Here is a 41,359-nt window from a genome sequence, read left to right on the forward strand (position 1 = left end):
CTAGCGCCATTGGCGTGGGGGTTCGACTCCCTTCATCTGCACCATATATATTGAATTAATATAAAAAATAAGCGGAAGTGGCTCAATGGTAGAGCGTCACCTTGCCAAGGTGAATGTTGCGGGTTCGAGTCCCGTCTTTCGCTCCATAATATGCGGGTGTAGCTCAATGGTAGAGCCCTTGCCTTCCAAGCAAGTTACGTGAGTTCGATTCTCATCACCCGCTCCAAAAGAAAAGACAACTGATTTAAGTTGTCTTTATTTTTTCTTAAGTGAAGCATAATAATATATAAAATCTACAAAGATATTACAAAGTATGTTTAAATATGTGGATAAATTTAAATATCTTGTGGATAAATTTTTTATTAATTGTTATGTAATGATAAGGGAGGGTTTTATGGTATTTGAAGCATGTACAGGTTGTTATGAAGATGTAGTGAGAGCTGAAGCAAATGGAGCAAATAGAATAGAGTTATGCGATAATTTAATGGAAGGTGGAACAACTCCTAGTTACGGAACTATAAAGAAGACAATAGAAAATATAAATTTACCTATAAATGTGATAATTAGACCAAGGGGAGGTAATTTTATATATAGTAATGTAGAAAAAGAAATAATGTATATTGATATAGAAATGTGCAAGAATTTAGGAGTAAATGCTATTGTAATAGGGGCATTAACGAAAAGTGGGAAAATTGATAGTGATTTTATAAAGAAAGTAAAAGAAGTTAGTGGAGATTTAAATATAACTTTTCACATGGCATTTGATGAAGTAATGGATAAAAAATCAGCGATTGATGAATTAGTTGAATTAGGTATTGATAGAATACTAACTAAAGGTGGAGATATATCTGCATTAAATAATTTAGATACTTTAAAAGAGCTAATTGAGTATGCTGGTGATAGAATAATTATAATTCCAGGAGCTGGAATTAATAAGGGGAATAGAGACTTAGTAATAGAAAAAACTAAAGCTAAAGAAATTCATGGAACAAAAATTGTATAGTATTTATAAAACAAGCCTTATATCATGTAAATGTGATGTAAGGCTTATTTTTGTATAAGGATTTAAAATTCAAATTATATAATATAAGACAAATTCATAATAAATTAATATTAAGTTTGTATTTAAATACAAAGATACTTGTAAAAATAAAAAAGCATATTACTTTGTAATATAATTAGTTAATAAGGAGGCGATATGATGTATTTTAACTATAAAAATTATGATTCTAAGGAATTTGAAGACTTATATAGATATGATGATGAACTTGGGGCTATATATTCATATACAAAAACAAAGTTTAGATTATGGTCACCTTTAGCGGTGAGTGTGAAAATAAATTTATATGGAAAAGATGGCTATGATTATGAATCACAGGCAAGTAAAACCGTTAATATGGAATATAGGGAAAAGGGAATTTGGGAGATTGAAATTGGTGGGAATCTAGATGGTGAATTCTATAACTATTTAGTAAATATAGATGGAAAAGAGCATGAAGTCGTAGACCCATATGCCAAGGCAGTAGGCGTTAATGGAAAAAGAGGCATGATTATAGACTTAAAAAAAACAAATCCTGATGGATGGGAAAATCATAAAAAGCCAATTTTAGAAACTTCATTAGATGCAATAATTTATGAGATGCATGTTAGGGATTTTACTATAGATAGTAATTCTGGGATAGATAATGAGTTAAAAGGTAAGTTTGAAGGGATATGTCAGGACGGGTCTGTAATAAAAGGAACTAAAGTTAAAACAGGATTAAGCCATTTAAAAGAACTAGGAGTGAATGTTATTCAATTACTACCTAGCTTTGATTATAAAACAGTAGATGAAAGAAGATTTAATGAAAATGAATATAATTGGGGTTATGATCCATTAAATTATAATGTCCCGGAAGGATCATATTCAACTAATCCTTATTTAGGTGAGGTTAGAATAAAGGAATTTAAAAAGTTAATAATGAAGTTACATAAATCTGGATTTAAAGTAGTTATGGATGTAGTTTATAATCATACAGCAGATACGGAAAATTCTAATTTTAACTATATAGTTCCTAAGTACTATTATCGTCAAAATAATGATGGCAGTTTTTCAAATGGGTCAGGATGTGGAAATGAAATTGCATCGGAAAGGATTATGGTAAGAAAATTTATTGTTGATTCGTTAAAATATTGGGTGAATGAATATAAAGTAGATGGATTTAGGTTTGATTTAATGGGGCTTCATGATATAGAGACAGTAAAGATAATTAGGGAAGAGCTTAATAAAATAGATAAAGATATACTTGTGTATGGGGAAGGGTGGAAGGCTAGCGATTCACCATTATCTGATGAAAGGCTAACTCTAAAGAAAAATATAAGAAAATTTGGTGATTTGCAAATAGGGGCTTTTAGTGATGATATAAGGGATGCAATAAAAGGTGATGTTTTTGAAAAGGAAAAAGGCGGATTTATAAATGGTGAAATGGATCTTGAAGAAAGCTTAAAGTTTGGAATAGTAGCTTCAATAAAACATAAAGATATAGAATATGATAAAGTTATTTATACGGATGATTATTGGGCTAATGAGCCATATCAAACTATAACATATACATCAGCTCATGATAATTATACTTTGTGGGATAAGTTATCTTTAGGTATGCCTTTATCAAGCGAAAAAGAAAAAATTGATATGAATAAAATGGCGGCAGCAATAATATTAACATCGCAAGGAATTCCATTTATTCATTCGGGGGATGAAATATTAAGAACTAAAACAGACATTAATGGAGATTTAATAGAAAATAGTTATAAATCATCAGATGTTGTTAATAAATTTGAGTGGAGTAGAAAAGAGAAGTATATAGATATATTTGAGTATTATAAAAAATTAATTAAATTAAGAAAAAATCATAGAGTATTCAAAATGAATTCATCGAAGGATATAGAAAAGAATATCGTGTTTTTAAAAATTGGAGAAAACTTTATGGAGAAAAATATAGTAGGTTATATATCTGATGGAAATGAAGTAGGAGATTCCCTAGGTAAAATAGTAGTTATATTTAATTCTAATAAGTATCCAGTGGAAGTTACGTTAAATCATAATAAGTTTAAGGTGATATTAGATAAAAATAACATAAATGAGGATGGGCTGTATAATATAGAAGGAAATATAATTAAGGTTGATCCAATTTCTACAATGATAATGAAATATTTATAAGCTGTGAAAGAATATGATAACTGTAGATGTTTCAGAGGCTAGGTAGCCTAGTAATTTATTATTAGTAAAAAAATAATAGTGAAAGAGTGAAAAGTTAAGGATGTTTTGCTACGCAAAGTTTAAATTAAGATTAAACAAACTCTTTCACTTTTTCATTTTTCACTATTTTGCTTACAAAATATAGTGGTGCACCTAGAGGGGCTCGAACCCCCGACGCTTGGATTCGATGAAGTATATTTTATTAAATTTTATATAATTTACTTAAGCCTTATGAATACTTAAATTCATAAGGCTTAATATTATTAGATATTATTAAATTTTTTTATTTTTTTCGTATGTTGTGTTATGGTTGTGTTATATGTTGATTAAGGATCTACAATCTTAATATTTAATTTCTTTATAAAATAGTAACTATAAGTAGTACTGTTTTTAAATAAGATTTATAATTATTTCTATGATGTTAATCCTCTTCTTTATAAAATTTAAAATAATAAATACTTTAAGAAAAAGTTTTTTATTTTAAATATATATTATATTTGTGAATAATATTATAAATATTTTATAAGGAGAAGATAGGTATGGCAAATAAAATGAAATCTAAAGTATTAAATAGAAAAAGAGTGGATATTGTATCAATAAAAATGGTAAAGGAAAGTAGTTTTCTTTATGAAAATAGAAGAGTTAATTCTTCAGTGGATGCTATAGAATTATTTAAAAGATTTTTAAATGAATCTGATAGAGAACAGTTTCTAGTTTGCTGTATGGATATTAAAAATCAACCAACATCTATAAATGTAGTTAGTATAGGAACATTAAACTCTTCATTAGTTCATCCAAGAGAAGTTTTTAAAGTAGCTATATTAGCTAATTCAGCGTCAATAATAGTTGCACATAATCATCCATCTGGAGATCCAACACCATCAGAAGAAGATATAAATATTACAATAAGATTAAAAGAAGCAGGAAAAATAATAGGTATCGATATATTAGACCATGTAATTATAGGAGAAAATAAACATATTAGTTTTAAAGAAAAGGGTATTTTATAATACTCTTTTGTTTTTTATAATTTATTCAAATATATATTATATAAATGATACCTATTCGATAGGTAGTCCTTGCAAGTGCTTAGGAACATAGAGGAACATAGTAAAAAATAAGAAATTATATTGTTTATACTAAAATATGATATTATTCTAGTATAGAGGTGATTATATGTTTTTTAAGTTATATACAGAAACTGTTTCAAGAGAAATTATAGATGAGATTTTTCTTATAAAATTTGATGATTTAAAAGAAAGAATTATTAGTTTTAAAAATTTAAGTAATGATGAATTAATGAATAGTGTTCATTGGTTATGTATAGATCTTTTAAAAAATTATTTATTAAATACAAATAATTATTTTAAAAGATGTAGTAATGAATTTGAATTAGACTCTATTAATTTATACTTATGGAAATATGCTTTTGAAAATTTTAAGTTATTACTAAATGTAGATTATGATTATAATAAAATAATATCATTAAGAGAAGCATTTAAAAATTTTAATGATATAAATTGCAAGAATAATGAGTATAGTAAATTTGAAAGAGATTTTGAAAATTTAAAAGGAAAAATAAATGACTTTATGGAATGTGATGATACTCGATTAAATAAAGATTTTTTATTAAATGTAAAATGTGACACTGGAAGAAAATATAATATTTATAAAGATTTAAGTACTGTTTGTATATTTACAGTAGATAATTGGAGAGACTGTGTTTATGACATAAAAAATATATTAAAAAAAGATATATATATAAAGGATGGTAGATTTTTATCATCATTTTTAACTTTAAATAATTTAAATAATACTGATATATATTATTTTGAGAGAATTCACAACATAAATTTTAAATTATATTTATATAATTATATTATTCAGTTAAATAAAGATAATCTTTATTTTAATGAAAGTGAAATAATAAAATTAGTAGAAGTATTTTGTCCGATATTAGATCTTCCTAATGTTTTTAATAATACTAATTTATTAGCAAATTTAATGAATATTTATATAAGGTATTATGGAAATTACGATATAGAAGACTTTAGAAAATCTGTTAAGATTTTATGTGCTGATATTGTAGAATACTACTTACCATTATATAATTCAGTATTTTGGGGAATTCTACATTTTTATTGTGAAGTACATAATATTAATATTAAAGATATTACTGAAAAAGTATCATCAAATATAAATTCAACTCCAAATATCTATGATTTTTTATTAAAAGAAAAAATGGATCAAGTTACAAGATTGAAAGAAATTGAAAAATTAATAGAAGTAGGTAATAAGAGACAAAAAAGTATAAACAAAAAAATATATTATTTAATCAATAGAGGGATAAAGTGTTATTTTAATTTTGATAGATTGAGTAATGAAGGAATAGTGAATGATATTAATATCATAAATGGAAGAGTTTTAAAAGAAATAGGAAATATATCTGATTATCAATTAAGTTTAAGAGATTTTATTTTAAAAATAAATAGGTTGAAAATAGAAGCAAGTGATATTTAAATATCACTTGCTTTTTAATTGTATTTAGAATACCACAGGTTCGACCTGTGGTTCCGGAAAGCTTCTAGCGGTGAGTAGAAATAAAAAAACCTCCTTGTATTATAGTAGGTTTGCCGACCACAACTATAATACAAGGAGGTATCCAATATGGATAATAGTAGTTTAGCACATAGTAAATGGAATTGTAAATATCATATAGTTTTTGCACCAAAGTATAGAAGACAAATAATTTATGGGAAAATAAAGATTGATATAGGAGTAATATTGAGAAAGTTATGTGAGCAAAAAGGAGTAGAAATAATAGAAGCAAATGCATGCAAAGATCATATACATATGCTTGTTAGTATACCACCCCAATTGAGTGTTTCACAATTTATGGGATATTTAAAGGGGAAAAGCTCGTTAATGATATTTGACCGACATGCAAATTTAAAATATAAATATGGAAATAGGCAGTTTTGGTGTAAGGGGTATTATGTTGATACAGTAGGAAGGAATAAAAAAGTAATTGAAGAATATATAAAAAATCAAATTCAAGAAGATTTAGCTTATGAACAAATGAGTCTAAAAGAATACATAGACCCGTTTACGGGTGAGCCGGTAAAGAAAGGCAAGTAATAAAGCCCCTTTAGGGGTAGCCAGTAAAAATATGCGGTTGGCAAACCGTTCGATGTGCGAGTAGCACAGCCAGTAACAGAGCCTTATAGGCGTAGAGCAAACCACCCGTTTTACGGGTGGTCCTGATTTTGAAAACATATATTATATCATATTTTTCAAAATATAGTAAGTGTAAAATTTATAGATTAAATACGATTAATTTACCTTTTTTTGTTATTTTATTTATTATTATTATTGAATTATAAAAAATAAAGGAGGTTAAATTTATGGCAAGCAACAATAAGTATGAAAAACCATTGAAAGTATCAATAATTAGGAGGAATGAATCTGAAAAATTTTAATAGGAAATATATCTGATTATCAATTAAGTTTAAGAGATTTTATTTAAAAAATAAATAGGTTGAAAATAGAAGAAAGTGATATTTAAATATCACTTTCTTTTTAATTTAAAAAATTATATTATATCATATTTTTTAAAATATAGTAAGTGTAAAATTTGTAGATTAAATACGGTTAATTTACCTTTTTTTTTATTATTTTCTTTATTATTATTGAATTATAAAAAATAAGGGAGGTTAAATTTATGGAAAGCAATAATAAGTATGAAAATCCATTAAAAGTATCAATAATTAGGAGGAATGAATCTGAAAAATTTTATAACGAAAATGATTTAAGTAAAAATGAAGAATTAAATATTAATCCTCAAAATGGATTAATTAAAGTTATGAGTCCTGTTAAAGATGATGTTAGTAACGATATAAAAGAGAGACTTCAAAAAAATGAAGAATTAAATATTAATCCTCAAAATGGATTAATTAAAGTTATGAGTCCTGTTAAAGATGATGTTAGTAACGATATAAAAGAGAGACTTCAAAAAAATGAAGAATTAAATATTAATCCTCAAAATGGATTAACTAAAGTTATGAGTCCTGTTAAAGATGATGTTAGTAACGATATAAAAGAGAGACTTCAAAAAAATGAAGAATTAAATATTAATCCTCAAAATGGATTAACTAAAGTTATGAGTCCTGTTAAAGATGATGTTAGTAACGATATAAAAGAGAGACTTCAAAAAAATGAAGAATTAAATATTAATCCTCAAAATGGATTAACTAAAGTTATGAGTCCTGTTAAAGATGATGTTAGTAACGATATAAAAGAGAGACTTCAAAAAAATGAAGAATTAAATATTAATCCTCAAAATGGATTAATTAAAGTTATGAGTCCTGTTAAAGATGATGTTAGTAACGATATAAAAGAGAGACTTCAAAAAAATGAAGAATTAAATATTAATCCTCAAAATGGATTAACTAAAGTTATGAGTCCTGTTAAAGATGATGTTAGTAACGATATAAAAGAGAGACTTCAAAAAAATGAAGAATTAAATATTAATCCTCAAAATGGATTAACTAAAGTTATGAGTCCTGTTAAAGATGATGTTAGTAACGATATAAAAGAGAGATTTCAAAAAAATATAGAGTTAAATGTTAATCCTCAAAATAGCTTAAATAAAGATGCTAGTAAGGTTAAAAAGAGTATAAAAAATAATAGAAAAGATACGGTAATAAATAATAATTCACCAATTATAAATAAATTAGAATTTACGATTATTAGTGGATGTATTAGTTTAGTTTGTGGTAGTGATTTTAATAAAAAATTTTTTGCAATATGTAATTTTAATATATCAGCAGAAAAAATAATTATTCAAGATAATGGGCTATTTATAGAGAAGTACTGTATTTTTAGATGTGTATTAGGAAGCAATAAGGAGTCTAAAATAGTTAAAATAAAATATAGTGAATTAAATTCTGATAAATGGATTCTTAGTGTGTTAGGAGTTAAATATTGCTTATTTCCAATAAATAAAGCATATGAATATTTAAGAGTATACATGTCTCAACAATTTGAAAATATATCAGCTGAAATAGAATATATCCATGTTGGATGGAGAGTTATTAATGATAGGTTTGTATATTTACATGGTGGTGGTGCTATTGGTGGTTATAATCTTAATATTACAGGAGATAAGGAAAAAATAATTAGAATAGATAGTGGGATTAATAAAGAAAAAGCATTAATAGATAGTATAAATATGATTAATATTAGTGATAATAAGTTGAAAACTGTACCTTTATTAATTTATTCACATCTAGCTGTAATGAGGGAAGTATATGTACAAGCTGGATTTGAACCTCATTTTATAATATGGGTTTATGGATTAACAGGTTCAATGAAAACATCTGTATCAAAAGTATTTTTTAATTTATTCAATAGAGAAAGAGATTATATATCTGGAACATTTAAAGATACAAAAACAGCAGTAGAAATTAAAGCTTCTGAGTATAAGGACTCAATATTATTATTGGATGATTATCATCCAACAACATTATCAACTGAAAAGAAAGCTATGGAATCACTAGCATCACATGTACTAAGAATATATGGAGATGGAATAAGTAAATCTAGATCAAATAAAAATTTAGGTAAAGCTCAAGAATATCCACCACGTGGATTATGTGTTATTACAGGTGAAGATATAATAGGTGGAGAGTCTAGTGTTGCTAGATTTATAGGAATCGAAGTTTGTCCAGGAGATTATAAGACTGATGTATTGACATATTATCAGAATAATCCATTAGTATATTCAACGCATATATATTATTTTATTGAATGGGTATCTGAAAATTTTTATAAAATAATGAATTTTATAAAATGTAATTTTAATTTTTATAGAAATGAAGTGTTAAATGAGTTTAGACATAAAAGATTAAGTGATTCATATGCATTTTTATGTTTAACTTATGATATTTTGTTTGAATATTGCAATAATACAAATAATACAGATATAAGTATCCTCTTCTATAATATAAAAAATATAATTAAAGAGGTTATAAAATTACATGAGCAATCTACAACAAACCAAGATCCAGCTATATTATATTTAATTGCCATACAGGAGTTAATACTAAGTAAAAGATGTAAAGTGTTAGATAAGAATGAAAATAAAAATGAAAATAGTAATATCATTGGGTATAAAGATGATGACTATTATTACCTAATACCTGGTGTAGCATATAACAATGTTATAGAATTTTGGAAAAGACAAAATATTGAGTTCCCAGTTAGTTCTGATAGAGTTAATAAAGCTTTAGATGAATTAAAAATTATAAAGACAAGTTTAGAAGGGAATACGATTAAGAGAACTGTTAAGAATAGTATTAATGGTGAGCGTAAAAGGTATTTAACTATTTATAGAAGAGCTATGGAAAATATATTAAACAATATATAGATATTATTATAGGGGCATAGGGACAATTAATATGAAGATATGAAAAACTATAACTTTACGACTATATATTATAAAAATGAGAAGGGGCATTAATAGGGGCTCAATGAAAATTAATATAGGAGGATTGATGATGATTTGTTACAAAGAGGATACCAAAAAAACTATGAGTGTTAAGGAATTTGCTTATCAATATGGCATTGGATTAAATAAAGCATATGAAATTGTAAATAGTGATGATTTTCCAATTATTAAATGTGGAAGAAAGTTTTTAATAATAAAATCAAAAGTTGATGGCTGGTTTGAAGATAATATAGGACGAGTTATTTGATAATAAGATTTATGTTCCTATTTATATTATTTAATGTATTAGGAGGTATAATTATGTCTAAAAAAGCAAATGGTGAAGGATCAGTAAATAAATATAAAAATGGTTGGAGAGCAACTATTACTATAGGTAGAAATAGTGAAGGGAAGCTTATACGTAAACAGTTTTATGGAAAAACTAAATTAGAAGTATTAAAAAAGGTGGATGATTTTAAAGTTAAGAATACTTTAGGATTATCAACAATTGATGAGAAAACAACTGTTCAACAATGGATAAAAATGTGGTTAGAAGAGTATAAAATGAATGAATGTAGACCATCAACTATAGATAGATATTTTGGTATATATAGAAATTATATAGAAAATACTAATCTAGGAGTAGTAAAGTTAAAGGATTTAAAGCCTTTAACTTTACAAAATTATTATAATGAATTAATTAAAAAGAAAAACAAGACAACAGATACTATTAAGATAATTAATAAAGTATTATCAGGAGGAATGAGACAAGCTCAAAAAGAACAATTGATTTTAAATAATCCATGTTTATTTGTTACACTTCCAAAGAGTAAAGTTAAAGAAGAGGTTATGACATTTACAATGGAAGAACAAAGAATATTTTTAAATGCCATAGAAGATAGTAGAGATAGATGTATTTTTAATTTAGCTTTAGGATCAGGATTGAGATTAGGTGAATTATTAGCTTTGAAATGGAGTGATATTGATTTCTCATCTAATGAAGTAAAGGTATCTAAAAGTGTAAAGCGAGTAAAATGTTTTGATGAAAATACCAATACTAAAACTAAAATTATAGAGCAATTACCAAAGACTAGATATAGTGAAAGAAAAATACCTTTACCTAAAGCTACAATAAATGAATTGAAAAGACATAAAAATATAATTTTACAAGAGAAATTGATGGCAGGTGATATATATATAGATAATAACTTAGTGTTTCCTAATGTATTAGGAGGATATATAGATGCTAGAAACTTAACAAAAAGGTATAAAAGTATTTTAAATAAAGCTAATATTCCGTATAGGAAATTCCATGCACTAAGACATACATATGCAACTAGGTTATTTGAAAATGGGGTTTCGTTAAAAGTTATACAAGTATTATTAGGGCATAGTAGTATGGATATTACAGCTAATATATATACTCATGTATTACCAAAAGAAAAAATAAGGGCTGTAGATGTTTTAGATAAATGTTTATAGATATTTTAAAATTAGAATAACGAATAATGAACCGTATCACAAGTAAGTGCGAACTTTACCAAAATTGGATATATAAATGAAAGGTAGGTCTGCTTTAATTCTGCAATGAAACTCACAAAAATCTAAAATTTGAATTTTTGTAGGTTATTGTAGTTTTATTCATAGGTTCTTCGTTTTTCACCTATTTCAGCAAATTAGAATTTGTTTTTTCTAATCTATAGTATTGAAAGAAATTGTAAAACATTCCACAAATATATTTTTTATATTCATTTCAGATTTAGGTTAAAGTTAGTAGTTATTCTTTTGTGTATATAAGTTATTTGAAGTAATAAAGTTTCAATTGAATTTGGATAAATATGAATATAAAAGTATTGAAAAAAAATAAAAGTTTATATATAATGTAATTATACTAAAATATAAACATGAAAAATATAAATGTAAAGGAGATGTAAATATGCGCAAAGAGGTAGTTTTTAACTAAACTAACTGAATAAGGATTATTTTAAAAAGTATATGAAAAAAATCTTGGATAACTCAAGGTTTATTTGTGGTAGAAACAATTATTAATAATATTGATATTACCATGTCTATTTGTGTACTCTAAAAATAATCAGTATTATAATGAGCATATTACATCTTTATTTGAAGAATAGGAAAACTGTGTTCTAAACACGGTATTTTTATGCCTATTTTTACTATATTTATAGATATGATATAAGACTTTAATTTGCATAGCTTAATCATAAGTTATATAAATTAAAGTTGTATATTTCATGTTTATATTTAGGTTATATAATTATGAGGCTGTAAGTGAATTATGTTCACTTACAGCTTTTTTTATTTAAGGAGATTATTTTGATGATTTATATATTTAAATATGAAGATTATGAAAAACAAATAAATTTTTTTAAAAATACTAGGATGGTGATTATTAATGGTTAATAAACTTTCAGCATATAAAACTTATTTATTATTTTCAGCTATTACAGCAATGTGTTTTTCACTAGTAGCTACAGTTATGATAGTGTATCACATTGAAACGGTGCATTTAAATCCACTTCAGCTTATACTTGTTGGAACTACTTTAGAAGTAGCATGCTTTATATTTGAAATTCCTACAGGAATAGTTGCAGATGTGTACAGTCGTAAACTATCTATTGTTATTGGTGTAGTTTTAACAGGAGTGGGATTTATTTTAGAAGGTTCTATTTCTAGTTTCGTTTTCGTACTTGTAGCACAGATTGTATGGGGATTAGGTTCTACTTTTATTAGTGGATCTGTTGAAGCTTGGATTGCGGAAGAAGAGAAAGATAAAGATTTGGATAAAATTTATATAAAGGGAGCACAAGCAGGACAGATAGGATCGGTTATTGGAATAGTACTAAGCACTGTAATAGCTAATTTATCTGTAAGACTACCTATTATAGTTAGTGGAGTCTTATTTATAATTCTTGCATTATTTTTATGGTTATATATGCCAGAAAATAATTTTAAATCATCTGCTCCAGAGGATTTAAATACTTTTAAAAAGATGGGATATACCTTTAAATCTGGTCTTAAATTTATAAAAAATAAACCTATAATTATAATTTTGCTTTCAGTAACTTTATTTTATGGATTATCCAGTGAAGGTTATGATAGACTTTCTAATATGCATTTTTTACAAGATACTATGCTTCCTAAACTTGGAAACCTTAAACCAGTGACTTGGTTCGGAATTTTTGGAATTGCAGGAATGATATTGAGTGCTATAGTAATGCATTTTATGGAAAAGAAGCTTAAGGATGATGATAAGAATAAAAATGGAAAGCTGTTATTATGTATAAATATATTTTATATATCATTTATGTTCATATTTGCTATTACAAAAAGATTTAACTTAATGCTAATAGCTTATTTAGCGACAAGTACCTTTAGAACTATAAATGAACCTATATTTAGTGCATGGCTTAATGGACATATAGATGACAAGGCCAGATCTACTGTACTTTCTATAAATGGACAAATAAATTCCTTAGGTCAAATTTTAGGTGGACCAATTATAGGAATCATAGCTACAAATATTTCAGTGAGTATGGGTATAGCATGTACTTCGTTATTAGTAACACCGGTATTAGTGTTATATATTGTTGCTATGATAATGGATAAAAAGGTGGTTGATAGAGTTGGAGGTATTGATTATGAAGAAAATAATTAATATAGGAATCGTAGCACACGTGGATGCAGGAAAAACAACTATAACAGAAAACTTATTATATTATAGTGGAGCTATAAAATCAGTTGGAAGAGTTGATTTAGGCAATACACAGACGGATTCTATGGAGCTTGAGCGTAAGAGAGGGATTACCATTAAATCATCAACCATATCTTTTAATTGGAATAATGTCAAGGTTAATATTGTTGATACTCCAGGACATGTGGATTTTATTTCGGAAGTTGAACGTTCATTAAGTGTTTTAGATGGAGCGATACTAGTTATATCAGGAGTAGAGGGTATTCAGTCACAAACAAGAATATTATTTGAGACATTAAAGGAGTTAAACATTCCAACAATAATTTTTGTAAATAAGCTAGATAGAATTGGGGCAAATTTCAATAAAGTATTTGAAGATATAAAGAAGAATATGTCCAATAAAGTAGTTAGATTACAAGAAGTATATGATGTAGGAAGCAAAGCTGTTTATATAAAAAAACTATTTGATACATGCATGATAAATGATGATGCTATTGATGTTTTATCAGACTTAGACGAAGCATTTTTAGAAAGATATATTGGTGGAATAGAACCTGATAAAGAAGAAATACAAGAAAAGCTTTCATTATATGCAAGTGAAGGAAGTCTATATCCAGTATTTTGTGGTGCGGCAGCAATTGGACTTGGAGTTGAAGACTTATTAGATGGAATTTGTAGTTATTTTCCATTTGCAGGTGATGATTGTGAAAGTGATTTATCTGGAGTAGTATTTAAAATCGAAAGAACAAGTAAAAATGAAAAGAAGGTTTATGTAAGATTATTTGGAGGAAAAATATCTGTAAGAGATAAAATTCAAGTACCTAATAAGGAGATAGCAGAAAAAGTAAAGAAAATTAATAGGTTAGAAAATGGGGGAGTTGTTGAAGCACAGAGGATAGAAGCAGGGGATATAGGTATTTTATATGGACTTACAAGTTTCCAAGTGGGAGATGTTATTGGAATTTCAAATGATAAAATTAAAAATATATCTATAGCTAAACCAGCATTAAAAACAACAATTTCTGCAATTGATAAAGAAAAAAATCCAGAGCTATTTAAAGCATTAACATTACTTGCAGAGGAAGATCCACTACTAGAATTAGAGATGAATGACATAGATAAAGAAATTTATGTCAACTTATTCGGTGAAGTTCAAATGGAAATACTAAGTTCCATGTTAGATGATTTATATGGAATAAAAGTAGAGTTTTCGAATATTGAGACTATCTATAAGGAAACACCTAAAGGTTTTGGAGCGTCAATAATGCATATGCAGGAAGACTTAAATCCATTTTGGGCGACAGTAGGCTTAGAAATAGAACCAGCAGGGAGAGGCGAAGGTCTTAGGTATATTTCTAATGTTTCAGTAGGGTCATTGCCAAAATCTTTTCAAAATGCAATTGAAGAAGCAGTTATTAAGACAAGTAAACAAGGATTATTTGGATGGGAGGTTACAGATGTAAAAGTCACTCTTAGCTGTGGTGAATTTTTTAGTCCAGCCAGCACTCCAGCAGATTTTAGAAATGTGACACCTATGGTATTCATGGAAGCATTATATAAAGCACAAACTGTTTTATTAGAGCCATTACATGAGTTTGAGTTAAAGATTCCTCAAAATGCTTTAAGCAAAGCGGTATGGGATTTAGAAACTATGAGGGCAACCTTTGATAATCCTATTGTTATAGGGGATGAATTCTCAATAAAGGGATTAATTCCAGTAGAAAATTCAAAAGAATATAAAATGAAAATAGCTTCATATACAGAAGGTAGAGGAATGTTTGTGACAAAATTTTATGGGTATAAGGAAGCTTCAGCTGAATTTTCAAAAGCACGCAAAAAAACAACGTATGATCCATTGAATAAAAAAGAGTATTTGCTTCATAAACTAAACGCAATTAGAGATTAAATTTAAATAGATAAGTTAAATTTTTATATGTAGGATTTAAATATAAGACATTCAAAGCCTAAAAGTAAAGGAAGGGTCGTCTGAAGAAGATGAAGACCCTTCCTTTTTTCATGTTACTATGCTTAATTGTAAGTGCTTGAAATTTGTAATATAATGTAAATAAAGTTTTTAATAATAAGGGGACGGCACAAATGAAAATCGACTTTAAAATAACAAAAGATGACTATATAAGCTTCAATTTACATCATTTAGAAAACTCGAAATCACAGAAAAGTACATTTAACATACTTAGATATGCTGTACCCATAATACTTTCTATACCAATCTACTTTACAGGAACGGGGATATTTAATCAACCGAGTATATATTGGATTATAGTAGCGATAGTTTTTTTAGTCATTTGGATTTTAACATATCCTAAGCAATACAAAAAATTAGTAGCTAAAGAAACTGATAAACTCATAAGTTAAGGAGATAATTCATCAATATTTGGAAGTAAGACTTTAGAAATTATTGATGGGACAATAGTAGTAAAAGGGGATTCTATATCAGAAACAGTATCGTTAGAAAGTATAAAAGATGTAAAAGTTTACGAAGATATGATCCTTATATATAAGTGGATTTGTAGCTCATATAATTCCAAGGAGATATTTAGATAAAGAAATAGAGAAAGAACTTATGAAAGAGCTTAAAAAATATAAGGCTTTAGAACAATTAAAGTAAAACGTGCTCCTTTGGAGGTGTAACGGAGAACCGTACCATAAATAAGTGAGGTTTTTACTGAAATTGTAAATATAATAATGTTATAAGATATTAAAACTCTTGTTTGTATTTAAATATACAGGTAAGAGTTTTTTTGTCCAGAATAAAATAATAAAGGTTATTAAAATAAGAAAGTTATATTTATAAAAAATAGAATAATATGGTATAATAAAATATTAGTACTATATATAGAAGTAAGATAAAAATTAATGGAGAAAAATATGATTACGATAATGATAATAGATGATAATGAACAACTTCAAAATGAAATTGGGAATTTATTGACCATAAATGGTTATTCAGTTTTAAAACCAAAAGATTTTGATAAGATACCTAAAATGGTAAAAGATGATAGTCCAGATTTAGTATTATTAGATATAAATCTACCAAGTGATGATGGATTTAAATTATGTACAGAGATACGTAGCTTTTCAAAGGTGCCTATAATTTTTATAACAAGTAGAAATACCAATATAGACGAGCTTATGGCAATCACCTTAGGTGGAGATGACTATATAACAAAGCCATATAATACCCAAATACTTTTAGCTAGAATAAATGCCTTAATAAAAAGAGCTTATCCTAATGATTCTAACTTAGATATTATTGAGTACAATGGGTTAAAGTTAAATATTCTATCAAGTACTATTGAGTATAAGGGAAATAGTAAAGAGCTTACAAAAAATGAAATGAAAATATTGTATTACTTATTAATAAATAAAGAAAAGATAGTATCTAGAGTAGAAATTATGGAATACTTATGGGATAGCTCTATGTTTGTAAATGATAATACTCTTACAGTAAATATAACAAGAATAAGAAATAAAATTGAAGAAATAGGATTAAAGGATTTTATTAAAACTAAAAGAGGACAGGGTTATATAATATGAATTTTAAAGAGTATCTAAAATATAACATAGGAAATATATTGTTAAATATCATGTCTTTAATATTTTTAGAAGTGTTTCTTTTAAGCATAGACAATGAATTAAAACCATTAATAATTATAGCAGTAATTTGGGGGTGTGTTTTATTTGGATATTTGATTATCGCCTATATAAAAAGAAAAGATTATTTTATCTTTGTAGAAAAGTGTATATGCAATATAGATAAAAAGTATTTAATAAGTGAGGTATTAGAGGTACCACCTTTTATTGAGGCAAAGCCCTATTATTTCCTTTTGAAAAAATCTAGTAAAGCAATGAGGGAAGAGATTAATAAAGAAAAATTAAGATTAAAGGATTATAAAGAGTATATAGAACAATGGATTCATGAAGTAAAAACACCAATTTCTCTTATTAAATTAATTGAAGAAAATAATAGAAATGCTAACAGTTCAGCAATACTTATGCAACTGGAAGAAATAGATAGATATGTGGAGCAAGCTTTATTTTATGCAAGAAGTGAAGATGTTGATAAAGATTATCTTGTAAAGGAGATAAGTCTTAAGAGTTGTGTAAACAACGTTATTACAAGAAATAAGCAAGGCTTTATTTTAAATAATATTGATATAGAAATTGAAGACATAGACACAGAGGTATATTGTGATAGTAAGTGGCTTGAATTTATTTTAAATCAAATAATAGTAAATTCTATAAAGTATAGAAATAACATAAATCCAAAAGTTAAGATTTATTTACAAGAAATTAAAAATGGGACTAAATTAATTATTGAGGATAATGGTATTGGAATTTCTAAAGATGAAATAGAGAGAATATTTGAAAAAGGATTTACAGGGAATATAGGTCGTATAAACAGTAAATCTACAGGGATTGGATTATATTTGTGTAAAAAATTGTGTGATAAATTAGGACTATTAATAGGTATAGAATCAGAAATAGATACTTATACAAAAGTTAGTATTACTTTTCCTATGGGAAGTTTTTGTAAGTTCTAAGTTACTAATGTTACAATATTGTCACCTAAAAGTAATATTAAATCGAATCTAGTATGTGATATATAAGTTAAAATATCTTTGAGGTGATAATTAATGAATGAAGTATTAAAAATAGACAATATTGAAAAATACTATGGAAATAAAGGGAATATAGTTAAAGCTATTGATGGAATAAGCTTTAATGTGAAAAAAGGTGAGTTTGTAGGGGTAATGGGACCGTCAGGGTCAGGAAAGACAACATTATTAAATTTGATAGCTACAATTGATGATGTAAGTGCAGGAAGTATTTATCTAGATGGAAAAGATTTAACTGAAATAAACCAGAAGAAAATAGCTAAGTTTAGAAGAGAAAATTTGGGTTTTATATTCCAAGATTTTAATTTGTTAGATACATTAACTATACATGAAAATATAGCTTTAGCACTAACTATAAATAAAACTAAAAAGAGTGAGATAGATAATAAAGTAATAAACGTAGCAAAAGAACTAGGAATAGAAGATTTGCTTTCAAAATATCCTTATGAGGTATCAGGTGGACAAAAACAAAGAACTGCATGTGCAAGGGCATTAGTAACTAATCCTAAACTTATATTAGCAGATGAACCTACAGGTGCATTAGATTCAAAAGCGGCTCAAATGTTAATAGAAATGATATCAAATTTAAATAGAGATTTAGAGGCAACAATATTAATGGTAACTCATGATTCATTTACGGCTAGCTATTGTGATAGAATATTATTTATTAAGGACGGTAAAATCTTTACAGAGTTAGTAAGAGGTACAAATACAAGACGACAATTTTTCAATAAAATATTAGATGTAGTAGCTTTATTAGGTGGTGATGTTAGAGATGTACGCTCAGCTAGCCAAAACTAATGTTAGAAAATCTATTAAAGATTATTTGATTTATTTTATAACTATAGCAATATGTGTAAGTTTGTTTTATGCAATTACATCGCTTTCTAGTTCTGATTATGAATTAATTACAGAAGAATCCTATAACTTTAGAGCTTTAAAGATAATATTACAGTATTCAACTTATTTGATTACAGCAATTCTTATTTTACTTATAGCTTATGTTAATAAATATATGATAGGGAGACGTAAGAGAGAATTTGCCACATATGTGTTACTTGGAGCTGAACAAATAAGTGTATCATTGATGTTTTTTATTGAAACAATTGTAGTAGGATTTTTAGCTATAATAACAGGAATATTGGTAGGAACTTTATTTTCTCAAGCAATTACAGCGATAGTGTTAATAAGTGCAAAGCAGGAAGTAGTCTTTAGTATAAAGTTATATGCTGATACAGTAGTAATTACATTTATATTTTTTATATCTATGTTTTGTATAATTGGACTGTATAATGTTATAGTTTTAAGAAAAATAAAGCTTATAGATATGATAAATGCACATAAACAAGTTGAATTTCAATTTAAAAGAAGTAACAAAGTGTATATAGCAATATTTGTAGTATCAATAATTATGTATATTATTAGTGGTAGCTATACTGTTAAATTAATAAATTCAGAGATTGATTATAGTGTAAAATCATTGATGTATATAGGAATATCTTTGATTACTTTTATAATAGGGACTTATGCATTATTTTATTCAATAGCTTATATTATGATTTATATAAAAAATAAATGCATTAATTTTAAATATGAAGGAACAAATTTATTTTTAATAGGGGCAATAGTATCTAAAGTAAAGACAGCTCCAATATTAATGGCTACAATATCAATTACTTTTTTAGGTGCTATGATAAGTTTTATAATGACACTTGTAATGTCTCAGTGGTCAATGGGATATTTAGATATGAGAGTTCCTTATGATATAGAGATAAGAAATAATTATAGTACTAATTTTTTAGCTCAATCTAATATAGATGATATTAAAGTAATTCCTAAATTAGATTATAGTGAGATTGTAGACTGGTTAAATAATAATGGGAAAGACATAGAGAGTTATTGTCAGGTAGAAAAATATATTATAAGTCACGATGATAATATTAAATCAACTTTAGCAATAAAACTAAGTGATTTTAATAAATTAAGAACCATGCTAGGCTATGATGAAATTAAACTTAATGATAAGGAATTTACAACCCAATGGCATAATGCTGTTAGTGATGAAGTAATAAATAATTATGTAGGCAAAAATTCAAAGCTGAATATCAATGGAGTAACATATAATATTAGCCAAGATTCAAGTTATAAGGAATCTATTGGAGAAGGTTTTTACTTTAATTCTGATAATATTATAATTTTACCTGATGAAGTATGTGATAACCTTGACTTTATAGAAACTAATTTTGTTGCTAATATTGAAAATAAGATGAAATATGAAGAGGCTAATGAATTTAGACAAAATTATATTTATAATTGGTTTAGAAGTAATAATTCTGAATTTGTAACAAAGTATAGTGATGAAAATGACATAACATATAGGGTAATTGATATAAGAATCAAATCACTAGAAATTAATAATATTTTAACAACAACCTTAGCCATGAGAATTCTTGGAGTATATTTAGGGATAGTACTTTTAATGATAAGTTTAACTATTTTATCACTTAGCCAGCTTACTGATTCTATTGAGCATAAAGATAGGTTTAATGTGCTTAGAAAATTAGGTGTTGAAGAAAATCAAATAAATAGGATTATTTTAAAACAAATTTCCATATATTTCATAGTGCCTATTGTTATAGCAATGATTGGGGATGCTATATTTATATATAATTATTATCTAATTTATAATGATATAATTACAGTTTTTGTTGGGAATATAGAATTTATTTTAAGTATAATCTTTGGAGTTGCTTTAATGATTGTTATTTATATTTGTTACTTTATAGGAACATATTATACATTTAAAAGAAACATTAATTATTAAAACTAATTGGTAAATTACTTTTAGTAGTTAGTTTTGATAAATAATTGTATTTTAGAACTAAATCTAAAATATAAATATATATTATATTTTAGAATAATATATTTAATAAGACATTACTTATAATAAACTTTTATGTGTAATTAGATTGCATATAGAAGTTTTTATATTTTAGGGAGGATTGATGATGAAGAAGGTTTATAAAGAAAATCAAATACTAGAGGTAAATAATATACCATCAGAAGTAATAGAAAGTATAAAAGTAACAATAGATATACTAAATGAAAACTATGGAGAGGATAGAGATGTAGAAGCTGACTTAGGTGGATATGTAGTTATAGCAGAAAATATCGTGGATATTGAAATACTGAAAGAAGAGAAGTTACAAGGATTAATACCAGAATATACTGATATAATTAAATGTAGTGAAGGAGTTGATTGGACTTCTTCACTATTTTTGCTTTCAAGTGATTATGCAATTGTAGTAGTAACAACAGAAGAACTTTCTAAGCTCCTACTAGAATAAGATAAGGAGAGTGAATAACATGGGTAAGAAGAATGAAGAAAAGATAATCAAGGAAACTAAATACTGTAAGATAATAAATCAAGGAAAAGTTGGAGAGGGAGAGTACACATACTCAATAGAGAAAATTTACATCAAGGAGCTAAAGAGAGATGAAGTAAGATTCTGTGTCTACAAGGCAACTAGAAGAGATGATGAAACATACATTCCACGAAGTCTTGATGTAACAGAGCTAGAACTAATAGAGCTAATAAAAGAGTCGATAAGAGAGAAAGTTTTTTCAGAAGGATTCATTGAAATGTTAAAACAAGAAATAAATCAAGTTTAGAAGTCTTAATTGCTATAAGGATAGTGATTAAGGCTTTTTATATTTAAATAAAAATTATAGAGGGAGAGCGTATAAATGTTTAATAAAGATAATGTGTTCATTACAGTTAATGAAGAAGTTTCTTCAATGATTCAGCAGTATATAATAAGAGAAATTAAGAAGGTATTAGATAAATATAAAAGTATAACAACAGAAGAAATAAGTAGCGTAGAGAAATTAATAAACAGTATAAGTAATGAAGAGCTAAAGGAGGAATTCCTAAATGATTGGAGCAGGTCAATAAAGATAGCAAAAGAAATTGGAGAAAATGAAGTTGATGACAGGATAATTTCTATGTACCAAAATCTAAAAGGTAATGGATTAGAAGAATTAACAATAGGTCATGTTATTAATTGGTGTAATGAGTTAGATGAACAAGGTTATGTAATGATTGATGATTATAGCATAATTTATAAAAGCTCAGCTAATCTAAAAGATATTGCAATAGAATTATTAGATGATATGCTTGATGATGCGATTTATGTTGATTCATTAATAGATAAAGATTCATTAGTTGAATATTGGATAGAGAAAACTAGTAAGGAAGAGGTAATAGATGACTTAATTAGAGGAAATAATATTGAAGAACTATTAGGACTTGTTCCAGAAACTATATATGAAGATGAATATAATAAATATTTATATTCTGAAATAGATTGTTAAGAGGTTATATCTTAGTTAATAAGGTATAGCCTTTTTACTTTTTAGATAGAGATGAAAAACTAATAATAAGGAGAGAACTAAAGATGTTCAAGAAAGACAATAGATATGTAACTAGAGGTATAAATGAGGAAGTAGATATAAGATTACAACTTATAATGTGGAGTATGATTGATAAGTTAAAGGATGAGGGAAATGTTGAACTGGATTACTTACAGGTTTTTAAGGTAAGAAAAGAAGGAAAGAAAATTGTAATAAATCAAAGCCAAGAAGTTCCTGAATACTCATGCATATATGAAATAGAGCTAGAAGATATTCAGATAGATGATGAGATTAAAGTATATGTAATAGATAGTGGAGAATATTCTACTATGCTTTTTCCATCAGAATACTAATAGAAGGAGGTTCAAGTAAATGATGAATAAGCTAAGTAAAGAAAAGTATTTCAAGTATGATAGCAAAGAACTTCTTGGAGTAATGAGGTTCGACTTCTATGATGGAAGGCTATCTAACCAATGGAATCCTAGAGAGTTAATAATTGAAATGAATGATAGGAAGTTAATAGACCTAAAGAAGTTACAACAAGAACTTAATTACATTCAATTCACATTGATAGAAGAATTCAATAAAGTTGTAGAGCTATGTAATGGTACAGGTTATGATAAAGAAACTCTAGTATACATAGAACTTGAAGAAGGTAAGTATGTAATAAAGTTAATACCTGTAAAAGATAGTTACTCATACATATACACGTATAAGAGATAGGAGGAGAAAGTTATGGATATTATAACAGTAATAAAAGTAGTTGGAACAATACTAACAGTTGTAGCCACTTCAATAGAATCAACAAGTAAAAGGTAGTATGAAATAAGGTATCATCACAATTAATAAGAATAGTAATTTAATTGTGATGATATTATAATAATAAGCTAATTTTTTTTATAACAATAATAAATTACTAGAAAATATCGTTGTAATAGTAGTATCAATATACCGATAGTGACGATATTTTCAGAAGAAATAAGATTGATTAGAAAGACATAGAAGAAGTCTAAGTAAAGAGGTAATTTATCTTGAGCGTAGGATAAAGAGAAAAATTGTAACGACAATCAAGCTAAGTACATCTAAAAAGCAACGTTAACACATCAGAAAACAGAGATTTTAGAAAATGTGAAGAAATGTAGCCATAGGAATAAAAAACTGCGAAGAGAGGATAAATTGAATGTTTTCTAAATAAGATGGTAAGCAATAAAGAAAAAATCAGTAAATAATAGCTTCATAACTATACAAGTTAGGATAACAAGGCATGGAAGATGATAAGATGTTGAAGGTACAGGAAATCCTAAGCTCAATAATTCCACTTGAAATCAAGGATAAGTCATAACATATAATATGTGATAGGAAAAACTAATTTCACTAAAAAATAAAAAGAATTGAAAATGATAAAACATAAAAATAATGAAACTTGGAACTAGGGAATAGGAACTAAGGAGTTGGAACTCGGAAAGAGTAACGGGGGGATAGGGGGGCTAAAGCCTTATAATAAAATAAGAATTGAAATAGATTAATAAAAATCTATTTCAATAAAAATAAAATAATAAATATAAAATAATAAGAATAAGTAAATAAAATAATTAAGAATAATTATAAATAAAAATAAATGATTAATAAATTTCAATAATAAGTAATAAATAGATACAATAAGATAAATAAAATAAATAAAATATAATCAATATATAACGATATAATCAAGAAGATATAATAACTGTATCAATTAATACAAATAGAATTAAGAGAATCCAATAAATAGATAATAAATAATAATAGAAGTAGTTATAAATGTAAAATAAAAGAAAGCATATAGAAGAACAAAGAGGGTATAAGCAATAATAAACAATAAAAAGAGTAGATAAGTTATTTTCAATAAGTTGATAAGAAGTAAATATAATAAGAATTTATAATAATTGACATCAATAGAATTAAGAAAGTCTAATAAAGTTACAATAGATAATAAAATCATAACAATAGGAGATGGTAAAAATCCAATCTACCAATAAAGATAAATACATCAGAAAGCAACAATAGCATACTAGAAAACAGAGATTTCAGAAAGTGAGAATAAATAATAACACTCAAAATAAAAACTACAAAGTAATAGTAAATCAACCGTTTTAACTGATGTAGTCAAATATATATTATAAATATGAAAAGAGTTAATGTTTCTAATAAAGGAAGCATTAACTCTTTTTATATTAAATAAGTGATTTTACAAGGAAAAATCACTTGTATTTTCAATCTTATGAAAACTTTTTAAAGGAGGTAATATTTAATGTGAAAGAAAAGGAGATGATTGAAAAAGAATATATGAGTAGAAAAAGTGAAAATTATAGGGGTATCTATAAAGATATGGTTGAAGTTTTAGGACATGATATAACTCTAAAAGTATATGAGAATTATAAAGGGCAACAGATAACATTTCCAATGAGATTATATTCAGATAAATATGTAATTGATTATTTAAATAAGCACTATGATGGAAAGAACTTAAAACAGATATCAAGAAAATTAGGATACACGTGTAACTGGTTACAAAAAGTAATAAATAAAAATGGAATAAACAAAAATGTGAGAGGAGAAAAGAAATAATGAATATCTTTGATGCAGGGGGAATAACTACAGCTATTGCAGTAATAGCAACAATAATAATTGGAACAGGAATATTTGCATTAATAAATACGATATTTGAAATATGGTATCTAGGATTTGGTGCAATGGTTGGAGAATGGTTAGTATGCTGTGTAATAAGTGCATTTATAGTTAACTGGTTTTCAGGAATAATACTAGGATTCTTTTCAGTCTTATGGTTCTTAATAAAAGTAGGAGCAGTAATTGCTGCTGTAATATTTAGTTATCAAAAATTTAAATCTAAAAAAGGTGAAGGAGATACAAAAGTTGAAGAAGGTCAATAGGATAATAATAGGAATAGTAGCAATAGTAGCTTTCATAGTAATAGGGTCAATAGGTAAGTCTAATAATGAAGTAAAAGTTATTATAAATAAAGCTAAAGAGTATTTAAATAATGGAGAGATAAGCGAAGCTGAATATGTACTTAGAGATAAAGCTGGTGAAACTAACAACAGAGAGTTTGAAAAATTATGGAGTATAGCTTATGGATATGAGCAAGTTTCTAATAAGCTTAATCTATATGATAATATAGAGTGGGCAGAAGAAATGTTAGATAAAATTGATAAAAGCTATAAAGATTATGAGCCAACAAGAGAAAAAATAGATAAATTAAAAGAAGAATTATCAGATGTAAAAAATACTAGAGAAGAATTTAAAGAAAAAATTGATGAGGTACAAAGGTTAATTGATGAAGAGAGATATGAGGAAGCTATGGAGTTAAGTAAGGAGACTCTAGATTGGCAAAAAGTAAGTCAAAAAGATAAGAATACTATGATGGATTTAGAGCTACAAGCTAGAGAGTTATATTATGGACAAAAAAAGAGTGAAAAGGAAGAAGAGATAAAGAAACAAGATGATGAGTTTACTGTAGAAAAAGCAATTGAGTATGCAGAAGACTATAGTCTTAGAACTGGTTTAGATACACTTAGAGTAGATGTTGATGAAACACCACAATATGATGAAGAGGGAAGAAAATATTATAATGTAGGAGTTTACATAATAGAGCTAGATGAATTAAATGATGCCTATAGAGTATATTCAGATGGCAAAATAAAACGCTTAAATTAAAAAAAGAGGGAAACCTCTTTTTTTTATTAATAATAACTTATCATCTCAAATTAAATAGTTAAATGATAGAAAGTAATAATCAAACATGGTAGAAAACAAGAGAAAAAACAAGATTGAAAATATTAACAAATACTAAATAGGAATAAATTTGCAGGGAATAATTACATTAAATTACAAAAATGGAATCAAGGAAGTTGAGAGGTAAAAATTTTAAAAATTTTTTAGTTAAGGAACTCTAGAGAGAGCTTATGCTTAATTTTTGGAAATTACCTTCTTTTTTATTGGAAAATTGAGAAAAAGCTAATTTAATGTAATCAAAGTTAGAGAATTTGATTAGATATGATAAGTAGGATTATTATCTAACTACGGTACCGATTTTGATTAAGGGAGGAAAAAAATATGGCTTACTTAATAAGAGAAAATAAAAGAGCAGATTTAATGGCAGGACCCTATAGATGTACAATAGTACATTTTGAATCAACAGGTAAAAAGGTAACTAAAAATAAACAGGTATTTGAACAAGGATACTTATATATGGAGTTAGAAGATGGAACATTAGTAAAGCAATATGTGTTAATAACACCATGGAGAACATTTTTTTTCTATAAGTTATTAAAGGCAATAGATTCACAAATCAATGTAGAAGAAGTTTATTTAGATTTTTCATTCCACCAAATAATAAATACAGAAGTTGTGATAGAGATATCATATGAGATTAATGCGAATTATTCTTATCCAAACATTACGGCTATCTATAACTTGGATGATGGAGAAGCGATTCTTGAATTTCATAGTTTACAGGAAGAAAGAAAAATACAAGAAGGTCAGATAAATATGGGCTATATAGAAAGGATGAATGAGAGGAGATTAAAGGGAGAAAATCAATCTGAAAATAATGAGCAATTAGAAGCATGTGAAAATCAACTTGTATTAGGTAACGAATATGAGGAATTTATCGGAATTTAATATTTATAAGGTGGCTTAGATTCTACTAAGTCATCTCAAATTAAAAGGAGGAATAGAAATGTCAGAGATAGCTAATGAAAAGCCAGGAGTAGCAAAATTAAGAGGTAGAAGACCAGCCCCAAAGGTTACACCTAAAAAAAAGGAAGATAATAAAATGGTAAGTAACAATAATGAATTAATTGAAGAGAATAATGATATTAAAGAAAGTGTAGATTTAGATTTATTTAAACCCTCAGAAAGTAAAATTAGAAATAAGGGTATTGCTGAAGCAGGAGTAATGTCAATAGTAAGTGCTAAGACTGGAAAAAGGGTAGTGATATCAAAGGAAGTAATGGAAAAGTTAAATAAGCCAGAAAAGATAGTTATGTCATTTGCAGAGGATAAAATTGCTATAGGTGAACAACTACCTAATAATGATAATTACATAAATATAAAAGTTTTAAAATCTAAGGGAGTTATTTATTCGTCAGGAATAGTTAAGGAAATAACTGATTTCTATAAATTAGATTTCGGTAATAAGACGTCTATTACATTTTTTGATGTTGAATATATTAAATATGAGGATAATGTTGTAGCAATAATAACAGTAAGTTAATTGTAATTGATAAGTATATTAAATTACTAAGCATTGTACTATGTTAGTTCAATGCTTAGTGAAATAAATGTAAAAGGAGCATAGTATATGAATTTAAGTAATGAAGCAAGGAATAGCAATATAGAAAATTTAATATCAGGAGAAGTTATAGAAGAAGATATAACATTAAGAGAGCAGGAAGAAATAATGAATAGTGAATGGTTTATAAACTGGATGAAAGAGTATCATTACTAAAAAGAGTACAATGAGGAGGAAAATAATGAGTTCCAATAATAAGAGCAATGAAATAATAGATTTACTTTCAGAAATAATAATTAACCACTTATCAAAACCGATGAGTATAGATAATACAGATAAATTTAAAAAGCAGTAAGTTACATAGTAAAAAAACAATAATAGCATAACAATAAAAGAAGAAAAAGGAGAAACTAAGATGAAAGAAAGAGAAATGAAAATAGCTAAAGAAGTGATAGAGAAAGGAGAAGGAAAGCATATGTATACTGGAGAACAACTTCTATTTAGACTATCAATACAAATACCTAATGAAAATATAAAAGAATTAGTTGATAAACTTAAAAAGTTATCTATAGTACCAAGAGCAATATTTAAAACTAGTCGTGGACTTATAATAGAGTGGTGGACAATGAGGTGTCAAATTATTCTTGATTCTAATAACTATATTAAATTAATTGAAGAGTTTTTAGATTATGTAGATAGCATAGGATTTGCTGAATGGATATTTGATACAGGATGTCTAGATGATGATTTACCAGTTGAATTTGATAACTCAGAGGTGATAATTAACCCTAGATTTACAGTAGAAAATTTTAATAATACTGGAGAGATAGAGGTAAATGATTAGAGTAAGTAAGTACAAGCTGTATAGTTAATTAATGACGGAAAATGTCTAGTTATTGAAATGACAATATAAAGATATTTTCCGTTATAAACTAAGATGATAAGTATATATTATAAATTTGGTAGATAATAGTAAGCAATAATGGAGGTAGATAATTAATGAAGTTTGATAGTTTTATGAATGATTCAAGATACTCTAAGGAGATTTTAGTGGCAATTTATTCCAGGGTATCTACGTATGAACAAGCTGAAGAGGGCTACAGTATAGATGAACAAGAAAGATTATTAACTGACTGGTGTAAAAAAAGGGGATATAAGATTTATAAGTGCTATTCTGATAGAGGTATAAGTGGAAAGAGTATAAAAGGTAGACCGGCAATGCAAGAATTATTAAAAGATGCACAGGAGGGAAAATTTAATATTGTAATAACCTGGAAGATAAGTAGAATTGCTAGAGATATGTTAAACCTATTAGAAATTATAGATATTTTAAATAGAAAAGGGATAGCATTTAGGTCTTATTCAGAGCAATTTGAGACAGAGACACCTATGGGAAAATTCTCATTACATATGATGGGAGCAGTAGCAGAACTAGAAAGGAATACTATTTCTCAGAATGTAAAAATGGGATGCTTAGCACGTGCTAGAGATGGAAGATGGGGTGGAAATAGGGTTTTAGGATATGACATAGTTCCAATTGAAGGTACAGAAAACAAGAAGAGAAAAGATACACAACTTATAATTAATGAAAAAGAAGCAGAATCGGTGAGATTAATATTTAATGAATATTCTAATGGAAAGGGATATAAGGCAATTACCAATAAACTTAATAAGTTAGGTTATAAGACTAAGAAAGGAAATGATTTTTCTGTAGCTTCTATAAGAGATATTCTAACTAACCCAGTATACATAGGAAAGATAAGATACAACGTTAGACAGGACTGGTCAGAAAAAAGAAGAAGAAATATAAATCCGAATCCTATAATAACGGATGGAATACATGAAGCAATAATAGATGAAAAGCTATGGGATAAAGTACAGACTATACTAGAAAGTAAGAAGGGAAAACCAGCAAGAATATATGATGGTGAGTATCCACTAACAGGAATATTAAAATGTCCTAAATGTGGAGCAGGAATGGTAATAATGAGAACTACCAATACACTAAAAGATGGAACGAAGAAAAGGATACAATACTATGCATGTGGAAGTTGGAAGAATAAAGGAACTGCTGTATGTAACAGTAACTCCATCAGAGTTGATAAAGCTAATGAGTATGTATTCAATAAGATTTCGGAATTACTTTCTAATGAGAAAATGGTTGAAAGTATAGTAAATAACATTAATAAGGAAAGACATAAAAGGATAAATCCAGCTAAGAAGGAGCTAGAAAGAATAGATAAAGAACTTGAAAAGATAGATAGAAAGAAAACTAAACTTTTCGAAGCATATGAAGAAGAAGTAATATCTAAGGAAGAGTTCAAGGAAAGAAAAGATGAGCTAAATAAAAGAGCAAAATATCTTCAAGAGGAAAAAGAACCACTTCTAGTTACACTTTCAGATGATGTAAGTGAAGAAATACCGTATGAATTCATAAAGAGTATACTAGAGAATTTCAGTAAAGTGCTAACAGAAAGTGCAACAAGAGAGCAACAGAAGAAGTTGCTTCACATGATAATATCAGAAATAACTATAAATGAATCAAGGGAAATAGATTCAATAAAACTAAAAATAAATGATAGTCTAGTAGACTATATAAGTAAAGAAGAAGGAGTATCTATAGAGGGTACTCCTTCTTCTTTTATGTTAAGAAATGTTGGAATGAGTGTATTGAATTTAGATATTATTGTATGAATCTCTAAAAAAATAAAAATTTGGTATATAATTTATTTGTAAATGTAAAATATTTAAAAGTAAGGAGAGGGTTTAAAAATGAGTAGTAAAGAAATAAGAGATGAAAGATTATCAAAACAATTAGGAGATTTTGGAGAATCTTTAGTTATGTTTATTTTGGGAAATATGAAAGGGTGTAAAGTTGCATTAGTTGACCATGAGGGAGCTGATATTATTGCTACTGACAGAGAAATAGAAGGAAAACGTTATGCAATATCTGTAAAAAGCCGATGGTTTAAAACTGATGGTTATCAAAAAGGTTTTGATGAATCAGAACAAGAGAAATTAAGGCGTTTTGCAAATGAATTTGATATGATTCCTACGATTGCATTTGTTATGATTGATAAAGAGGCTAAATATGTTGATATTTATTTAGTAACTTTAGATAATTTAGAGGATATGGCAAATAATATTGATGGAATAACTTCTACTGGATTAGCTAATACTACATTGCGTTTTAGTAATGCTTTAAGGAATCAGAAGGTTATTCAAAATCATGATAAAATTGACCATACTAGATTAGAGATATCTAAGTTAAATAATACATTAAATATATAATAAATAGAAGTAATTACATAATTAATACTTATTTATATTAAACTTGAAAAATGGACGAAAATTGTACAATATAAAAACCTCACTTAATACCGATACGGAGAACCGTATCACAAATAAGTGAGGTTTCTACTATAATTGGATAGAGAACTGGTATTGCTAATGATTTCTTTATATCATAAAATCAACGACAATGCAGAAATGTATTGTCGTTTTTTTAGTTAAGTATTTTATATTTTTTTACATTATAGTATTATTATACTATAGTTTTATGTTACATTTGGGGGAGAGTCATGACATATCAAAGTGAGTATGAATTAGAAGAACAATTGATTTTACAACTTGTAAAACAAGGATATGAAAAAGTTAAAATAGATGATGAAGATACTTTAAAGAAAAACTTTAGAACACAACTTAATAAATTTAACGAAAAAAAATTAAAAGGAATTCCTTTAACAGATAAAGAGTTTAATAGAATTCTTATTTATTTAGAAGGCAAAAACATTTTTAAAAGTGCTAAACTTTTTAGAGATAAATATGTACTTGAAAGAGAAGATGGTACATCTATTTACATAGAATTTTTTGATAAGAAATATTATTATAATAATATTTTTCAAGTTACTAATCAAGTAACTATGGAAAGTAAATATAAAAATAGATATGATGTAACTATTTTTATTAATGGGCTTCCTATGGTTCAAGTAGAGCTTAAAAGAAGGGGGAAAGACTTTAAAGAAGCTTTTAATCAAATAGAAAGATACAGGAGACATTCTTTTAAAGGTCTTTATAGATATATTCAATGCTTTATAATTAGTAATGGTGTTGATACTAAATATTACTCAAATAGTGATAAAGATATAAAGTTTGATTTTACTTTTTTTTGGAGCGATGAAAAAAATAAACGTATAACTAATTTAAGTCAATTTGCAGAAAGTTTTTTAGATAGATATAGATTAAATAATTTAATAGCTAAATACATGATCATTCAAGATTCTGAAAAGAATCTTATGGTTATGAGACCTTATCAAATATATGCTGTTGAAGCATTAATGAAAAGATCTAATGAAACTAATAACAATGGCTATATATGGCATACAACAGGTTCAGGAAAAACTCTAACATCGTTTAAAGCAAGTCAGCTTTTAGCAGATGAAGAAAAAATAAAAAAAGTATTTTTCTTGATAGATAGAAAAGATTTAGATACTCAAACTGTTGAAGAATTTAATAAATTTCAAAAAGATTGTGTAGATAGAACGGATAGTACAAGTATTTTAATAAAACAAATAGAAAATATAAATTCTAGACTTATAGTAACAACTATTCAAAAGCTTGCAAGGCTTTTACAATCGGAAAAATACTCAAATAGAATGGAAAAGTATAGAGATGAAAAAGTAGTCTTTATTATAGATGAATGTCATAGAAGTCAATTTGGAGATATGCACACAGCTATAAATAAACATTTTAAAAATGCACAATATTTTGGATTTACAGGCACACCAAGGCTTTTAGAGAATAAAAGTCAAGATGGTAGAACTACAGCAGATATTTTTGATAAATGTCTCCATAGTTATCTTATAAAAGATGCTATTAATGATGGAAATGTTTTAGGATTTTCAGTTGAATATATAAAAACTTTTGATGGAGATATAAACGAATATGATGATGAAAAAGTTAAAGCTATAGATAAAGAAGAAGTTTTTATGGATGATGAAAGAATAGAGCTTATTGCAAATCACATAATTACAAATCATGATAAAAAAACTAATGGAAGAAAATTTTGTTCACTATTTGCAGTACAAAACATTCCTGCACTTATTAAATATTATGATAAGTTTAAAGAACTTAATCATGATTTAAAAATAGGAGCAATTTTTAGTTTTCAAGATAATGAAGATTTAAGTAATAAAAAAGAACATTCAAGAGACAGTTTAGAGAGAATTATAAAGGATTATAATGAGCTTTATAAAGATGAAAATTTAAAGTATAATACCGATACTTTTCAAGCTTATTTTAAAGACCTTTCAAACAAAATAAAAAATTCTGAAATAGATATAGTTATAGTTGTAAATATGCTTTTAACAGGTTTTGATAGTAAGCCTTTAAATACACTTTATGTAGATAAAAATTTAAAGTATCATGGATTGGTACAAGCTTTTTCAAGGACTAATAGAATTTTAGATGCTACAAAACCTTATGGAAATATAGTTTGTTATAGAAACTTAAAAAAGGAAACTGATGAAGCTATATGTCTTTTCTCTAATACAGATACATCAGATGTTGTTTTAATGGAAAGTTATGACCATTACTTACAGCTTTTTAAAGAGAGATTATCTATACTTTATACTGTAGCTCCAACCCTAGAATCTATAGATATGATTCAAGATGAAAATGAAAAGAAAGAATTTGTAGAAGCTTTTAGAGAGCTTACAAAGCAACTTACAAAATTAAAAACATTTACTAAATTTGAGTTTAATAAAGATGATTTAGGAATATCACAGCAAGAATATGAAGACTATAAAAGTAAGTATTTAGGTATTTATGATTCTGTAAAGAAGTCAGAAAAAACATCTATTTTAGCTGATATAGATTTTGGAATAGAGCTTATGCACACAGATAAAATAAATGTTTCTTATATTTTAAACCTTTTAAGAAACATAAATTTTGATACAGAAGAAAAAATTAAAAGAGATGTAGAAAAAATAAGAAGGCTTTTAGATAAAACTGATAATGAAAATTTAAGATTAAAATCAGACCTTATAAGAGAATTTTTAGATAAGGTTGTTCCTAAAATGTCAAAAGATGATTCAGTTGATGAAAGATTTAATGATTTTCTTGAAGAAAAAAGGGTAGAAGAAATTATAAACATTTCAAAAGAAGTTCAAGTTGATGCTGAAAATATTAAAGGATTTTTAACTGAATATGAGTATTTTGGGAAAATTGATGGAGCTAAAATTAAGGATTCTCTAAGAGGTGGACTACTAAAAAAGAGAAGTCTTGCAAATAGAATAAAAGATTTTATTATAGATAATGTAAATAAATTTACGTTTTAATTAATGGGAGATTGGCATTATGAGTAACTTAGCAAAAGATATAATGGTAAATTCACAATTGGAGGAAGACATGAATACAGAAGAAAAACAAAGAGAACAACAAGGAAGTTTACAAACTAAGCTTTGGGATATAGCTAATACATTAAGGGGAAGCATGGAAGCTAGTGAGTTTAAAAACTATATATTAGGACTTATTTTCTATAGATACCTTTCTGAAAATGTAGAAGAAAGAGCTTTAAAGCTTTTAGAAGAAGATAATGTAACCTATGAAAAAGCTTGGGAAGATGAAGAGTATAGGGAAGCACTGCAAGAAGAGCTTGTAAATGATATTGGTTATTTTATAGAGCCCAAATATCTTTTTAGAGTTCTTTTAAGGGGGATAGAAACAGGAGATTTTGATATAGAAACTTTAGAAGAAGCTATAAACGATATTACTGAATCTACACTTGGTCATGAAAGTGAAGAAGATTTTGACCATCTATTTGATGATATGGATTTAAAATCAACTAAACTTGGTAAAGATGTAAAATCAAGAAGTGAGATAATCGGAAAAGTAATGGGAAGCATAGCAAGTATTCCATTTAAATTTGGAGATAGTGAGATAGATATTTTAGGAGATGCTTATGAATATCTTATAGGACAATTCGCAGCTAATGCAGGAAAAAAGGCTGGAGAGTTCTATACCCCTCAACAAGTATCTAGAATACTAGCTAAAATAGTTACAATGGATAAAAAAGATTTAAAAAACGTTTATGACCCAACTTGTGGCTCAGGATCATTGCTTCTTAGAGTTTCAAAAGAAGCAAATGTTAGAACTTTTTATGGGCAAGAAAAAGTTTCAACAACTTATAACTTAGCAAGAATGAATATGATTCTTCATGGAGTTTCTTATAAAGATTTTAATATAAAAAATGATGATACATTAGAAAATCCACAACATAAAGATATGAAGTTTGAAGCAATAGTAGCCAATCCACCATATTCAGCCAATTGGAGTGCTAAGGCAGACTTTTTAGATGATGAAAGATTTTCAGCCTATGGAAAACTAGCACCAAAGTCAAAAGCTGACTTTGCATTTATACAACATATGATATATCAATTAGATGATAATGGAACAATGGCTGTTGTATTACCTCATGGAGTTCTTTTTAGGGGAGCAGCTGAAGGAGTAATTAGAAAATATCTTATAGAAGAAAAAAATGTATTAGATGCTGTTATAGGTCTTCCAGCTAATATATTCTTTGGAACATCAATACCAACAGTAATATTAGTATTTAAAAATAATAGAAAAGATAAAGAAAATATATTATTTATAGATGCATCAAATGACTTTGAAAAGGGTAAAAATCAAAATCTTTTAAGAGATGAAGATGTAGAAAAAATAATAAATACAATAAGAAATAGAGAAGCAATAGATAAATACTCATATGTAGCAAACATAGAAGAAATAAAAGATAATGATTATAACTTAAATATTCCAAGATATGTAGATACTTTTGAAGAAGAGGAAGAAATTGATATAAAAGCTGTTCAAGAAAGTATAAAAAATAGAGATAAAACTCTTGAAGAACTATATAAAAAACTAGAAGAAGACTTAAAAGAGCTAGGATTTTAGGAGGTACAAAGAAATGGAAAAGAGAAATGTACCTAAATTAAGATTTAAAGGCTTTGAAGATGAATGGACTGAAGTTATATCATCAAGTTTATTTGATAAAGTAAAAAATCCAGTTGAAGTTGAAAAAGATAAGATTTATAAGCAAATAGGAATTAGATCTCACGGAAAAGGTATTTTTTATAAAGATGAAGTTTTAGGAGAAGAGCTTGGAAATAAGAGAGTTTTTTGGATAGAACCGAATGTATTTATAGTTAATATAGTATTTGCTTGGGAAAGAGCAGTAGCAAGAACCACTGAGAAAGAAGTAGGAATGATAGTATCGCATAGATTTCCTATGTATAAACCTAAGCAACAAAAATTAAATTTAGATTATATAACATATTTCTTTAAAACTAAAATCGGACAGAATTTATTAGAGTTAGCATCACCAGGTGGAGCTGGAAGAAATAAGACTTTAGGTCAGAAAGAATTTGATAATCTTAAGCTTAAAATTCCATCATTAGAAGAACAAGAAAAAATAGCAAACTTTTTAAGTAATGTAGATAAAATAATAGAAGAGCAAGAAGGAAAAGTAAAAGATTTAGAATTATATAAAAAAGGTATGATGCAGAAAATCTTTAAACAAGAAATAAGATTTAAAGATGATAATGGACAGGATTATCCTGAGTGGGAAGAGAAAAAATTAAGTGAAGTGTTAACTGAAACTAAAGCTAAAAATACAGGAGATTTAAAGGTATGTTCAGTTGCTGTTAAAAAAGGAGTTATAGACCAAATTGAACATTTAGGAAGAAGTTTTGCTGCTAAGGATACATCTAACTATAAACTTGTTAAAAAAGGAGATTTGATATATACAAAAAGCCCTACAGGTAAATTTCCTTATGGGATAGTAAAACAAAGTTTTTTAGATGAAGATGTAATTGTATCACCATTATATGGAGTATTTGAACCTATGAATTATTTTTTAGGATATATATTGCATAGTTATTTTTATTATAAGGAAAATACGAATAATTATTTGCATTCAATAGTTCAAAAGGGAGCTAAAAACACAATTAACATATCAAATGAAACATTTTTAAGTAAGAAAATAAGATTACCGATAAATTTAGAAGAGCAAACTAAAATAGCTAACTTCTTATCTAACATAGATAAAATACTAGAAGAAGAAAATAAAAAACTTGAAGATTTAAGACAATGGAAAAAAGGATTATTACAACAAATGTTTGTGTAGATTAGTAATAGAGCCTAACTAGTTAGAAGAGACTAATAACTAGTTAGGTTTTCTTATTTTGAAATAACTTCATCTTATAAATATATATTATTATATTGAAATCCTATGTATTAAATAGTTAAGAAAGATACGTTTATAAAAAGATGGAGGTAATATTAATGAGAAAGGTTAGTAAAGCAAATGACTTAATTGGAATGAACCTAGATAGTAAGGTGGTAAGTACTATTGAAGAGCAACTAAATATCTTAGATGAAAACTATGGGGCTGACAGGGAGATAAATAACGATTTAGGTGGATATGTACTTATAGCAGAAAATATTGTAGATATCGAAGTACTGAAACAAGGTGAGTTACAAGGGGTGATAGCAGAATATACTGATGTGATTGAGGTTGTAAATGGAGAAAATTACATTTCAAGTTTATATTTGATTTCAAGTGATTATGCAATTGTAGTAGTAACTACAGAAGAACTTTCTAAGTTTCTACTAGAATAAGATAAGGAGGTTGAATTAATGTGAGTAAGAAGAGTGAAGAAAAGATAATCAAGGAAACTAAGTACTGCAAGATAATAAGCCAAGGAAAAGTTGGAGAAGGTCAGTACACATACTCAATAGAGAAAATCTACATCAAAGAACTAAAGAGAGATGAAGTAAGATTCTGTGTCTACAAGGCAACTAGAAGGGGTGATGAAACATACATTCCAAGAAGTCTTGATGTAACAGAACTAGAACTAATAGAGCTAATAAAAGAATCAATAAGTAGAAAGGTATTTTCAGAAGGATTCATTGAAATGTTGAAACAAGAAATAAATAAAATCTAGAAGTCTTAATTGCTATAAAGATAGTGATTAAGACTTTTTTATTGTAGGGAGGTAAAAGGGAATGAAGAGAATTCTATGTGTAGGTGTAATAAAATCTGGAAAGATGACTATAAAAACTAGTAATGATAAGGAGATAAAGAAATATGTTCAAGAAAAATAATAGATATGTAACTATAGGTGTAAATGAGGAAGTAGATATAAGATTACAACTTATAATGTGGAGCATGATTGATAAGTTGAAGGAGGAAGGAAATGTTGAACTGGATTACTTACAGGTGTTCAAGATAAGAAAAGAAGAAAATAAGATTGTAATAAGTCAGAGGCAAGAAGTTCCTGAATACTCATGCACATATGAAATAGATATAGAAGATATTCAGATAGAAGATGAGATTAAAGTTTATGTAATAGATAGTGGAGAATATTCTACAATGCTTTTTCCATCAGAATACTAATTGAAGGAGGTTCAAGTAAATGATAAATAAGCTAAGTAAAGAAAGGTATTTCAAGTATGATAGTAAAGAACTTCTTGGAGTAATGAGGTTCGACTTCTATGATGGAAGATTATCTAATCAATGGAATCCTAGAGAGTTAATAATTGAAATGAATGATAGGAAATTAATAGACCTAAAGAAGTTACAACAAGAACTTAATTATATTCAATTCACATTGATAGAAGAATTCAATAAAGTTGTAGAGCTATGTAATGGTACAGGTTATGATAAAGAAACTCTAGTATACATAGAAATTGAAGAAGGTAAGTATGTAATAAAGCTAATACCTGTAAAAGATAGTTACTCGTACATATACACTTATAAAAGATAGCTATTCATATATATATTTAGAAGAAATGTTTTTAAGAAATGCTTTTTTATAGGTTTAATAAGTTGCTAGCATAGATAAACATTGTGATTTATAGGTAGATAAGAAATTTAAACAAGAATTATTCAAGTAAAAATTACAATGATAATTACATTTAAAGTAGATAATATTATTTATATATTAATGAAAGGAAGATATTAGGAGATGAAGAGGGAGAATTATAACGGTATATATAGTGATATGTATGAAGTGTTAGGAGAAGATGTAACCAAAAAGATATATGAATATTATAAAGGACAGCAGATTAATTTTCCTATGAGATTATATTCTAAGGAGTATATGATTAAATATATTTCTGATAAATATAATGGAAAAAATATTAAAGAATTATCTAGAAGTTTAGGATATACGGAAAAGTGGATCAAAATATTGATAAATAGATATAAAATTAATTCAAATAGGGAGGAGGAAAAAGTTCAAAATCATAATTAAATTGATGATTATATAATTATATCTATATTTATAAATACAAAAAAAGGAATGGTGTAGTAGATGGGTTTAATTTTAATATTAATAATATCGGTAGTAATTTTTATAACATATCATAAAGTTATGAATGTATGGTACTTTTCGTTTAAAGCGTTTATATTGGAAATCATTACGATTTTAATAATTTCATCATTTCTAACAATGATATTAATTAGTTTATTAGGTAGTTTATTAACATTTATAGGAAGTATATTAGGGAAATTACTTACGATTATATTATCTATAGTGAAATGGGGGATTATAATTGGAATTATATTTTTAATAGGAGTATTTATTAAAAATATATTTTTTAAGTATAAAAATAAAATTGATATAAATTCAGATAATGATTTAAAATTAGAAGGGGATAATTTAAATGAATGATATGTTGAATCCTTTTAAGAAGGAAATAGAATTAATAATAAAAAATAAAAAGAAATTAATAGTAGTTGTGCTTGGTATAATAGTTTGTATAGCTATCTTATTAAATGTATTTTCTAAAAAGGAATCTAAGGAATATTATATAAATATGGTTAAAAATATGGATTCACCTATAGATGGATATAATTTTGAAGAGTTTTTGAATATGATATCAGAAGATAGCAATTCAGAAATTGAGTGGGATTATGAAGAAAATAAGAAGGTAGTTTCGGTTAGTATAATAGAAAATGGAATAGATTCAACAAGATATTATTCTGTAAAAAATGGCTCTTCTAATATAGAAGAGGTATATATTGATGGATCTTCGGTAAATGATAATTTATCAAATGTAATAGGCGATGCATTAGATAAAGAAGATATAAATGATAAAGAGATTGAAAATAAAGAGAATGAGAGTTTAGAAGGTGTAGAAGAAAATTATGGTTACTATAAACCAAATGAGCTTGGAGAGCAATATGTTACTTATATGAGTAATAGTTTAGCAAATGATGATATTGAAACAATAAAAGAAACTGTATTAGAGATGTTTTTTATGAACTGTTCAAACAGTATAGGAGATTCTTTAAATAATTATTTAGAAGATATTAAATTTAGCGATTATCAAACAGAAAAAGGAACTACCATTACAATAAAAGGATATTCAAATAAATTAGGAAATGACCTGATGGTTAGCATTTTAGCAACTTATGAAGGTAATGTATATTTAACTGAAATAAGAGAAGGAAAAAGTAATACAATGATAGATATATCCACTCAGTTAAAAATAGCTAATGATATTTTTGAATAAAAATACAGTTTTACTAGTTATTAGAATATTAAATAACATAATAAATGATTGGTTGTGTTATTGTTGTGTTAAATAAGATTAAAAAATATAATTTATAAACAAAGAAAACCCTTGTAAAGTTAAGAATTACAAGGGTTTTATGGTGCACCTAGAGGGATTTGAACCCCCGACGCCTGGATTCGAAGTCCAACGCTCTATCCAACTGAGCTATAGATGCATAAAGGAATTTATTTTGCTAGTATATTATAATACTAATATTTTAAAATTTCTATAGTTAAGTTGCTTTGAAATTTAAATATAATGAATATTGTATAATAAAATAATATTTATGAATACATAAAATATATTATAGAAATAATAAAGTTATTGGAATTAAAATACTAATATGTATTATAATGTTGTGAATATATTCTTAAACTTATCCTGGAGTATCAATATATATAAATTAAAGAAAAAATTAAAAAAAATAAGGAAATAATGAATAATTTTAAATATATAGCACATATTTATATTTGTATATGTAAAGCTATGATAGAATAGTCAATGTCCTTCGGGGAAAGAGAGTATTGATAACAACAGAAAAAATATGTTGACAATAACTCCTAAGGATGTTAATATGTAGAAGTCGCTTGTGCGACAAGATCTTTGAAAATTGAACAGAAAAGTTAAGTAAACAAACCAGCAATTCTTTTAGACGTCTTAACATTAAGACTCAAAGTAATTTGAGCAAAGATTAAACTTTTTATTGAGAGTTTGATCCTGGCTCAGGACGAACGCTGGCGGCGTGCCTAACACATGCAAGTCGAGCGAGAGGAGTTCCTTCGGGAACAAATCTAGCGGCGGACGGGTGAGTAACACGTGGGCAACCTGCCTTGTAGAGGGGAATAGCCTTCCGAAAGGAAGATTAATACCGCATAACATTACATTTTCGCATGAAGAAGTAATTAAAGGAGCAATCCGCTACAAGATGGGCCCGCGGCGCATTAGCTAGTTGGTG

At 26.7% G+C, this 41,359-nt stretch carries 39 protein-coding genes, 3 tRNA genes and 1 rRNA gene; 42 read left to right on the forward strand and 1 reads right to left on the reverse strand.

Annotated features, from left to right (window positions below; genetic code table 11):
- Positions 1 to 71 precede the first annotated feature (71 nt).
- The 41 genes from CSBG_RS01385 to CSBG_RS01580 all read left to right on the forward strand — a co-directional run bounded on the left by CSBG_RS01385 (position 72) and on the right by CSBG_RS01580 (position 40,362).
- Positions 72 to 146 (forward strand) — tRNA-Gly (locus CSBG_RS01385).
- A gap of 6 nt (positions 147 to 152) precedes the next feature.
- Positions 153 to 226 (forward strand) — tRNA-Gly (locus CSBG_RS01390).
- A gap of 168 nt (positions 227 to 394) precedes the next feature.
- Positions 395 to 1,003, forward strand: a complete 609-nt coding sequence (locus tag CSBG_RS01395; RefSeq protein WP_008676398.1) for a copper homeostasis protein CutC — start codon at positions 395 to 397, stop codon at positions 1,001 to 1,003.
- 195 nt (positions 1,004 to 1,198) lie between these two features.
- A complete protein-coding gene (gene pulA / locus CSBG_RS01400; protein ID WP_147567993.1) occupies positions 1,199 to 3,199 on the forward strand; it encodes a type I pullulanase in 2,001 nt (666 codons plus the stop codon).
- A gap of 641 nt (positions 3,200 to 3,840) precedes the next feature.
- Positions 3,841 to 4,248, forward strand: coding sequence for a DNA repair protein RadC (gene radC / locus CSBG_RS01405; RefSeq protein WP_338079727.1), 408 nt, complete (start codon positions 3,841 to 3,843; stop codon positions 4,246 to 4,248).
- A 166-nt stretch (positions 4,249 to 4,414) separates the two neighbouring features.
- The gene (locus CSBG_RS01410) at positions 4,415 to 5,758 is read left to right on the forward strand and encodes a hypothetical protein (protein ID WP_008676404.1); all 1,344 of its coding nucleotides are present in this window, start codon (positions 4,415 to 4,417) and stop codon (positions 5,756 to 5,758) included.
- Between the two features lie 147 nt (positions 5,759 to 5,905).
- Complete coding sequence (gene tnpA, locus CSBG_RS01415; protein ID WP_008676406.1) at positions 5,906 to 6,376, forward strand: IS200/IS605 family transposase; 471 nt, start codon at positions 5,906 to 5,908, stop codon at positions 6,374 to 6,376.
- Positions 6,377 to 6,959: 583 nt separating this feature from the next.
- On the forward strand, positions 6,960 to 9,665 hold the full coding sequence (locus tag CSBG_RS01420) for a hypothetical protein (RefSeq protein WP_008676408.1): 2,706 nt from the start codon (positions 6,960 to 6,962) through the stop codon (positions 9,663 to 9,665).
- Positions 9,666 to 9,795: 130 nt separating this feature from the next.
- Positions 9,796 to 9,993, forward strand: coding sequence for a helix-turn-helix domain-containing protein (locus tag CSBG_RS01425; RefSeq protein WP_008676409.1), 198 nt, complete (start codon positions 9,796 to 9,798; stop codon positions 9,991 to 9,993).
- A gap of 53 nt (positions 9,994 to 10,046) precedes the next feature.
- A complete protein-coding gene (locus CSBG_RS01430) occupies positions 10,047 to 11,207 on the forward strand; it encodes a tyrosine-type recombinase/integrase (RefSeq protein WP_008676411.1) in 1,161 nt (386 codons plus the stop codon).
- A 934-nt stretch (positions 11,208 to 12,141) separates the two neighbouring features.
- Positions 12,142 to 13,404 (forward strand): tetracycline efflux MFS transporter TetA(P), encoded by a 1,263-nt coding sequence (tetA(P), locus tag CSBG_RS01435; protein ID WP_006440994.1) that lies wholly within the window; start codon positions 12,142 to 12,144, stop codon positions 13,402 to 13,404.
- Positions 13,388 to 15,346, forward strand: a complete 1,959-nt coding sequence (tetB(P), locus tag CSBG_RS01440) for a tetracycline resistance ribosomal protection protein TetB(P) (RefSeq protein ID WP_006440995.1) — start codon at positions 13,388 to 13,390, stop codon at positions 15,344 to 15,346. Before tetA(P) ends, tetB(P) begins: the two co-directional genes overlap by 17 nt.
- Before the next feature lie 191 nt (positions 15,347 to 15,537).
- The gene (locus CSBG_RS01445; protein WP_035284861.1) at positions 15,538 to 15,816 is read left to right on the forward strand and encodes a hypothetical protein; all 279 of its coding nucleotides are present in this window, start codon (positions 15,538 to 15,540) and stop codon (positions 15,814 to 15,816) included.
- A 513-nt stretch (positions 15,817 to 16,329) separates the two neighbouring features.
- Positions 16,330 to 16,998: a response regulator transcription factor gene (locus tag CSBG_RS01450; protein ID WP_008676418.1), complete on the forward strand. Its 669-nt coding sequence runs from the start codon at positions 16,330 to 16,332 to the stop codon at positions 16,996 to 16,998.
- Between the two features lie 50 nt (positions 16,999 to 17,048).
- Positions 17,049 to 18,005 (forward strand): sensor histidine kinase, encoded by a 957-nt coding sequence (locus tag CSBG_RS01455; RefSeq protein WP_242825257.1) that lies wholly within the window; start codon positions 17,049 to 17,051, stop codon positions 18,003 to 18,005.
- A 93-nt stretch (positions 18,006 to 18,098) separates the two neighbouring features.
- Entirely contained in the window at positions 18,099 to 18,881 is a 783-nt protein-coding gene (locus tag CSBG_RS01460) for an ABC transporter ATP-binding protein (protein WP_008676421.1), read from the forward strand.
- A complete protein-coding gene (locus CSBG_RS01465) occupies positions 18,847 to 20,904 on the forward strand; it encodes an ABC transporter permease (RefSeq protein WP_242825258.1) in 2,058 nt (685 codons plus the stop codon). The genes CSBG_RS01460 and CSBG_RS01465 overlap by 35 nt, the downstream gene beginning before the upstream one ends.
- A gap of 184 nt (positions 20,905 to 21,088) precedes the next feature.
- Positions 21,089 to 21,427, forward strand: a complete 339-nt coding sequence (locus CSBG_RS01470; protein WP_008676424.1) for a hypothetical protein — start codon at positions 21,089 to 21,091, stop codon at positions 21,425 to 21,427.
- Positions 21,428 to 21,446: 19 nt separating this feature from the next.
- On the forward strand, positions 21,447 to 21,752 hold the full coding sequence (locus tag CSBG_RS01475) for a hypothetical protein (protein WP_008676426.1): 306 nt from the start codon (positions 21,447 to 21,449) through the stop codon (positions 21,750 to 21,752).
- A 75-nt stretch (positions 21,753 to 21,827) separates the two neighbouring features.
- Positions 21,828 to 22,454, forward strand: coding sequence for a hypothetical protein (locus tag CSBG_RS01480; protein ID WP_008676428.1), 627 nt, complete (start codon positions 21,828 to 21,830; stop codon positions 22,452 to 22,454).
- Positions 22,455 to 22,537: 83 nt separating this feature from the next.
- Positions 22,538 to 22,846: a DUF960 family protein gene (locus CSBG_RS01485; RefSeq protein WP_008676430.1), complete on the forward strand. Its 309-nt coding sequence runs from the start codon at positions 22,538 to 22,540 to the stop codon at positions 22,844 to 22,846.
- A 19-nt stretch (positions 22,847 to 22,865) separates the two neighbouring features.
- Positions 22,866 to 23,216, forward strand: a complete 351-nt coding sequence (locus CSBG_RS01490) for a hypothetical protein (RefSeq protein WP_008676432.1) — start codon at positions 22,866 to 22,868, stop codon at positions 23,214 to 23,216.
- Positions 23,217 to 24,782: 1,566 nt separating this feature from the next.
- The gene (locus CSBG_RS01495) at positions 24,783 to 25,097 is read left to right on the forward strand and encodes a Mor transcription activator family protein (protein WP_008676434.1); all 315 of its coding nucleotides are present in this window, start codon (positions 24,783 to 24,785) and stop codon (positions 25,095 to 25,097) included.
- Positions 25,097 to 25,420, forward strand: coding sequence for a hypothetical protein (locus tag CSBG_RS01500; protein WP_008676435.1), 324 nt, complete (start codon positions 25,097 to 25,099; stop codon positions 25,418 to 25,420). Before CSBG_RS01495 ends, CSBG_RS01500 begins: the two co-directional genes overlap by 1 nt.
- Positions 25,404 to 26,204, forward strand: a complete 801-nt coding sequence (locus CSBG_RS01505) for a hypothetical protein (RefSeq protein ID WP_008676437.1) — start codon at positions 25,404 to 25,406, stop codon at positions 26,202 to 26,204. Before CSBG_RS01500 ends, CSBG_RS01505 begins: the two co-directional genes overlap by 17 nt.
- Before the next feature lie 399 nt (positions 26,205 to 26,603).
- Positions 26,604 to 27,170 carry a hypothetical protein gene (locus CSBG_RS01510; RefSeq protein ID WP_008676439.1) on the forward strand — a complete coding sequence of 189 codons (567 nt, stop codon included), beginning with the start codon at positions 26,604 to 26,606 and terminating at the stop codon, positions 27,168 to 27,170.
- A gap of 58 nt (positions 27,171 to 27,228) precedes the next feature.
- Positions 27,229 to 27,765, forward strand: a complete 537-nt coding sequence (locus CSBG_RS17630; RefSeq protein ID WP_008676441.1) for a hypothetical protein — start codon at positions 27,229 to 27,231, stop codon at positions 27,763 to 27,765.
- 87 nt (positions 27,766 to 27,852) lie between these two features.
- Positions 27,853 to 27,999: a hypothetical protein gene (locus CSBG_RS18170; protein WP_008676443.1), complete on the forward strand. Its 147-nt coding sequence runs from the start codon at positions 27,853 to 27,855 to the stop codon at positions 27,997 to 27,999.
- A 199-nt stretch (positions 28,000 to 28,198) separates the two neighbouring features.
- Positions 28,199 to 28,627 carry a hypothetical protein gene (locus tag CSBG_RS01520; protein ID WP_008676447.1) on the forward strand — a complete coding sequence of 143 codons (429 nt, stop codon included), beginning with the start codon at positions 28,199 to 28,201 and terminating at the stop codon, positions 28,625 to 28,627.
- Between the two features lie 155 nt (positions 28,628 to 28,782).
- Entirely contained in the window at positions 28,783 to 30,477 is a 1,695-nt protein-coding gene (locus tag CSBG_RS01525) for a recombinase family protein (RefSeq protein ID WP_008676449.1), read from the forward strand.
- A 78-nt stretch (positions 30,478 to 30,555) separates the two neighbouring features.
- Positions 30,556 to 31,074, forward strand: coding sequence for a hypothetical protein (locus tag CSBG_RS01530; RefSeq protein WP_008676452.1), 519 nt, complete (start codon positions 30,556 to 30,558; stop codon positions 31,072 to 31,074).
- A 290-nt stretch (positions 31,075 to 31,364) separates the two neighbouring features.
- A complete protein-coding gene (locus CSBG_RS01535) occupies positions 31,365 to 34,121 on the forward strand; it encodes a type I restriction endonuclease subunit R (RefSeq protein ID WP_008676454.1) in 2,757 nt (918 codons plus the stop codon).
- Between the two features lie 70 nt (positions 34,122 to 34,191).
- Positions 34,192 to 35,736: a type I restriction-modification system subunit M gene (locus tag CSBG_RS01540; RefSeq protein WP_035284884.1), complete on the forward strand. Its 1,545-nt coding sequence runs from the start codon at positions 34,192 to 34,194 to the stop codon at positions 35,734 to 35,736.
- A 13-nt stretch (positions 35,737 to 35,749) separates the two neighbouring features.
- The gene (locus CSBG_RS01545; protein ID WP_008676457.1) at positions 35,750 to 36,967 is read left to right on the forward strand and encodes a restriction endonuclease subunit S; all 1,218 of its coding nucleotides are present in this window, start codon (positions 35,750 to 35,752) and stop codon (positions 36,965 to 36,967) included.
- A gap of 158 nt (positions 36,968 to 37,125) precedes the next feature.
- Positions 37,126 to 37,461, forward strand: coding sequence for a hypothetical protein (locus tag CSBG_RS01550; RefSeq protein ID WP_008676459.1), 336 nt, complete (start codon positions 37,126 to 37,128; stop codon positions 37,459 to 37,461).
- Between the two features lie 20 nt (positions 37,462 to 37,481).
- The gene (locus tag CSBG_RS01555) at positions 37,482 to 37,787 is read left to right on the forward strand and encodes a hypothetical protein (RefSeq protein WP_008676462.1); all 306 of its coding nucleotides are present in this window, start codon (positions 37,482 to 37,484) and stop codon (positions 37,785 to 37,787) included.
- Between the two features lie 143 nt (positions 37,788 to 37,930).
- On the forward strand, positions 37,931 to 38,239 hold the full coding sequence (locus CSBG_RS01560) for a DUF960 family protein (RefSeq protein WP_008676466.1): 309 nt from the start codon (positions 37,931 to 37,933) through the stop codon (positions 38,237 to 38,239).
- Between the two features lie 19 nt (positions 38,240 to 38,258).
- Positions 38,259 to 38,609 carry a hypothetical protein gene (locus CSBG_RS01565; RefSeq protein ID WP_008676468.1) on the forward strand — a complete coding sequence of 117 codons (351 nt, stop codon included), beginning with the start codon at positions 38,259 to 38,261 and terminating at the stop codon, positions 38,607 to 38,609.
- A gap of 201 nt (positions 38,610 to 38,810) precedes the next feature.
- On the forward strand, positions 38,811 to 39,098 hold the full coding sequence (locus tag CSBG_RS01570) for a Mor transcription activator family protein (protein ID WP_008676470.1): 288 nt from the start codon (positions 38,811 to 38,813) through the stop codon (positions 39,096 to 39,098).
- A 60-nt stretch (positions 39,099 to 39,158) separates the two neighbouring features.
- Complete coding sequence (locus CSBG_RS01575) at positions 39,159 to 39,518, forward strand: hypothetical protein (RefSeq protein WP_008676471.1); 360 nt, start codon at positions 39,159 to 39,161, stop codon at positions 39,516 to 39,518.
- Entirely contained in the window at positions 39,511 to 40,362 is an 852-nt protein-coding gene (locus CSBG_RS01580; RefSeq protein WP_008676472.1) for a hypothetical protein, read from the forward strand. Before CSBG_RS01575 ends, CSBG_RS01580 begins: the two co-directional genes overlap by 8 nt.
- Positions 40,363 to 40,502: 140 nt before the next feature.
- Here CSBG_RS01580 and CSBG_RS01585 read toward each other — a convergent pair.
- Positions 40,503 to 40,579, reverse strand: a tRNA-Arg gene (locus CSBG_RS01585).
- Positions 40,580 to 41,103: 524 nt separating this feature from the next.
- Here CSBG_RS01585 and CSBG_RS01590 point away from each other — a divergent pair.
- Positions 41,104 to 41,359 (forward strand): 16S ribosomal RNA (locus CSBG_RS01590); the annotation flags it as partial.

This window comes from Clostridium sp. 7_2_43FAA (assembly GCF_000158375.2).
Taxonomy (GTDB): Bacteria; Bacillota; Clostridia; order Clostridiales; family Clostridiaceae; genus Clostridium; species Clostridium tertium.

Excerpts from the sequence above, each read along its gene's own strand:
- CSBG_RS01540 (WP_035284884.1), top strand. The coding sequence starts at position 34,192 with ATGAATACAGAAGAAAAACAAAGAGAACAACAAGGAAGTTTACAAACT.
- CSBG_RS01535 (WP_008676454.1), top strand. The coding sequence starts at position 31,365 with ATGACATATCAAAGTGAGTATGAATTAGAAGAACAATTGATTTTACAA.
- CSBG_RS01575 (WP_008676471.1), top strand. The coding sequence starts at position 39,159 with ATGGGTTTAATTTTAATATTAATAATATCGGTAGTAATTTTTATAACA.
- CSBG_RS01410 (WP_008676404.1), top strand. The coding sequence starts at position 4,415 with ATGTTTTTTAAGTTATATACAGAAACTGTTTCAAGAGAAATTATAGAT.
- CSBG_RS01445 (WP_035284861.1), top strand. The coding sequence starts at position 15,538 with ATGAAAATCGACTTTAAAATAACAAAAGATGACTATATAAGCTTCAAT.
- tnpA (WP_008676406.1), top strand. The coding sequence starts at position 5,906 with ATGGATAATAGTAGTTTAGCACATAGTAAATGGAATTGTAAATATCAT.
- CSBG_RS01510 (WP_008676439.1), top strand. The coding sequence starts at position 26,604 with ATGGCTTACTTAATAAGAGAAAATAAAAGAGCAGATTTAATGGCAGGA.
- CSBG_RS01490 (WP_008676432.1), top strand. The coding sequence starts at position 22,866 with ATGATGAATAAGCTAAGTAAAGAAAAGTATTTCAAGTATGATAGCAAA.
- CSBG_RS01520 (WP_008676447.1), top strand. The coding sequence starts at position 28,199 with ATGAAAGAAAGAGAAATGAAAATAGCTAAAGAAGTGATAGAGAAAGGA.
- CSBG_RS01580 (WP_008676472.1), top strand. The coding sequence starts at position 39,511 with ATGAATGATATGTTGAATCCTTTTAAGAAGGAAATAGAATTAATAATA.
- CSBG_RS01560 (WP_008676466.1), top strand. The coding sequence starts at position 37,931 with ATGTTCAAGAAAAATAATAGATATGTAACTATAGGTGTAAATGAGGAA.
- radC (WP_338079727.1), top strand. The coding sequence starts at position 3,841 with ATGGTAAAGGAAAGTAGTTTTCTTTATGAAAATAGAAGAGTTAATTCT.
- CSBG_RS01480 (WP_008676428.1), top strand. The coding sequence starts at position 21,828 with ATGTTTAATAAAGATAATGTGTTCATTACAGTTAATGAAGAAGTTTCT.
- CSBG_RS01530 (WP_008676452.1), top strand. The coding sequence starts at position 30,556 with ATGAGTAGTAAAGAAATAAGAGATGAAAGATTATCAAAACAATTAGGA.
- CSBG_RS01450 (WP_008676418.1), top strand. The coding sequence starts at position 16,330 with ATGATTACGATAATGATAATAGATGATAATGAACAACTTCAAAATGAA.
- CSBG_RS01475 (WP_008676426.1), top strand. The coding sequence starts at position 21,447 with ATGGGTAAGAAGAATGAAGAAAAGATAATCAAGGAAACTAAATACTGT.
- CSBG_RS01430 (WP_008676411.1), top strand. The coding sequence starts at position 10,047 with ATGTCTAAAAAAGCAAATGGTGAAGGATCAGTAAATAAATATAAAAAT.
- CSBG_RS01550 (WP_008676459.1), top strand. The coding sequence starts at position 37,126 with ATGAGAAAGGTTAGTAAAGCAAATGACTTAATTGGAATGAACCTAGAT.
- CSBG_RS18170 (WP_008676443.1), top strand. The coding sequence starts at position 27,853 with ATGAATTTAAGTAATGAAGCAAGGAATAGCAATATAGAAAATTTAATA.
- CSBG_RS01470 (WP_008676424.1), top strand. The coding sequence starts at position 21,089 with ATGAAGAAGGTTTATAAAGAAAATCAAATACTAGAGGTAAATAATATA.
- CSBG_RS01455 (WP_242825257.1), top strand. The coding sequence starts at position 17,049 with ATGTCTTTAATATTTTTAGAAGTGTTTCTTTTAAGCATAGACAATGAA.
- CSBG_RS01425 (WP_008676409.1), top strand. The coding sequence starts at position 9,796 with ATGATTTGTTACAAAGAGGATACCAAAAAAACTATGAGTGTTAAGGAA.
- CSBG_RS17630 (WP_008676441.1), top strand. The coding sequence starts at position 27,229 with ATGTCAGAGATAGCTAATGAAAAGCCAGGAGTAGCAAAATTAAGAGGT.
- pulA (WP_147567993.1), top strand. The coding sequence starts at position 1,199 with ATGATGTATTTTAACTATAAAAATTATGATTCTAAGGAATTTGAAGAC.
- CSBG_RS01565 (WP_008676468.1), top strand. The coding sequence starts at position 38,259 with ATGATAAATAAGCTAAGTAAAGAAAGGTATTTCAAGTATGATAGTAAA.
- CSBG_RS01395 (WP_008676398.1), top strand. The coding sequence starts at position 395 with ATGGTATTTGAAGCATGTACAGGTTGTTATGAAGATGTAGTGAGAGCT.
- CSBG_RS01545 (WP_008676457.1), top strand. The coding sequence starts at position 35,750 with ATGGAAAAGAGAAATGTACCTAAATTAAGATTTAAAGGCTTTGAAGAT.
- CSBG_RS01465 (WP_242825258.1), top strand. The coding sequence starts at position 18,847 with ATGTTAGAGATGTACGCTCAGCTAGCCAAAACTAATGTTAGAAAATCT.
- CSBG_RS01570 (WP_008676470.1), top strand. The coding sequence starts at position 38,811 with ATGAAGAGGGAGAATTATAACGGTATATATAGTGATATGTATGAAGTG.
- CSBG_RS01525 (WP_008676449.1), top strand. The coding sequence starts at position 28,783 with ATGAAGTTTGATAGTTTTATGAATGATTCAAGATACTCTAAGGAGATT.
- CSBG_RS01420 (WP_008676408.1), top strand. The coding sequence starts at position 6,960 with ATGGAAAGCAATAATAAGTATGAAAATCCATTAAAAGTATCAATAATT.
- CSBG_RS01485 (WP_008676430.1), top strand. The coding sequence starts at position 22,538 with ATGTTCAAGAAAGACAATAGATATGTAACTAGAGGTATAAATGAGGAA.
- CSBG_RS01460 (WP_008676421.1), top strand. The coding sequence starts at position 18,099 with ATGAATGAAGTATTAAAAATAGACAATATTGAAAAATACTATGGAAAT.
- CSBG_RS01500 (WP_008676435.1), top strand. The coding sequence starts at position 25,097 with ATGAATATCTTTGATGCAGGGGGAATAACTACAGCTATTGCAGTAATA.